This window comes from Aquabacterium sp., from assembly GCF_041915145.1.
Classification (GTDB): Bacteria; Pseudomonadota; Gammaproteobacteria; order Burkholderiales; family Burkholderiaceae_C; genus Aquabacterium.
Genome location: NZ_JAYSBZ010000019.1, coordinates 1 through 46167, shown reverse-complemented (window position 1 = coordinate 46167; position 46167 = coordinate 1). Strand labels below are relative to the sequence as shown.

The following is a 46167-nucleotide window of genomic DNA, read 5'->3' as shown; positions in this document are numbered from 1 at the left end:
CGCCCGAGAGGTTGCCGACGAGCTTTTGCTGGTCGTTGCCCTTGAAGTTGAAGCGGCCGATGTAGGCGCGCGACGGCATCACGAACTTGCCGACCACGATGTTGTCGAGTCCGCCCGAAACGTCTTCCCACACGGTTTTGTCGGACGCCAGACCTTCGCGGCTCTGGTCCACGAAGGCCAGCTGCGCGGTCTTGCCGATCACCACTTCGCCGTTGTCTGGCTGCTCGACGCCCTGGATCATGCGGAACAGCGTCGACTTACCCGCGCCGTTCGGGCCGATGATGCCCACGATGGCGCCGGCCGGCACCTTGAAGCTCAGGTTGTCGATCAGGCAGCGGTCGCCGAAGCTCTTGCTGACGTTCTTGAACTCGATCACTTCATTGCCCAGGCGCTCGGCCACCGGGATGAAGATTTCGTTCGTCTCGTTGCGCTTTTGGTATTCGACGTCGCTCAGCTCTTCGAAGCGGGCCAGACGCGCCTTGCTCTTGGCTTGGCGGCCCTTGGCGTTCTTGCGCACCCACTCCAGTTCTTGCTTCATCGCCTTCATGCGGGCGTCTTCTTGCTTCTGCTCCTGCTCCAGGCGCTTTTCCTTCTGGTCCAGCCAGTCGGAGTAGTTGCCCTTCCAGGGGATGCCCTGGCCGCGGTCGAGTTCAAGAATCCATTCGGCGGCGTTGTCAAGGAAGTAGCGATCGTGGGTGATGGCCACCACGGTGCCCGAGAAGCGCTTCAAGAACTGCTCCAGCCAGTCCACCGATTCGGCGTCCAAGTGGTTGGTCGGTTCGTCGAGCAGCAGCATGTCGGGCTTGGACAGCAGCAGGCGGCACAAGGCCACGCGGCGCTTTTCACCGCCCGAGAGGTTGCCGATCTTGGCGTCCCAGGCCGGCAGACGCAGCGCGTCGGCGGCGAGCTCGAGTTGCAGGTCGGTGTTTTCGGAGCCGGCGGCGGCGATGATGGCTTCCAGCTCGCCTTGCTCGGCAGCCAGGGCGTCGAAGTCGGCATCGGGCTCGGCGTAGGCGGCGTACACCTCGTCGAGGCGCTTCTTGGCGGCCAGCACGCCGCCAATGCCTTGCTCGACGGCCTCGCGCACGGACTGCTCGGGGTCGAGCTGCGGCTCTTGCGGCAGGTAGCCGATGTTGAGACCCGGCATCGGCACGGCTTCGCCCTCGATGTCCTTGTCCACGCCGGCCATGATCTTCAGCAGGGTGGATTTACCCGAGCCGTTCAGGCCCAGCACGCCGATCTTGGCGCCCGGGAAGAAGCTCAGGGTGATGTCTTTGAGGATCTGCCGCTTCGGGGGGACGATCTTCCCCACGCGGTTCATCGTAAATACGTATTGGGCCATGGTGTGCTCATCGAGGCCTCGCGGCCAATTCTCGGCAAAACCGAGAGCTTAAGGCATCGGCAGTTCGGCGCGGCCGGGGTGTCAGGGCAGGGTGATGTTGACGTAGGCCGTGCGCGCAGGCAGCTTCACCACGCTTTGGTAGGGATCCAACTGTCGCTTGGTCTGACCCGACAGCGACCAGCGCAGCCCCATCAGGGCCAGCAAGGCCACGCAGGCGAGCACGCTGCCCACCATCCACAGCGGCGTCTGGCTCTTGAGCGCGTGGCTCACCCGGTCGGGCGCGGCCCAATGCGGCGCGAAGCCCACGCGCTTGCCGCGCAGGTGGGCAATCTCGTCGCCCAGGCGGGCGGTCAGGTAATTCAGTTTTTCGCTGCCTTCGAGCATGTATTTGCCCTGAAATCCCAGCAACAGGCACAGGTGAAACACTTCGAGCACCGGCAGCCGCGAGGCGCCTTGCTGGCGCAACTCTTCGAGGCGGGCAAAGAAATTCTCGCCGGCAAGCTGTTCGCCGAAGAACTGCAACTGCAACGGCTTGCGCTCCCATTCGTCACGCAGGCGCGGCACCGATGTCAGCACGATCTCGTCGATCAACGCGCAATACGCGTACTTGGCCAGATGCAGATCGTCGGGTTGCGTGGCCGTGCGCGCGGTGCGGTCGAGTTCGCTCAAGAACTCGCGCACACGCTCGCGAAACGGTGCGGCGTCCGCGGGCAAATGCTTGTTCTTCAGCAAGAAGACCATGTAGAAGCCGTCATACATCTCATCAACCAAGCTGCGTGGCGCGGCTGATGAGGGCGTGGGGGCGGATTCTGAAGGCGCGTGGTGGTACGGCATGATCTGCGTATCGCCAAAAACAGGACGGTTGGCGCGGCTCATGAGTTAACCGCCAGCAACTCGAGTTTCAGGTCAGGCAGGCTGCCCGGCGCATACAAGCTGATGCTCTGCGCTTGCAGCATGCGCTCATACAAGACGCCACGCGGCTCCAGGCTGAAGTAGTAGGCGCCCGGCCGAACCGGAATGGCAGCCGGCACCTGCTGTGCCGCGATCAGCTTCACGCCGGGCATGGCCGAGAGCACCAGCTTCTCGACGTCATCGGGCGAGCCGATCTTGAACCGCGCCGGCACCATGTCCACCAGTTCGGCGGGCGGCACGCTGGCCGACACGCCAAGGTACAGATGCGTGTTGGCCGACAACTGCTCGGAGTCCAGCCGACCCATGTGATATGACGGCCGCGTTTCACTGAGCGCGATGGCGAAGTAACGCGTCGAGATCACGGTTTCGAGCAACTCGCGAATGATGTGATCGAGCTGCGTGAAACTGACACCGGGTTCGCCGTGGTCGTAAGCGGGCAGGTCGGCCAGCGTATGGTGCTTCGAGAACGTCATCAACGCGCCGGCGAGTCGCAACAGTTCCTGATACAGCCGTTCCGGGTGGAAGCCGGGGTTCCTCAACACGTGCGACAACGCGGCGAACGACGAACTGACGGTGTGCAGCAGCCAGAACGACGCCACGTCGCCCGAGCGAAATTCGATAACGTTTTTCGAGGGCTCGCGATGCAGGCCATATAGCGCGTCCACCTTGGCCTGCATCACGTCCATCAGTCGGCGCAACATCAGGTGCAGCATCGGTGAAGACTGCAATGCCACGCTAGGTGGAATGAAGCGCGCGTCCAGCTCGAATGCTCCCGTGGTGTTGCGCTTGACGCGCAGCACCGGGATGGCAGAGGCATGTTGTGCTGCCTGCGCGGCGGGCAGCAGGCGGGCTGCTTTCCTGACCAGACTGATATCGGCGGGCGCTGCCTGGGTGAACCAATCGGTTGCCGGTTCGCTGCTCTGCGTGTAGCGCAGACTGGCTTCCGGCGAGCCAGTGGGGGCGATCAGGTTTTGACCCTGCGCGCGCATGGCGGGCAGCACCAGGTGGAACGTTTCTTCGCCTTGCGCGCCCATCGTGGCGTCCAGCGCCACCGGTGCCGGCAGCGGGTCTTCGGCCGGTGCACTGAAGAGTTCGCCATCTTGAAACAGCGCCTGCATGTCCAGCAACCGAAGCTGTCCGATGGCCAGCGCGTCGGTGTCGACCCTCACACTGCGCACGCCCCAGGCATAGGGATTGATGGCTCGCGCAACTTGAGCCAACCGCCATTCGTGATAGGCGTCTTGTCGTTGAAAGTGCTGCGGTCGCAAGAACAGGCCTTCGCCCCATAGCACCTTGGCGGATGGAATCATGATTACTCCCTGAACGGTGACGGTCTAATTGCCGCCTGAATGACAGGCGCCCAGACCGGGCAGATTGGATGCTGGCACGCCATAGGGGCGACCTCGCGTCACGCTGAGCGCGCAGGCGTGCGCGGCCAGCGACACGCCCGTCAGCTGGGCTGCATCCGCGGAGAACGCGAGCTTCCAGCGTTGCGGCGCGGGCGAGCGATACAACGCCACGACGCCCAGATAGCCTGCCTCGCGCGCCACTTTTTCGGTGACGTCGACGTGTTGGCCCGGCACCAGTTGAATCTCGCGCACTTCGATCAGGTCTTCGCCCAGGCGCTGCTTCTCGGCCTCGGCTGACCCGAACGCCTCATAGGGCGCACTCAAGAAGGCCTCGGCATTTTTCAGCTTGTAAACCCGCACGAGCAACGCCAGTGATTGTCCGTCGTCGTTCACGTTCAATGACTGGCTGGCTGCCAGCGAGAGACTGATGCGGCGCGCGGGCAGCGCGACGTCCGGCATGGACGCCTCGGGTGTTTTCAGGCCGGTTGCCTCAAGAGCCTTGTCTTTCAGATTGCCCAGTGAGTCGAGCGTGCCGGTCGTTGCTGCGCACCCCGACAGCGCGAACAGGCTGGACACCAGCAACCGCGTCAACCATGCGGAAGTTTGAAACGATGGAGACATGTCGGAGAGAGCGGGGTGAGGCAAAAGCGCGCAAATGGACGCAATCGGCGTGCAGCGTGACGTGTGTCGGCGAATTGGCAAAGCGCGAGGCGATCATGAAACGACGCGCATGCTGGCCGACGACACCGGATGCGCTCGACGCAGCAAGCGGGCGGGAGTGTATCGACCGAAGCGCACGCTTCGATCGACACTCACCTCAATGGGTGGGGATCAATGTGTAACCCCTTGTTTTTGACGCCCATATGGGGGGCGGATCACGCTTGGAATTCAGGTCTAATTCCGGTCGATTTGAACGGTGACCGATTGCTGATGCACGCGGTCTCCTGTCGCTCTCGATTCTCAACAACGAATAAATTTCAGGTGGAAACAGTTCTCGCTTCTTTGGCGGGGGCGGGCGCGCGTGCGGTTTGCGCAGCGGTGGCCGTCTCCGTGTTGCTGGCCGCGTGTGCCAGCCGCTCCGCTCCTCCGTCAGCTGATCAGGCTGCTGCAGATATGCAGGTCAGTCTCGATCAGGCGCAATCGGCTCGTCAGGTGGGTGATCTGCCCAAAGCATCGGCGCTGCTGCAAGACGCCGCCAAGGCCAATCCCACCAACAAGCAGCCGTGGGTCAAGCTGGCTCAGATGCAGTTTGAAGCCGGCAACTACAGCGCGGCCATCGTGGCGGCTGAAGAGGCCCTGCAGCGCGATTCGACGGATCAGACTGCGTTGAGCGTGCTATCCGTGAGCGGCTTGCGCATCGCCGCCAGTTCCTTGCAACAGCTGCGCAAGGCCAGCGCCGTGTCGGGCTCCACTCGCGTGGAAGCCGAAGCGCTCGCCCACACCATCCGCGAATCGCTCGGCGAAGATGTTCTGGTGCCACCGGCCCCCGCCGCCAAGGCATCCGGCCCAGCCGGGGCATCGGCGTCGTCAACAAGCGGCCGAAATCGTGGCTCCGCAGCAAGCCGTGCTGCCGCTTCGGCGGCCCGCGCTCCAGAGAAGTCCTCCGCTTCATCAGCCGGCGGGCGCAACCCGTTCAATGTTCTGCAGTAAATCATCCGACCAGGAAGGAGCTCTCCATGGCTAAACGAGACAGTGTGCAAAAGCGTCTGGAACGCGTTCGCCCCCCGCGCGTGCAACTCACTTATGACGTCGAGATCGGCGACTCGATCGAGCAGAAGGAATTGCCCTTCGTGGTTGGGGTGCTGGGTGACTTCGCCGGGCAGCAAAGCGCGGATCAGAACGCGGCTCGTTTGAAAGACCGCAAATTCGTCAATGTCGATCTCGACAATTTCGACGACGTGCTGTCGGGCATGGCGCCGCGCGCCACCTACCGCGTCAAGAACAAGCTCAGCGAAGACGGCGGCGAATTTGCCGTCAATCTCGAGTTCAAGCAGATCGACGATTTCCGGCCCGAGGCGGTGGTGCAGCAGGTGGAGCCGCTGCGCAAATTGCTCGAGGCACGTTCCAAGCTGTCCGACTTGCGTAACAAACTGGCAGGCAACGACAAGCTCGAAGACATCCTGGGCGAAGTGTTGAGCAACACCGAGAAGCTGCAACAACTGGGTGGTGAAGCCCAATCCAAGGAGTGATGCCATGAGCGCACAACTGCAAGCCAGCGGCGCGCCGGCTGTTCTCGAAGAGAGCCTGCTCGATCAAATCGTGGCACAAAGCAAGGTGGCCAAGACGGCAACCGAGCATGATCGCGCCAAGGACATCATCTCTGAACTGGTGCGCGAGGTGATGCAAGGCACGGTGGTGGTGTCCGACAACCTGTCGGCCACGCTTGATGCTCGCGTCGCTGAACTGGATCGGCTCATTTCAGATCAACTCAGCGAAGTGATGCATGCTGCCGAATTCCAAAAACTTGAGTCTTCTTGGCGTGGTCTGCACTATCTGTGCAAGCATTCGTCGACCAACGAATCGTTGAAGATCAAGGTGCTCAACACCAGCAAAAGGGAGTTGGTCAAAGACTTCAAGACCGCCATCGATTTCGATCAGTCGGCCTTGTTCAAGAAGGTGTACGAAGAAGAATTCGGCACGTTTGGCGGCGCGCCGTTTGGTGCTTTGCTTGGCGATTTCGAGGTGACCCGTCAGCCCGAAGACATGTATTTCGTCGAGCAGATGTCGCACGTCGCAGCGGCGGCGCATGCACCTTATATCGGTGCTGCTTCCCCCGAGTTGTTCGGCCTCGAGAACTACACCGACCTTGGCAAGCCGCGTGATTTGTCCAAGGTGTTCGATACCGTCGAGTACGCCAAGTGGAAGTCATTCCGCGAGTCGGAAGATTCGCGTTACGTTGGCCTGACGCTGCCGCGTTTTTTGGGGCGCTTGCCCTACAACCCGAAGGACGGCACCACGGTCGAGGGGTTCAACTTCGTCGAGGACGTTGACGGCTCGGATCACGGCAAATACCTGTGGGTCAACACGGCCTACGCATTTGGCGCGCGCTTGACGGCGGCGTTTGAGAGCTACGGTTGGTGTGCAGCGATTCGCGGCGTCGAGGGCGGCGGCTTGGTCGAGGACCTGCCCACGCATACCTTCAAGACCGACGACGGCGAAGTGGCGTTGAAGTGCCCCACAGAAATCTCGATCACGGACCGTCGCGAGAAAGAGCTCAGCGACTTGGGATTCGTGCCTTTGGTTCATTGCAAGAACACCGATTACGCCGCGTTCTTTGGCGCGCAGTCGGCGCAGAAGGCCAAGAAATTTGAGACGGACGCGGCCAATGCCAACGCCGTGCTCTCGGCGCAGATGCAATACATCTTCGCGGTGTCGCGTGTGGCGCATTACCTCAAGGCCATGATGCGCGACAAGATCGGCAGCTTCGCGTCGGCCGGCAATGTCGAAGAATTTTTGAACCGCTGGATCTCGCAGTACGTGCTGTTGGACGACGGAGCCAGTCAAGAGGCGAAGGCGCAGTTCCCGCTGCGCGAGGCGTCGGTCAAGGTGACGGAAGTGCCGGGTAAGCCCGGTACTTACCGCGCCGTGGCATTTTTGCGGCCGCACTTCCAGCTCGACGAGCTGTCGGTGTCGCTGCGATTGGTGGCTGAGTTGCCGCAATCGGCGAAGTCCTGAGGGCCGTAGGCAGCAGTAGTACAGCCGTTTTTGGGAGCTCGCGGGTGCCTGCCATCCGCATACAACTTGATTCAGGGAAATATGAAAGACATCTACATTCAGTTCAACGGACGCTACAAGATCGAAGGCGAGTCGCATGACAGCGAGCATGCCAAGTGGCTCGAAGTCGGTTCGTGGGCGCATGAGGTTCGGCAACCCAAATCGGCAACGGCGTCGACCTCGGGTGGTCACACCGCAGAGCGTTGCGAGCACGGTGACATGGTGTTCACCAAGGACATCGACCTCACCAGCCCCAAACTATGGGAGGCCTGCTCGGCCGGCTATACCTTTGATGAAATCGTCATTGATTTCATGCGTGCTGACGGCGCCAAGCGCGTCAAGTACCTCACGATCAAGCTCAAGCATGCGCTGATCTCGCGCGTGACGCCGACGGTGGCAGCAGAAGGGCTGCCCACCGAGAGCTTCGCGCTGAAGTATGCCGCGATCCAGTGGCAATACCAGCAGCAGAAGGTCGAAGGCGGCGGCACATCGGGCAGCAACCAGACAGCCTGGAGCCTGGCAAAGAACACGCCGAGCTACAACATCTGATCTTGCTGAGCTCGCTTCGCGCGTCAGTCGCGAGAAGCGAGCAATTGGGCGAGGCTGCGGTATTGCCGTGGCTTCGCCATCTAAGTTCCGCTTTATGACTCGCTTTGAACCCTTCTTGCTTGACCGTCTGCTGGACACCGGGGCGGTGGGTGACTGGAGCGGCGCGCGTTCTTCCATGTCGATCGAGCAGATCAAAGACAGCGTGGCCCGTGATCTTGAAGCGTTGCTCAACACGCGCTGCGGCGTCAGGCGGGAGCGGATCGAAACCTATCGGGAAGCAGCCCGATCGGTACTGACCTACGGTTTGATTGACTTCGTCGGGCTCAGTCTCGACAGCCCCCATGACTGCGATCTGATCTGTCAGTCGATCGGGCAGGCCATCTCACGCCATGAGCCGCGGTTGCGTTCGGCGCGGGTCAGTCTGGAGCGGCGCGAGCACGGCGGCCTGGGTTTGAACTTTCACATCCAGGCCTTGCTGGTGGTGAATCCGGCTCGCGAGCCCGTGAATTTTGATGCGGTGCTGCATCCTTCCACTCAACAGTATTCGGTGCATCGCAGTCGTCGTGTACCGGTCGGGGCCTGAGCATGGACGACTTGCTGCCCCATTTCGAGCGCGAACTGGCCTATTTGCGAGGTCATGCCAAGTCATTCGCCGAGCGCTATCCCAAGATCGCCGGGCGACTCATGCTGCGTGGCGACGTGGCGGAAGACCCGCATGTCGAACGTCTGATCGAGTCCTTTGCGCTGCTCGCGGCGCGTGTGCACAAGCGCCTGGACGATGACTTCCCGCTGTTCACCGAAACCTTGCTCGACGTGCTCTATCCGCACTATCTGCGGCCTTTCCCGTCATGCTCGGTCGCGCAATTCGATCTGGGCTCTGGTGTGGCGCAGATGAGCTCGGTCGCGATATTGGAGCGCGGCACGGTGCTTCATTCGCGCGCCGTGCAGGGAGTGGTCTGCAAGATGAGGACCACGCAAAACGTGAAGTTGGCGCCGGTGCGGATTTCCGAAGCACGCCACCGTTCGGCGCAGGTGGCGCCGCCCGGTACGGCCTTGCCACCCGACGTGGCGTCGATCTTGTCCTTGCAAGTCGAGTTGTTGTCCGCGCAGGCATCCTGGGCGACGCTCAATGGTTCCGATGGGGTGCCTCGTCTGCGGGTCTACCTGGACGGCGAGCCCTCGCTCGTCAGCGTGTTGCGCGAGGCCTTGTGTGGCGCGGTGGCCGGCGCGTGGGTGCAGCGCGGCGATGGTGACGCCTGGGCCGGGCCTTTCTCGCCGCGACCCGAAATGGTCGGATTCGCCGACGATGAGGCGCTTATCGACTTCGACGAGCGTTCGCATGCCGCTTATCGGTTGCTGACCGAATACTTTGCCTTCCCTGAGAAATTCAATTTCGTCGACCTGCCGATCCCGATATCAGCCGCCTTGGGTGAGGCTCGCAGTTTGGTCGTGCATTTCGCATTGCGTGGCGTTCGCGCGGACTCCAACGAGGCTCGATTGCTCGACACCGTTCAGGCGCGCCATTTCGCGCTGGGTTGCTCTCCAGTTGTGAATCTGTTCCAGCAACCAGCAGACCCGATTCGCATCACGCATGCGTCGACAAGTTATCCGGTGCTGCCTGACAGTCGCCGTGCCTTTGGCTATGAGGTCTACTCGATCGACCGCGTCTACCGCGTCAAGCAGACTGCGCAAGGCGAGTCGATTGATGAATTTCACCCGTTTTTCTCGCTGCGGCACGACGATTTGTTGGGGCCAGGGCAACAAGCCGGCGGGGCGGGTTGCTATTGGTATGCGCGGCGTGATGACGACTTGGCGCAGCAAAGCCCCGGCTACGAAACGGAGTTGTCGATCGTCGATGTGCATTTCAACCCAAGCGTCCCCCAGACCGAAACCTTGTCGATCCAGGTGACCGCCACCAACCGCGATTTGCCCAGCCTGCTGCCTGTAGGGTCGCCAGGCGGGGATCTGCATCTCGATGGTGGAGGCGTGGCGCGCGAGATTCGCTTGTTGCGCAAGCCGACGGCGGTGGCACGCTTTGAGCGTGGGCGCGGAGCGCTGTGGCGATTGATCTCGCATCTGTCCTTGAATCACCTGTCGTTGTCAGGGGGCGGTGCCGACGCCTTGAAAGAAATGCTGCGGCTGTATGACCTGCCTCGTAGCGCCAGCAACCAGCGTCAGATCGAAGCGGTAGGTGAGGTGGCGTTCCGGCCCGCGACGGCCTGGCTGGCGGGGCAGCCGTTCCCGACTTTCGTGCGCGGCGCCGAGGTGCGGCTGCAGGTCGACGAAAAGGGCTTCATCGGTACCGGGTTGCAACTGTTTGCTTCCGTGCTGGAGCGGTTCTTTTCCTTGTATGTGCACGCTAACAGTTTTACCCAGTTGACGCTGGTGTCGGCGCGCACGCATGAAGAGGTGTTGAAGTGTCCTCCTCGCAACGGCGAAACAGCGCTGGTCTGATCGGCGAGCTGCTGGAGCGGCCGCAGCGGTTCGGATTCTTCCAAGCGGTGCGGCTGTTGGAGCGGTGGCTGGAATCGTCTTCCTCGGCAGCGTCTCACCGGCACAGCGGTCTGCTGTCGCCGCGCCTGAGCTTTCGCAACTCCCTGTCATTGTCCTTCGCGGCCGGTGAAGTCGAAGCCTTGTCCGTTTTGTGGAGAGAGTCGGCAGCGACAGATGCAGGCGCCGACCGTTTGATCCATGACGCCGTTGAAGCAGTCGAAATCACCCCTGCCTTCATAGGGTTGCTGGGGGCGAGCGGCACGCTACCCTTGCATTACACCGAATTGATCGCACAGCGCGAGTGGCTGCATCGCGACACGTCCGCGCGGGCGTTTCTCGACGTGTTCACGCATCGTGCGGTGTCACTTTTTTATTCGGCCTGGAAGAAGCACCGACTGCACGTTCAGTACGAGTCGGATCGGCGAGATCGCTTCTTGCCACTGATATTGGCTTTGTCCGGGCTGGGGCAGCGTGGGCTGCGCGACCGACTGGAGCCGTGCGAAGGCGGCGTGCCCGATGAGGCGGTGGCGTACTTTGCCGGAGCTGCGCAGCGCAGACCTGTATCGGCGGTGCAGCTGCGCGGCTTGTTGCAGGGCTATCTGGGGGTGCCGGTGCGTATCGATCAATTCGTCGGGCGCTGGTACACCTTGCCCACCGACGCTGCAACGTCTCTGGGATTGGGCAACGGAGTGCTCGGGGCGAGTGCGATCGCCGGCGAGCGCGTCTGGCAGCGCGACTTGTGCCTGCGCGTGGTGCTCGGCCCGCTTGATCGGGAGCGCTACTTGCGCTTCCTTCCCGGGGGGGCGGGCGAGCGTGCGCTACGGCAGTGGCTGCATCTGCTGTGCGGGGGGAGCTTCGAGTACGAGGTGCGGTTGCGTTTGCGGCGCGAGGCGGTGTGCGGCATCGCGCTCAGTGTCGAGTCGCAGACGGGCCGTCTGGGGTGGGACACCTTCTTGTGCACCGCGCCAGTGACAGAAGACCGCGAAGACGTCGTGTACGACCTGCAGGCGGCTTGAGGCTGGCCCGCAGTGAAGCCTGCCAATCTATTCAAAACATCATCAATACGCTGTCATCACCATCATCATGAGTCAACTCAAAACGCTGATTTCCAAGCTCAACGACACCACCCGTCGCGCTGCCGAGCGCGCGGCCAGCTTGTGTTTGTCGCGCGGCCATCACGAGGTCGACATCGAGCATCTGTTTCTGGCGCTGCTTGAGCAACCGCAGTCAGATCTGGTGCTGCTGTGTCGGCATGCGGGCATCGCGATCGACGCGTTGCAACACGATCTCGAGGCTGAGCTGAGCGAGTTCAAGGGCGGCAACACGCGCACACCGGTGTTTTCATCGCGCTTGCCGACGCTGTTTGAGCATGGCTGGCTGATCGCGTCGCTCGAGTCTCATCAGGCGCGCATTCGCAGTGCCCACTTGTTGCTGGCGTTGCTCACCGAACCCAGCTTGAGTCAGCTGGCGTATCGAGGCTCCAAGCTGTTCGCCCGGTTCAGCCTGGACGACATCAAGCACCGCCTGGCCGATTTGACGCAAGGCTCGGCGGAGGCGCCGGTGGGAGCGACTGCTCAGGCACCGGCTGGTAGCGTGATCGACGCGGCGGGTGAGACCACCGCCTCGGGCAAGACGCCGGCCCTGGACCAGTTCACCACCAACCTGACGCAACGCGCCCGCGACGGCAAGGTCGACCCGGTGATTGGGCGCGACGCCGAGATTCGCCAGGCCATCGACATCCTGATGCGTCGTCGCCAGAACAACCCCATCCTCACGGGCGAGGCCGGCGTGGGCAAGACGGCGGTGGTCGAGGGGCTGGCGCTGCGCATCGCACAGGGCGATGTGCCGCCGCCGCTGCAAGGCGTGGCCCTGCATGTGCTCGACATGGGCTTGCTGCAGGCCGGGGCCTCGGTGAAAGGCGAGTTCGAGAACCGTCTCAAGGGCGTGATCGATGAGGTCAAAAAGAGCCCGCACCCGATCATCCTGTTCATCGATGAAGCCCACACCATGATCGGCGCGGGCGGTCAGGCCGGGCAGAACGATGCGGCCAACCTGCTCAAGCCGGCCTTGGCGCGCGGCGAGTTGCGCACCATCGCTGCCACCACCTGGAGCGAGTACAAGAAATATTTCGAGAAGGACGCGGCACTGGCCCGGCGCTTCCAGGTCATCAAGGTCGAGGAGCCAAGCGAGTCGTTGGCCGCAGCCATGTTGCGAGGCATGACGCCCTTGATGGAGTCGCACTTCAACGTGCGGGTCTTCGACGAGGCGGTCACCGAGGCGGTGCGCCTGTCGGCGCGCTACATCACGGGCCGGCAGTTGCCCGACAAGGCCATCAGCGTGCTCGACACCGCCTGCGCCAAGGTGGCCTTGGGGCAGAGCGCCACACCAGCTCGTATCGAAGACGCCCGCAAGCAGCTCGATCGATTGCATGCCGAGGCGCAGGCTTTGGCGCGCGAGGCCGCGATGGGCGGTATGCATGCCGAACGATTGGCGCAGATTCGCGCCGAGCAGTCCGACCTCGACGCGCAGCTCCAGGCCGACCTGGCACGCTGGGAGAGTGAACAAGCGCTGGTGCAGGAGATTGGCGTGTTGCGCGCCGAGTTGGAGTCGCGTGCGTTGTCCGATGCTGCATCGTCTGAGTCGATCGCCGATCAACAGCGCTTGCAAGGCAAGCTCGAAGACTTGAGCGCATTGCAGGGTGAGCAGCCCTTGGTTCCCATGCAGGTCGATGGTCATGTGGTGGCCGAGATCGTGTCCGCCTGGACGGGCATCCCGCTGGGCAAGATGGTCAAGGACGAAATCAAGACCGTGCTGGGCTTGCAGGCCCAACTCGAGGAGCGCGTGATCGGGCAGGGCCACGCCTTGTCGGCCATTGCCCAACGCGTTCGCACGGCCCGCGCGCAGCTGGAGGATCCGAACAAGCCCAAAGGTGTCTTCCTGTTCGTGGGGCCCAGTGGCGTGGGCAAGACCGAGACCGCTCTGGCACTGGCCGACATCCTTTACGGCGGCGAGCGCAACCTCATCACCATCAACATGAGCGAGTACCAGGAGGCGCACACCGTCTCTGGCTTGAAGGGGTCGCCACCGGGCTATGTGGGCTACGGTGAAGGCGGGGTGCTGACCGAAGCGGTGCGCCGCAAACCCTACAGCGTGGTGTTGCTCGACGAGGTCGAGAAGGCCCACCCCGACGTGCTGGAGATGTTCTTCCAGGTGTTCGACAAGGGCGTGATGGACGATGCCGAGGGGCGTGAGATCGACTTTCGCAACACGCTCATCATTCTGACCAGCAACGTGGGCTCGTCCGCGATCATGCAGGCTTGCTTGAACAAGTCGGCCGACGAGCGTCCTGGTGCGGACGAACTAACAGAGTTGCTGCGCCCGGCCTTGTACAAGGCGTTCAAGCCGGCGTTCATCGGTCGCACGAAGGTTGTGCCGTATTACCCGCTCGACGACGACATGCTCGAGCGCGTGATCCGCCTCAAGCTGGATCGCATTGCTCACCGCATCAAGCACAACCATCAGGCACGTCTCGATTACGACGATGCGCTGGTCGACTCGGTGCTGGCCCGTTGCACCGAAGTCGATACCGGTGCCCGGGCGGTCGATCACATTCTGAACGGCAGCTTGTTGCCCGAGGTGGCCGAGAGCGTGTTGACGCGCATGGCCGAAGGCGCGGCCATCACGGGCATTGCCGTGTCAGCCGAGCCGGATGGGCGCTTCATCTATCAGGTGGCTTGACCTCCAGGGCAGGCGGTCAGTGTCAGATGCGGGAGTAGTCGCCTGCCTGCAAGGTGGCAGCCTGCTCTCGCAGGGAGTCCAACATCGAGGCCGGGGCGGTGTCGACTACCACCTGTGCCAGTTGCGAGGGGCTGAGAAACCCTTGCCGCACGGTGTGCTGCATGAAGTCGAGCAGGGCGTCGTAGTAGCCGGCGACATTGAGCAAGCCAATCGGCTTGCTGTGGTAGCCGAGTTGGCGCCAGGTCCACACCTCGAACAATTCTTCGAATGTTCCGATGCCCCCCGGGAGCGCAAGGAAGGCGTCGGCGCGCTCTGCCATCAGTCGCTTGCGGTCGTGCATGTTGTCGACTACATGGAGCTCGGTCAGCCCGCGATGCCCCACTTCATGCGCAACCAGGCTTTGTGGAATCACCCCGATCACCCGGCCACCATGGTCGAGTGCGCCATCGGCCACTTCACCCATCAAGCCGCAATGCCCGCCGCCGTAGACAAGCTGCCAACCGCGCTCGGCGATCAGTTGGCCGACTTGCCGGGCTTGCTGTGCATATGCGCCAACCGTGCCAGGGCGCGAGCCGCAGTAAACGCAAATCGAGAATGTGCTGCTTGCCTTGTCGGGTGTCATGAGGCGGGCGGGGGGTGAATGGTGTCCGCCGCCACGACGCGCGTACCACACAGGACGTCATGCCAGAACTGCCGTTGCGGGTGCAGAAAGGAGCTCAGCGCATATGCCACCGCCCACAGCGCCGGGTAGATCATGATCTGCGCGGCCGTATGGCCTTGGTGCAGGTACGCCAACAACAGCCCGGGCAGGAACCAGATCCAGCTCATTACATAGCGCAGCAGTGCCTGAGGCTGAGAAACCGGGCCACCATCTGCCGAGACGAGGCGAACGCGCCAGGTTTTCATCGCCAGGGTCTGGCCGCCTTTCGACCAGAACCACGAAAAGTACAAACCGAAGGCCAGGAACACAAAGGCTTCCAGCCCATGGCGACCATACAAGGCATGACGCTGGCCTATCGAGATCGAATAGATCATGCCGAACAGCATGACGATGCCAAACAGCAAGGTACCTTCATAAACGAAGGCAGCCATACGCCGCCGCAGGCTAGGGGCCTGGAAATTCATGGTGCGAGGCCAGGCATCAGGATTTCTTGGGGTGTACGAAGGCGGGGCCGGATGCTCCCGACGCCGCAGGGCTGGGGGTCTTTACTCCTTGAGGGCCTTGCTTGGGAAGCAGCGTGATTGAGTCCACCAACCCGGGAGTCGCCGCGACCTTGGGAAGACCGGGCTGCAGATGAGGAGCCGGCGAGGGACGCTTGCTCACCAGATTCGTGGTGACCCCAGGCTTGGCTTGAACGACGGTCGGCGCGATCGATTTCAGGTTGTCACCTCGCTTGGGCGCCGGGACGATGTTGGATTTGGTCCCTGCTGCACCGTACGGGGTACTGGGGTGCCCGGAGATCGCGCCATTGCCAGTGGTCGAGCGATGCTTGGCAGCATCCTCAGCCAGCTTGCGACGTTGCTCTTCTGGCAGGCTCTGATAGGCTGCCCATTGGGCCTGACGTTCTTCGGGGCTGACTTCTTTGGCTCGCTGATAACGCAGGCGGGCCTTGCCGCGCTCGCTCGCAGTCATGTGCGCCCAATCGGTCATGCGCGCTTGCACGCGTGTGCGTTCGGCCTCGCTCATGCGCGGAAACCGATTAGCCAATGCCAGCCACTTTTCTTGACTGACGCTGTCGAGTTCGGTCCAGTCCTTCTGCAAGGGCGCCAGGGCACTGCGCTGGTTGGCGGTGAGTGATGTCCATGCAATCGAATTGCCCGATCGGGCCGAGGCAGGTGTCACGGCGGTCGCGGCCACTGCGATGGTCGCTTGCGCAGGCAGGGCATACCACACGGCAACGCCAATCAACGTCGTCAACGCTAAGAGTCGACGAACGAGGCGTGTTGTAACGAGTGACGTGCATTCACCGGAGTACATGAACGACCGGAGCTCAGTTCCGAGATTGATTGGAGTTGATGAACTCGGCGAAGCCGGGGTCGGCATAGGCCTGAGGCGGCAGATCATCGGCGAGCAGCGAAGCATCTACTTCAGCTGCCGCCTCAATGCGTTCGACTTCGTCGAGGTAGCGGATCGACGCGAGTCCGACCAGCAGAATCACCAGCGGCAACACCGACGCGAATATCCGCCATGCGCGAGGCGAATCACCGCGCCCTCCGAAGGATCCCAGTGTCGTCAGAACTTCACCTTGGGCCTGGGCGGCGACATGGGGCTCGGCAATGGCCGCAAGACGACCTTGCTCGACCGCGCGCAGTCGAGCCACGCGCAATCTTTCAGAAATGTCGTGCGGCAGCGATTGGCTCGAAGCGTTCAGCGAGGCGCAGACGCGCAGGGCAAAACGAGCCTCAATGGCTTCGACTTCAGCAGCGTTGAGTGTTGTGCGTGGCGCGTTCACAGTTCGATTCCTTTGGCTTTGAGTGCTTTGGCCAAGGTGTGCACCGCGCGTGAGCAATGGGTTTTGACGCTTCCGTCGGAACAGCCCATTGCCGCGGCGGTTTCCGAGACATCCAGTTCTTCCCAGTAACGCAGCAGGAATGCTTCCCGTTGACGGGCTGGCAAGTTGGAGAGTTCGTCTTCAATGGCCCGCAAGATTTGCGCCCGAGAAACCGAATCGGATGCGCTTTCTGTGCCAATGTTCTCAGCTGGAATTAGGGTTTCCAGTAGGTCGGCCGTGTCGTCGCCATCTGAACGAGCCTCGAGGTCGCTGAAGTTCTGCATGACCGCATTGCGCACTTTTTGACGTCGAAACCAATCGAGCGTGGCGTTCGACAGGATGCGCTGAAACAGCATTGGCCACTCGGCGGGCGGCCGGTCAGCGTAGCTTTGAGACAGGCGGATCATGGCGTCTTGAACGATGTCAAGCGCAGCTTCCTCGTCGCGCACGGCGTAGACGGTGCGCTTGAAGGCTCGGCTTTCAATGCTTTGCAGAAAGTCGTCGAGTTCTTTTTCAGAGGCCAATGGACACGCCCGTTCAGCGGCAAAACGGCCGGCATTATTGCATTGGCACGCCGACACTTCTCGAACCCCTCCGGGAATGCGATAATCGCAAGTTCATTAGCCCGATCTGGTCTCAACGTGGTCGCCAACCCGGCGCCAGCTGTTTTTGACCGCGCAGGCCCCGAATCCATCTCACGAGGATGAGCTGATCGCGATCAGTCGCGAATGGCTTAGGCGAACAGCCTAGAAGAGGGGCACCGATCGATTTTCGTTAGAGAAATTCGGAAAGGTTCGATATGGACATCTCTGCCGCGGACGTCAAGCGTGCGTCTCTCGCCGATGCACAGGCAAACCCGCAAACTCCCCCTCAAGAGCTGCAAGGCTCCGAAATTCTGGTCCGCTGCCTTCAGGCTGAAGGCGTCAAGTACATCTGGGGCTATCCCGGTGGCGCGGTCCTCTACATCTACGACGCGCTCTACAAGCAAGACACCATCGAGCACGTCCTGGTGCGCCACGAGCAGGCTGCCGTGCACGCCGCTGACGGCTACGCCCGCGCAACCGGTGATGTCGGCGTGGCTCTGGTGACGTCCGGCCCGGGCGTGACCAACGCCATCACTGGTATCGCCACCGCTTACATGGACTCGATCCCGATGGTGGTGATCACCGGCCAGGTGCCAACTCACGCCATCGGTCTGGACGCCTTCCAGGAGTGCGACACCGTTGGCATCACGCGCCCGATCGTCAAGCACAACATCCTGGTCAAGGACGTGCGCGATCTGGCTTCGGCCATGAAGAAGGCTTTCCATATTGCGCGCACGGGCCGTCCGGGTCCGGTCGTGGTCGATATCCCGAAAGACGTGTCGGTCAAGACCGCGCCGTTCGAGTATCCGGCCAGCATCGAGATGCGTTCGTACAACCCGGTGCGCAAGGGGCACGGCGGCCAGATCCGCAAGGCGCTGCAATTGCTGCTGCAGGCCAAGCGCCCGTACATCTACACCGGTGGCGGGGTGATCCTGGGCAACGCGTCGGCCGAATTGCGCGAACTGGCGGACCTGCTGGGTTTCCCGTGCACCAACACGCTGATGGGCCTGGGTGGCATTGCCGCCAGCGATCCGAAGTTCCTGGGCATGCTGGGCATGCACGGCACGTTTGAGGCCAACATGACCATGCAGCATGCTGACGTGGTGTTGGCGGTCGGGGCCCGTTTTGACGACCGCGTCATCGGCAACCCGAAGCATTTCGCCCAGGTCGAGCGCAAGATCATCCACATCGACATCGACCCCTCGAGCATCTCCAAGCGCGTGAAGGTCGACATCCCCATCGTGGGCGACGTCAAGGACGTTCTGCAAGAGCTGATTGCGCACCTCAAGGAAACCCAGGTTCGCCCGGACGCCCAGGCACTGGCTTCGTGGTGGGGGCAGATCAACGAGTGGCGCAAGCGTGAGTGCTTGAAGTACAAGAACTCCGACGAGGTCATCAAGCCGCAGTTCGTGATCGAAAAGCTGTGGGAACTGACCCGTGGTACCGACACTTACGTGACGTCTGACGTCGGCCAGCACCAGATGTTCGCCGCGCAGTTCTATCGCTTTGAAGAGCCGCGTCGCTGGATCAACTCGGGCGGGCTGGGCACCATGGGCGTGGGCTTGCCGTACGCGATGGGCATCAAGCTGGCCAAGCCTGAGTCCGACGTGTTCTGCGTCACCGGCGAAGGTTCGATCCAGATGTGCATTCAGGAGCTGTCGACCTGCCAGCAGTATCAGACTCCGGTCAAGGTGCTCAGCCTGAACAACCGGTATCTGGGCATGGTGCGCCAGTGGCAGCAGCTCGAATACAGCAGCCGCTACTCGCACAGCTACATGGACGCGCTGCCCGACTTCGTGAAGCTGGCTGAGGCTTACGGCCACGTCGGCATGCTGATCGAGCGTCCGGCAGACGTTGAAGGCGCGCTGCGCGAGGCCATCAAGCTGAAGGACCGCACGGTGTTCCTCGACATCCGCACCGACCCGACGGAAAACGTCTGGCCGATGGTGAAGGCGGGCGCCGGCATCACTGAAATGCTGCTGGGGTCCGAAGAGCTGTAATCGACGACGGCTCGAGTTTCCGCCAGGGGTGGGCGCTTTCCGGCGCCCGCTCAGGGTGCGGCGAATCGGGCTTGAGTGACTCAGCGCACAACAAACCAACATCGAAGGGCGTGGCCAAGGGCGAGCGGTTACCGCCGTGTCGCTTGAAGAGCGCGCAACCAACGCATGAAACACATCATCGCAGTCCTGCTTGAGAACGAACCCGGCGCGCTGTCGCGCGTGGTCGGTCTGTTTTCGGCGCGCGGCTACAACATCGAGAGCCTGACCGTGGCGCCGACGGAAGACGCGTCGCTGTCGCGCATGACCATCGTCACGACGGGTTCGGAAGAGGTGATCGAGCAGATCACCAAGCACCTCAATCGCCTCATCGAGGTGGTGAAGGTCGTCGACTTGAGCGAGGGCCTGTACACCGAGCGCGAGTTGATGCTCATCAAGGTGCGGGCGGTCGGCAAGGAGCGCGAAGAAATGAAGCGCATGGCCGACATCTTCCGCGGACGCATCATCGATGTCACCGAGAAGACCTACACCATTGAACTCACGGGCGATGCTCACAAGCTCGATGCCTTCATTGAGGCCATCGATCGCACCGCCATTCTCGAAACCGTGCGCACGGGCGCCAGCGGCATCGGCCGTGGCGAGCGCATCTTGCGTGTCTGAGCCACGCCCAACCACAAGCACGCCCACCGGCATTTGCTTCGATTTGACTGGAGACCACCAATGAATGTTTATTACGACAAAGACGCTGACCTGAGCCTCATCAAGGGCAAGAACGTCACCATCATCGGCTACGGCTCGCAAGGCCATGCACATGCTCAAAACCTGAACGATAGTGGCGTGAAGGTCACCGTGGGTCTGCGCAAGGGCGGGGCGTCGTGGGCCAAGGCCGAGGGCGCTGGCCTGAAGGTCGCCGAGATCGCCGACGCCGTGAAGGCCGCCGACGTGGTGATGATTCTGCTGCCCGATGAGCAGATTGCCACCGTCTACCAGAACGAGGTCGAGCCCAACATCAAGCCGGGCGCCTCGCTGGTGTTCGCTCACGGCTTCAACGTGCACTACGGCCAGGTTCAGCCGCGCGCTGATCTCGATGTCTGGATGGTCGCTCCGAAGGCGCCTGGCCACACCGTGCGTGGTACCTACCGCCAAGGTGGCGGCGTGCCCCACCTGATCGCTGTCTATCAAGACAAGACCGGCAAGGCCCGTGATCTGGCGCTGAGCTACGCTGCGGCCAACGGTGGCGGCAAGGCCGGCATCATCGAAACCAACTTCCGCGAAGAGACCGAAACTGACCTGTTCGGCGAGCAAGCCGTGCTGTGCGGCGGCACCGTCGAGCTGATCAAGGCTGGTTTCGAGACCCTGGTCGAAGCCGGTTATGCCCCCGAGATGGCCTACTTCGAGTGCCTGCACGAACTCAAGCTGATCGTCGACCTGATCTATGAAGGCGGCATCGCCAACATGAACTACTCGATCTCGAACAACGCCGAATACGGCGAGTACGTGACCGGCCCGCGCGTGGTGACCGAAGACACCAAGAACGCCATGCGTCAGTGCCTGAAGGACATCCAGACCGGCGAATACGCCAAGAGCTTCATCCTCGAGAACAAGGCCGGTGCTCCGACCCTGATCTCGCGCCGCCGTCTGACCGCCGAGCACCAGATCGAAGTGGTGGGCGAGAAGCTGCGCGCCATGATGCCCTGGATCAAGAAGAACCGTCTGGTCGATCAGTCGAAGAACTGATCTCACGGATGCATTTGCGTTCGGTTGGCTGTGCTCGAGCTGCCGACCGACGCGGATGATTCTTGGAGCCGCCTCATCCGTCAGGGTGACGCGGCTTTTTCCATTCTGGCCGGTGATGTATCCTGCCCGGCTGATTTTCATTGCGCCGCCTCGGCATGCACGGGGTGACGGCCTTCGCACATGAACGCTGATTTGAACGAACCCGACGTTGACCTGGATGACGCACCGACAGGCGTGCGCCCGCGGCGTAAAGGCATCTACATCCTGCCCAATCTGTTTACGCTGGCGGCGCTGTTCGGCGGGTTCTACGCCGTGGTGATGGCGATGAACGGGCGCTTCGAGCAGTCGGCCATCGGCATCTTTTGCGCGATGGTGCTGGACAGCCTGGATGGCCGCGTCGCGCGCATGACCAATACCCAGAGCGCATTCGGCGAGCAGATGGACAGCCTCTCCGACATGGTTTCGTTCGGTGCGGCGCCCGCCTTGATCGTTTACGAGTGGGCGCTTCGGGGCCTGGACAAGCTGGGCTGGATCGCCGCCTTCGTGTATTGCTCGGGGGCCGCGCTGCGCCTGGCGCGTTTCAACACGAATATCTCGGTGGTTGACAAGCGCTACTTTCAGGGGTTGCCCAGCCCGGCTGCGGCGGCATTGGTGCTGGGCTTGATCTGGGTGGCCGATGACCAAGGGGTGCGCGATATTGCGACCGCGCCGTCGTTGCATTGGCTGCGTTGGCTGTCGTTCGGCTTCACCTTGTATGCCGGACTCACGATGGTTACCAACGTACCGTTTTACAGCTTCAAGGATGTCAGCTTCAAACGCACAGTGCCTTTCGTGGTGATCGTTGCCATAGCGCTTGGCTTTGCGGTTATCTCGTATCACCCTCCCACGGTTCTGTTCAGCGTGTTCGTGGCCTATGGTCTGTCTGGCTACTTGGTGTACGCCTGGAAGAAATTCAAAGGACGGCCCGTGAGCGTGATTGCCACCTCGACCGATGAGCCCGACGAAGAAGGCCTGCATCGTTGATGCCTCGCATTGATGCACTTGGCGAGTCCGATGGCTAATCCGGAGGTCTGGCCTGAGGGTGCGTGCTATATTGGCCGCCATGTCGCAGCAAGTCGTATCCGTTTTGTCGCTATCCCTTCTAGGAGTGCTTCGGGCGCGCTGATCGCACACGACTAAGAGTTTTTGCATCAACGGCCCGCGCGCTTTTTGCCTCGGGCCGTTTTGCTTTGTTCATTCGATTCACCGGCGGAGATTGCCATGGCTGACAAACTGATCATTTTCGACACGACCTTGCGTGATGGCGAGCAATCGCCAGGTGCGTCCATGACCCGTGACGAGAAGCTGCGGATTGCGCGCCAACTCGAACGCTTGCGTGTGAACGTTATCGAAGCCGGGTTCGCAGCGTCGTCCAACGGCGATTTCGAGGCCGTCAAAGCCATTGCCGATGCCATCAAGGACTCCACGGTGTGCTCCTTGGCGCGCGCCTTCGACCGGGATATCTCGCAGGCCGCCGAAGCCTTGAAGGGGGCGAAGTCCTCGCGTATTCACACCTTCATTGCCACGTCGGCGCTGCACATGGAAAAGAAGCTGCGCATGACGCCGGACCAGGTGTTCGAGCAGGCCAAGTCGGCGGTGCGGTTCGCTCGCAACCTGACTTCGGACGTCGAGTTCTCGGCCGAGGACGGCTATCGCTCGGACCTGGACTTTTTGTGCCGGGTCATCGAGGCAGTGATTGCAGAAGGTGCCACCACCATCAACATTCCCGATACCGTGGGCTACGCGATTCCCGAGCTGTACGGCAATTTCATCAAGACTTTGCGCGAACGCGTGCCCAACGCGGACAAGGCGATCTGGTCCGTTCACTGTCACAACGATCTGGGCATGGCTGTCGCCAACTCGCTGGCGGGCGTGAAGATCGGCGGGGCGCGGCAGGTCGAGTGCACCATCAACGGCTTGGGTGAGCGCGCCGGCAACTGCGCGCTCGAAGAGGTGGTGATGGCGGTGCGGACGCGTCGCGACTACTTTGGCTTGGAGGTCGGCATCGACGCAACGCAGATCGTGCCGGCGTCGCGCCTGGTGTCGCAGACCACGGGTTTCGTCGTGCAGCCGAACAAGGCCGTGGTAGGGGCCAATGCGTTCGCGCACGCTTCGGGCATCCATCAGGATGGTGTTTTGAAGGCGCGCGACACCTACGAAATCATGCGTGCCGAGGATGTGGGCTGGGCTGCCAACAAGATCGTGCTGGGCAAGTTGTCCGGGCGCAATGCTTTCAAGCAGCGCCTGCAGGAATTGGGTATCGAGCTGGACTCCGAAACCGAGATCAACGCGGCGTTCGCGCGCTTCAAGGATCTTGCCGACCGCAAGAGCGAAATTTTTGACGAGGACATCATCGCGCTGGTCAGCGATGAAAGCGTCACGAGCGAGCAAGAGCACTACCGCTTGCTGGCCTTGTCGCAGCACTCCGAGATGGGTGAACGCCCGCAGGCCAAGGTGGCATTTGCGGCCGGAGAGGCTGAATTCCACGCCGAAAGCGATGGCAACGGGCCGGTCGATGCCAGTATCAAGGCGATCGAATCCAAGGTGCAAAGTGGCGCCGAAATCCTGCTGTATTCGGTCAATGCCATTACATCAGGCAGCACAGAATCGCAGGGCGAGGTGACCGTTCGACTGCAGCACAGCGGCCGGGTGGTCAATGGAGTGGGAGCCGATCCGGACATCGTGGTCGCTTCCGCCAAAGCCTATCTCGCGGCGCTCAACAAATTGCACAGCAAAGGGGAGCGGGTTGCGGCACAGGGATAAACCCGTTTTGCCGTGATGTTTAACCGCAACTGCTGCATCAAGAAGAGCGCGTAAGTTTTTGATCTTGCGCGCTTTTTTTGTTTGGCCTAAACTTTGCTCGCGCGTGCGCGAAAGGGTTGCTTGTGTTTTTCAAGTCGAATATCAAGGTTGTCCGTGCCGTTCAAAACGGAATGCTTGCCAGTTTGCTGGCGATGGGGCTGATGTCGTTCGGCGTGCAGGCTGAAGCTGCGACCACCAAACATCGCACCAAGCATGTGCAGCATGCTCAAGCCAAGCATGGCAAGACGTCGGCTCGCAAGACGCGCACCGAGGCGGCTGAAGCCGGTTCGGCGTCGTTTGGTCAGGCATATGGCCTGCACCGCACGACTGATCCCTTGGCCTTGAAATCGAGCGTGGCCTTGGTGCTCGATCAAGATACCAACGAAGTGCTGTTTTCCAAGAATTCGCAGGCGGTGCTGCCCATCGCCTCGCTGACCAAGCTGATGACGACTCTGGTCGTCGTTGAGGCGCATCAGCCGCTTGACGACGTCCTGACCGTTACGGAAGACGACGTTGATACCGAAAAGAACAGCAGTTCGCGACTGGCTGTGGGCACTAGGTTGACTCGCGAAGAGATGTTGCACTTGGCTCTGATGGCCTCAGAGAACCGGGCGGCGCATGCGTTGGGGCGGTACTACCCAGGCGGTTTGCCGGCGTTTGTGCAGGCCATGAACAAGAAGGCTCAAGAACTGGGCATGACGTCGACCCGCTATGTGGAGCCGACGGGTTTGTCGAGCAACAACCAATCGAGTGCGCCGGACTTGGCGATGCTGGTCAAGACGGCCTACAACTACCCGTTGCTGCGCGAGTTCTCGACCTCGCAGGAATACCAGGTGGCGGTGGGTAGCCGCCAAGTGCAGTTCCATAACACCAACGGGCTGGTGCGCAATCATTCGTGGGACATCGGCCTGCAGAAGACCGGCTACATCGCCGAAGCGGGGCGCTGTCTGGTGATGCAGGCTCGCATGGCGGGGCGCAAGTTGATCATGGTGTTTCTCGATTCGGCAGGCAAGTATTCGCGGCTTGCCGACGCCGAGCGGGTGCGGCATTGGATCGAATCGGAAGGCAACCGCAAGCAGGCGTCGTTATCGAGTCGAGTCGCTTCATAATTCGCTTGAGTTGAACGACTCGCGCAGGCAAAAGCCCGGTCAGATCGTCCGGGCTTTTTTGTGCGTTGGCTGGCTCAGGGTTAAAGGTGTGCCGCTGGTTGACTCGTCAAGTTTCGCTCCAGCCTAGTCGGTGCGAGATGTCGGTGGCGGCCACGCGCAAGGCGTCTAGCCAGCTTTCTTCGATGCGATCGGCCGGGGCGGAGATCGATAGCCCGGCCACCAGCCGATTTTGATCGTCGTAAATGCCGGCGGCGAGACATCGCACGCCGAGTTCCAGTTCTTCGTTGTCGCGAGCGATTCGCTGGTTGCGCACGCGAATGAGTTCTCGCTCCAGCGTAGGCAGGTCGGTGACGCTGTTGCGGGTGTGCCCTGCCAAACCGGTACGCAGGGCGTAAGCGCGTACGCGCTGCGGGTCGTCCTCGGCCAAAAAGAGCTTGCCGACCGACGTGAGGTGCAGCGGTGCCCGGCCTCCCACGGCGCGCAGCACCTGCATGCCGGAGCGCTCGCTGTAGGCGCGCTCGATGTAGACGATTTCGTCGCCTTGGCGCACGGACAGATTCACTGGCTGATGGGTCAGCTTGTGCAATTCACGCATCGGCCCGATGGCCGCTTCGCGCACGTCCAGTCTTGCTTTGACCAGATTGCCGAGTTCCAGCAGGCGCATGCCCAGCCGGTAATGCCCGGCGCTGGGGCGCTCGACGTAGCGGCCCAAGGCCAAATCGTTGAGGATGCGGTGGGCGGTGGACGGGTGCAAACCCGTCTGCTCGCTGATTTCTTTGAGCGCGACGGGTTCGCGGTGCGAGGCCAGCACGTTGATGAGGGCAAACATGCGGCCCATGACCTGAATGGATGGTTCGTGGGCAGGAGGGGGCGTGTTCATGAATCGCTCCGCGTCATGGTGTGTGATTTTGTATCGCGAAAATACCGAACTGTGCAAGTTGGGGGCGATCAATAATCGTCTGCGTCGGTGGGTATTGCCGACTGTTCCGCAGGCCGACCCACTGGCGCTTCGAGTCCAGGATCCTGAATGCTCAAATGTTTGAAGACGCTGCTGCTGCGCAGTGGTTTGGTTGCAGCATGCTTGTTGCAGTTCTCCTGTGCCATCCCGGCTGACGCGGCTTCGAACGCGTCAGCGGCTTCAAGCGCGGCGCCGCCCGCCCGTGCCGCCAGCGCGCCGCCGCCTCCCAGGCGAGCCTGGGCCGGCGACATCGCTCGCTCGGTTGGGCGGCTCACGGCCCGTGACATCGGCCTGGTGATCAACACCACCGACCCCTATTCGCTGCAGGTTGGTGAGTACTACATCAAGGCGCGCCATTTGGCGCCGGCGCAGGTGCTGCGTGTGAGTCTGCCGGTCAACGCAACGCTGACGATTCGCGAGTTCGAGTCGCTTTCTGATCAGATCCAGGCCTATTTCGGCCCGCACACGCAGGCCCTGGCCTTGGCGTGGACGCGGCCTTATGCGGTCGAGTGCAACTCCCTCACCGGGGCGCTGGCCATGGGGTTCAAGGGGCAGCTGTGCCAGAGCACATGCGATGCCAGCCAGGTGTCGCCGTATTTCAATGCGCCGAGCACGCGTCCGTACACCGACTTGCATATCCGGCCGTCGATGCTGTTGGCGGCTCGCGACGTGCCGTCGGCCATTGCCATGATCGATCGCGGAGTGAAGTCGGACGGCAGCCTGGGCTTGCGGGGTGGGCTACCGGTGAACGCCCATTTCGTCACCACCAGCGACAGCGTGCGCAGCATTCGGCAGGTGCTGTTTCCGCCGCCCACGCGGTTTCGCGATATCGGCGTGGACGTGCATCTCGACCAGACCGACGCCCTGCAAAACGAGCAGCGCGTGTTGCTCTACATGACGGGCGCCGTGAAGGTGGCGAAGCTTCAGACGGTGCACTTCGTGCCGGGAGCCTTGGCGGACCACCTGACCTCGTTTGGCGGCAGCCTGGACTACCCCAACGGGCAGATGACGGCGCTGTCGTGGATCGACGCCGGCGCCACCGCAAGCTATGGCACCGTCAGCGAGCCGTGCGCGCATTGGCAGAAGTTCCCGCACCCGCAGTTGTTGCTGGTGAACTATCTGCAGGGCGCCACCGCGCTCGAGGCCTACTGGCGCAGTGTGGCCTGGCCGCAGCAGGGCTTGTTCATCGGCGAGCCCTTGGCTGCGCCGTTTTCGCATATGCCGTGAGTTGGCGGGCTGACGTCAGCGCGCCGACCAAGCCAGCCACAGCTTGCGCAAAGGCGTCAGGGCGATGTGCTGGTTGAGCACGGCGAAGTGATGCGACTCTATGGCGCCGAGCAATTCGCTGTTGTGTGCGAGCAGGGCGGCATGAAAGCGCCGCAAGGGGCGGGGTTGCTCGCGCAGGCAAGCCCTGGCCAGGGCCAGATGTCGATGGGCCCGTTCGGCCTGATGGCGCATCAGGGCGAGATACCGGGGCTCCTCTTGCAGGCCAGCCTTGAACTGCATGATTTCGTGCGCCTTGACATCGAACTGCTGCAAGTCATTGATCGGGATGAATAGGTCGCCTTGTCGCGCGTCGCGGCCCAGGTTGCGCAGGGCCTGCACCAGACCGATGGCGACTTCGGCGCTGAAATTCGTCTCGGCGGCGTCGGGGTGCAAGACGGCAGCGAGAGCCTGAGCCAAGCCGTTTGCCGAGGCTTCGATTTGCCTCAGCAACGCAGTCTCATCAAGGTAGCGCGATTGCTGGGCGCCGGACTCGGTCGTCGCGACACACGCTTGCAGCGCGGGCCAGCAACGAGCCCCCGACATGCCGAGTAGCGCGAACAGTCGCCGGGTGGCGGGGTGCTGCGGGTTGCCTTTGCTGGATTGGGCGAGTTCGTTGCGCCACCAGGTCAGTTTGGCTTGCGCCACTCCAGGGTCGGTGATTTCGCGTGGCGTGCTGCGGATGGCCTGCACGATTTCGTGCAGCGTCGTCAGGGCCGGTCGATGGTGCCGCGGCGCAAAGCGGATGGCGTAGTACACGCTGCTGCCGGGCTGGAGACGGTGGCGTTCAGGGGTCATGGGCATGGTTCGGTAAGCCGGGTATTTTCACGGTTCTCCGTCATGACGCGCGTCAAGCGGGCGCATCGTTGCCTCATTTGCGTCGATGCGCGACGATAAATCCGGGCACAATAGGCCACTTACTGACCGTCTGGTCAGTTGTGGGTTGCGAACCCCTGTTCGACCACGAAAAGAATAACCAGCCCGAGACGTCCTCCCTCACCAGAATCGCGCAGTTTTCTCGCTGCGGCCCGGCGGCTCGCGTGAAGCGGCCCGCATTCATCGATAAATGCCAAATTCCCCATGATCAAGAAATCGAACTTGCCGCGACATGCGCTTGCTGTGGTGATGGTCGCAGTTTTGCTGGCCGCGTGCTCCCGCCCCGAGCCGGCTGCCGAGCCGGTGCGCGCGGTACGCACCACGGTGGTGGGGGCGGGCGTGGCCGTTGGCCTCAACGAGTTTTCGGGTGAGGTGCGCGCGCGCGTGGAGTCGCGCCTGGGCTTCCGGGTGGGCGGCAAGATCGTGCGTCGGCTGGTGGAACTGGGCCAGCCCGTGCGGGCCGGGCAAGTGTTGGCACAGCTCGACGCGCAAGACTTGCGCCTGGGCCAGGATTCCGCTCGCGCAGGCTTGGTGGCGGCGCAGGCCAACTACGACCAGTCGGTGGCCGATCTCAAGCGCTTTCGTGAGCTGCGCAGTCAGGGTTTCATCAGCGCGGCCGAACTGGAGCGTCGCGAAACCGGCCTGAAGGCCGCCGAAGCGTCGCTGTTGCAGGCGCGGGCGCAATCCTCGGTACAAGGCAATCAGACGTCCTATGCCAATCTTGAAGCCAGCGCGGCCGGCGTCATCACCGGGGTCGATGCCGAAGCGGGGCAGGTGGTCGGACCGGGCACGCCCGTGGTGCGCCTGGCGCACGATGGTCCGCGCGACGTGGTGTTTTCGGTGCCCGAGGACCGCGCGACCTGGGTGCGCGCGTTGATCGGCAAGCCCGGTGCGCTGTCGATCAAGCCGTGGGGGCGCACGCAGTCGCTGCCCGGCACGGTTCGCGAGGTGACGGCGGCGGTGGATCCGGTAACGCGCACGTTCACGGTCAAGGCTGACATGGGCAAGGCCGATCTGACGCTGGGGCAGACCGTGGCGGTGCAGGTCGAAGCCGAGCGCGCGACGGGCGCCATTCGCATTCCGTTGACGGCGTTGATTGAAAAATCGGGCCAATCGTCCGTGTGGGTGCTGGACAGCAGTGCCATGACCGTGCGGCTGCAACCCGTGACCGTTGGCAATATCGGGGCCGACACCGTCGTGGTGTCGAGCGGGCTCAAGTCGGGTGAGGAGGTGGTCACCGCGGGCGTGCACGTGCTCAGCCCAGGACAGCATGTGCGCCGCTACGTGGTTGCTTCGGCAGCGGTTGCGTCGTCGGCGTCATCTGGCGCGCACCATGCCGGCGCTCAAGGGAGCGCTCGATGAGTGAATCCGAACTGCCGCGGCAGGACTCCCAAACGGGCGACACCTTGTTGCCGGACGATCACGACACGCCGGTGGCGTCGCGCTTCAATATCTCTCGCTGGGCGCTGGAACACCAGGCGCTGACTCGCTACCTGATGCTGGTCTTGATGGTGCTGGGCATCGCGGCCTACTTCCAGTTGGGGCAGGACGAAGATCCCCCCTTCACCTTCCGGGCCATGGTGGTGCGGGCCTATTGGCCGGGCGCCTCGGCGCGCGAAGTGGCCGAGCAGGTGACCGACAAGGTCGAGCGGGCCCTGCAAGAGGTGCCTTTCGCAGACAGGGTGCGGTCGTACACCAAGCCGGGCGAATCGCTCACGATCCTGGTGCTCAAGGATTTCTCGCCAGCCAAGGAAGTCAACAACGTTTGGTACCAGGCGCGCAAGAAGGTCGGCGACATTCGCCAGACCTTGCCGCAGGGCGTGTACGGGCCGTACTACAACGATGAATTCGGCGACGTCTACGGCTCGATCTACGCGCTGTCCGCCGATGGTTTTTCCGACGAGGAGTTGCGCCAGTTCGCCGAGAAGGTACGGTCGATGTTCCTGTCGGTGCCGAACGTCGCCAAGGTGGACTTTTTCGGCGTGCAGGACGAGAAGATCTTTATCGAGATCCCTCAGCGCCGCATGGCTCAGTTGGGTATCGATTTCAACCAGGTCGTGAACCAGCTGAACGCGCAGAACGCGGTCGAGGGCCAGGGCATGGTTTCGACAACCGATAGCAACGTGCTGGTGCGCGTGAGCGGTGCGTTCCAGTCCGTCGAGCAGCTGCGCAACATGCCGATCCGGGCGGTCAATCCGATGACCGGCGAAGCGCATTCGATCAAGCTTGGCGACGTGGCCACCGTGCGGCGCGCCTACGTCGACCCGCCCATCACCAAAGTGCGCTTTCAGGGCAACAACGTGGTGGCCATCGGCATCTCCATGGCCAAGGGTGGCGACATCATCGAGCTGGGCAAGCGCCTGCAAGATGCTTCGGCCAAGATTCGCGCCGATCTGCCCGTTGGCGTCGAGCTGAGCCAGATCCAGGATCAACCCCAGGCGGTGACCCGCTCGGTTGGCGAGTTCGTGCACGTGCTGATCGAAGCCGTGGTGATCGTGCTGGCCGTGAGCTTCCTGACGCTGGGCCTGCACACCAAGCCGTTGCGCGCCGATGTGTGGCCGGGCATGGTGGTGGCCATCACCATTCCGCTGGTGCTGGCGATCACCTTCGTCACCATGTACTACTGGGGCGTCGGTTTGCACAAGATCTCGCTCGGGGCGTTGATCATCGCGCTCGGCCTGCTGGTCGACGACGCGATCATCGCGGTCGAGATGATGGTGCGCAAGCTCGAAGAGGGCTACGACAAGGTGCGCGCCGCGACCTTCGCCTATGACATCACGGCCATGCCCATGCTGACCGGCACGCTGATCACGGCGACGGGCTTCCTGCCCATCGGCATGGCGCGCTCGTCGGTCGGCGAATACACCTTCGGGATCTTCGCCGTCACCATGGCGGCCTTGCTGATTTCGTGGGTGGTATCGGTGTACTTCGTTCCTTACATCGGATTCTTGCTGCTGCGGACCACGTCCAAGGTCGAAGGCGAAGCGCACGAGTTGTTCGACACGCCGTTCTACAACGCCTTCCGACGTCTGGTCGACTGGTGCGTGCGCCATCGCTGGAGCACCATCGGCCTGACCTTCCTGGCGCTTGGCCTGGGGGTGTTCGGCATGAAGTTCGTCGAGAACCAGTTCTTCCCCGATTCGAGCCGCCCTGAAATCCTGATCGACCTCTGGATGCCCGAGGGTTCCAGCTTTGGCGCGACCGAGGACGTCGCCAAGCGCGTCGAGGCCCGTTTGCTGAAAGAGTCGGACGTGGGCTCGGTTGCGACCTGGGTGGGCAGCGGGGTACCGCGCTTTTACCTGCCGCTCGATCAGATCTTCCCGCAGACCAACGTCAGCCAGATGATCGTGTTGCCGAAGGACGTCAAGCAACGCGAAGCGCTGCGCAAGCGTTTGCCAGCCTTGTTGAACGAGGAATTCCCAGAAGCGCGCACGCGGGTCAAGCTGCTGCCCAACGGGCCACCGGTGCCCTATCCGGTGCAGTTCCGGGTGGTCGGCGAAGACGCGTCCGAGGTACGTCGCTGGGCTGACGAGGCTCTGGCGCTGATGCACGCCAATCCGTCCATGCGCGGCGTGAACGACAACTGGAACGAGTCCGTCAAGGTGCTGCGGCTGGAAGTCGATCAAGACAAGGCCCGCGCGCTGGGGGTGACCAGCCAAAGCCTGGCATCCGCCACCCGCACGGCGCAGTCTGGCACCACGGTGGGGCAGTTCCGCGAGGCGGATCGGCTGATCGACATCGTGTTGCGCAGTCCGCAGCAAGAGCGTTCGGCATTGAGCGATCTGCAAAACACGGTGGTGGCCACCGCGAGCGGACACACCATCCCATTGACACAGATCGCCAGAATCCGGCTGGATTGGGAGCCCGGCGTGCTGTGGCGCGAGGGGCGGCATTACGCGGTGACCGTGCAGGGCGATGTGGTCGATGGTGTGCAAGGCAGCACCGTCGGGCGGCAGCTGTGGCCGCAAATGCTCAAGCTGCGCGAGCGCATGCCCATTGGCTACAACATCGAGCTGGCGGGGACGGCCGAAGAAAGCAGCAAAGGGCAGGGGTCGATTTTCGCCAATCTGCCCGTTGCGCTGTTCATCATCTTCACCCTGCTGATGCTGCAGTTGCACAGCTTCTCGCGATCCGTGCTGGCCTTCCTGACCGGGTTCATGGGTATCGCAGGTGTGACGCTGGCCTTGCTGGTCACCGGGCGGCCGCTCGGTTTCGTGGCCTTCCTGGGTGTGATCGCGCTGATCGGCATGATCATTCGTAACTCGGTCATCCTGATCGACCAGATCGAGTCCGACCGCGAACGCGGGGTGCCCGTCTGGCAGGCCATCGTCGAGTCCGCGGTGCGGCGTTTCCGCCCCATCGTGCTGACGGCGGCGGCGGCCGTGCTGGCCATGATCCCGCTCTCGCGCAGCGCCTTCTGGGGGCCCATGGCGGTCGCCATCATGGGCGGGCTGATCGTGGCCACCGGGCTGACGCTGCTGGCGCTGCCAGCCATGTATGCCGCCTGGTTCCGCGTGCGCGAGGAACCCTCGGCTGGCTAAATTTGCCCAGGGTGCGTGTTTCGCTTCGGCAAGACACGCATCCCAAGCTAAAATTTACGGTTTACCGAATCGCCCGGGTTGCTGGGGTGTATTGCGTCCCAGCAGCTCTGTTCATCGTTCTTGCGCGGGTGGCGAAATTGGTAGACGCACCAGGTTTAGGTCCTGACGCCAGCAATGGTGTGGGGGTTCGAGTCCCCCCCCGCGCACCAGCAAACGCAACGAAAGAGATAGAGACATCATGGCCGTCAACGTTGAAACCCTCGACAAGCTCGAACGCCGCATCACACTGACTCTGTCGGCCGATGCCATCAAGCAAGAAGTCGATTCGCGCCTCAAGAAACTGGCCCGTACCGTCAAGGCCGATGGCTTCCGTCCGGGCAAGGTGCCGATGAGCGTTGTCGCCCAGCGCTACGGCATGTCGGTTCAATACGAGGTACTGAACGACAAGCTCGGCGAAGCCTTCGGTCAGGCGGCTACCGAGGCCAAGTTGCGTGTGGCTGGTGCGCCCCAGATCTCAGAAAAAGATGGCGCACCCGAAGGCCAGCTGAGCTTCGATGCCACCTTCGAGGTGTACCCCGAGGTGCAGATCGGCGACCTGGCTGCGGTTGAGGTAGAGCGCGTCACCGCCGATGTGTCCGAAGAAGCCATCGACAAGACCATCGACATCCTGCGCAAGCAGCGTCGCACGTTCAACCAGCGTCCAGCGACCGAAGGTGCCGTGGACGGCGACCGTGCCACCATCAATTTCGAGGGCAAGATCGACGGCGTGCCGTTCGATGGCGGCAAGGCAGAAGGCTTCCAGTTCCTGCTGGGTGAAGGCCGCATGCTCGAAGCCTTTGAAAAGGCCGTGCGCGGCATGAAGACCGGTGAGTCGAAGACCTTCCCGCTGAAGTTCCCTGACGACTATCACGGCAAGGACGTCGCTGGCAAGGAAGCCGACTTCCTCGTGACCGTCACCAAGCTGGAAGCTCAGGTTCTGCCCGAGGTCGACGAGGCGTTCATCAAGACGCTGGGCATCGATGCGGGCACGATCGAGGCACTGCGCGCCGACATCAAGAAAAACCTCGAGCGCGAAGTCAAGTTCCGCACGGCGGCACGCAATAAATCTGCTGCGCTGGACGCTCTGCTGAAGGTCGCCGAATTCGATGTGCCCAAGGCACTGGTCGAGAACGAACTGGCTCGCCTGGTTGAAGGCGCTCGCGCCGATCTGAAGGCTCGCGGCGTGAAGGATGCCGACAAGGCGCCGATTCCCGGCGAGGTTTTTCAGCCCCAAGCGGAGCGTCGTGTTCGCCTGGGCCTGGCCGTGGGTGAGCTGGTTCGCTCCAACAATCTGCAAGCGCAGCCCGACCAACTGCGTGCTCACATCGAAGAGCTGGCACAGAGCTACGAGCAGCCCGCTGAAGTGGTGCGCTGGTACATGAGCGATCGTCAGCGTCTGGCTGAAGTCGAGGCCGTCGTCATCGAGGGCAACGTGGCCGACTTCGTGTTGAGCAAGGCCAAGGTCGCCAACAAGGCGCTCGGCTTCGATGAACTGATGAATGCTGCTTAATCGACACAGTTTCAGGTACTCGAAACAAGGGCACCTACTGCGGTAGGTGCCCTTTGTTTTTGGCTATCGTTCAACCGCCGCCAACCAAGCCAGCCAGCGTGATGCACCGATACATAATCGGTCACGTCCGGTCTGAATTTCAGTTTCATATCTTGAAGGAGAGCCATGAGCGCCCTAGATACCCAGAACCTCGGCATGGTGCCCATCGTTATCGAGCAATCCGGTCGTGGCGAGCGAGCCTACGACATCTACAGCCGCTTGCTGCGCGAGCGCGTCGTGTTCCTGGTCGGGCCAGTGAATGACCAGACGGCCAACCTGGTTGTTGCTCAACTACTGTTTCTCGAGAGCGAAAACCCGGACAAGGACATTTCGCTATACATCAACTCTCCGGGCGGCAGCGTGAGCGCCGGCATGTCGATCTTCGACACCATGCAATTCATCAAGCCCGACGTGTCCACGTTGTGCATGGGCTTGGCCGCCAGCATGGGGGCGTTCTTGCTGGCCGCCGGCGCCAAGGGCAAGCGTTTCGCGCTGCCGAATTCGCGCATCATGATTCACCAGCCTTTGGGCGGTGCTCAGGGGCAGGCGACGGACATCGAGATCCAGGCGCGCGAGATCCTGAAGCTGCGCGAAAACCTCAACAGCATCCTGGCTGAGCGTACCGGGCAGACTCTCGAAAAAATCCAGAACGATACCGAGCGTGACTACTTCATGTCGTCCGACGATGCGGTGGGCTACGGCCTCATCGACAAGGTGCTGGCCAAGCGGCAGTGAGTACGTGCGGATGGAGGGCGGAATTCGCGACTGAATCGGCCAAACAAGGCGGCAGTCGGGCTATTTATCTCTCTCCATCGCCTGATTTTGTTTGACATATCATTTCTTCCAACCTACCCAGCCAGCAGGGCGCACACCATGCCAGAGAAAAAAGGCTCCTCCAGCGAAAAGATCCTGTACTGCTCTTTCTGCGGCAAGAGCCAGCACGAGGTCAAGAAACTGATCGCAGGGCCTTCGGTTTTCATCTGCGATGAGTGCATAGAACTCTGCAACGACATCATTCGCGATGAGGTGACGACTGAGGCGTCGGACGCCAAATCGCCCAAGAGCGACTTGCCGGTTCCTGTCGAGATCAAGTCCATCCTCGATCAATACGTGATCGGGCAAGATGCGGCCAAACGCATTCTGTCGGTGGCGGTGTACAACCACTACAAACGCCTCAAGCACATGGGGGCGGGTGGCGGCAAGAAAGACGAGGTCGAACTGGCCAAGAGCAACATTCTGCTGATCGGCCCAACAGGCTCCGGCAAGACGTTGCTGGCTCAGACCCTGGCGCGCATGCTCAACGTGCCTTTCGTGATCGCTGACGCCACCACCCTGACCGAAGCCGGTTACGTGGGCGAGGACGTCGAGAACATCATTCAGAAGCTGCTGCAGAACTGCAACTACGAAGTCGAGAAGGCGCAGCGCGGCATCGTCTATATCGATGAAATCGACAAGATCTCGCGCAAGGCCGACAACCCCTCCATCACCCGCGATGTCTCGGGCGAGGGCGTGCAGCAGGCCTTGCTCAAGCTGATCGAAGGCACGATGGCCTCGGTGCCTCCGCAAGGTGGGCGCAAGCACCCCAATCAGGACTTCCTGCAGATCGACACCACCAACATCCTTTTCATCTGCGGTGGTGCATTCGACGGCTTGGAAAAGGTGATCCAGACGCGCTCGGTCAAGTCGGGGATCGGCTTCTCTGCCGCCGTGCAGAGCAAGGACGATCGCAGCGTGTCAGAGGTCTTCCGCGAGGTTGAGCCCGAAGATCTGATCAAGTTCGGCCTGATTCCGGAGCTGGTGGGCCGTTTGCCGGTCGTGGCCACCTTGGGCGAACTGACTGAAGACGCGCTCGTGCAGATCCTGACCGAGCCCAAGAACGCGCTGGTCAAGCAATATCAGCGTCTGCTGTCGATGGACGGCGTCGAGTTGGAAGTGCGTCCGGCGGCTTTGTCGGCCATTGCCAAGAAGGCTCTGGCCCGCAAGACGGGGGCGCGCGGTTTGCGCTCCATCCTGGAGCAATCCTTGATGGACACCATGTTTGAACTTCCCACGCAAGATGGCGTAGAAAAGGTGGTGCTTGACGAGTCAACCGTGAACGAGCAAACCAAACCTTTGCTCGTGTACAGAGAGCAGGCCAAGGCCAGCGCCTGAAGTATCTGCATCGGTGACTGCTCAGACCGAGCCCAGGCATACGCCGGGGTCTAGGCAGTCTCCATACGGCCTTGTATTTCCGTGCTGAGTCCCCACGTGGGTAATCAGCCCAATTGGCTTCAATTTGGGTAACAGAAAGAGAGCTTGCCATGTCTGGACACCCCGTACTCCCCTCTGAGCCCATCACGCTGCCGCTGTTGCCGTTGCGCGATGTGGTGGTCTTCCCGCACATGGTCATCCCATTGTTTGTGGGGCGCCCGAAGTCGATCAAGGCTTTGGAGGCCGCGATGGAAGCTGGTCGTCAGATCATGCTGATCGCGCAAAAGTCGGCGGGCAAAGATGAGCCCAAAGCCGACGACATGTTCGAAATCGGCTGCGTTTCGAGCATCCTGCAAATGCTCAAGTTGCCTGACGGTACCGTGAAGGTGCTGGTTGAAGGCGTGCAGCGCGCGTCTACCGGCAAGATCGAAGACAACGGTGAGCATTTCGTCGCCGAGGTCACGCCGGTGGCTCCCCCGGTGGGCACGTCTCCCGAGATCGAGGCCCTGCGCCGCGCGGTGACGCAACAGTTTGATCAATACGTCAAGCTCAACAAGAAGATCCCTCCCGAAATCCTAACCTCGATCGCCGGTATCGACGATGCCGGCCGCTTGGCCGACACCATCGCCGCGCACCTGCCGCTCAAGCTCGAAAGCAAGCAAAGCGTGCTCGATCTGTTCTCGGTGAGCGGGCGTCTCGAGAAATTGCTCGAGCAGTTGGAGCACGAGGTCGACATCCTGCAGGTTGAAAAGCGCATTCGCGGTCGCGTCAAGCGCCAGATGGAAAAGAGTCAGCGCGAGTACTACCTCAACGAACAGGTCAAGGCCATCCAGAAGGAGCTTGGCGAGGGTGAAGAGGGCGCCGATCTCGACGATCTGTCGAAGAAAATCGAGGCCGCTCGCATGCCCAAGGATGCGCGCAAGAAGGCCGACAGCGAGCTCAAGAAGCTCAAGCTCATGTCGCCCATGTCGGCCGAGGCCACCGTGGTGCGCAACTACATCGATACGTTGGTCGGCCTGCCCTGGAGCAAGAAGACCAAGATCAAGCACGACTTGGCATTTGCCGAGGATGTGCTGAACGAAGACCACTTTGGCCTGGACAAGGTCAAAGAGCGCATCCTTGAATATCTTGCTGTGCAGCAGCGCGTAGACAAGGTCAAGGCGCCGATCCTGTGTCTGGTTGGTCCTCCGGGGGTCGGCAAGACCTCGCTTGGCCAATCCGTGGCCCGCGCCACCGGGCGCAAGTTCGTCCGCATGGCCCTGGGGGGCGTGCGTGACGAAGCCGAGATTCGAGGCCATCGTCGCACCTATATCGGTTCGATGCCGGGCAAGGTGCTGCAAAGCCTGGGCAAGGTCGGAACCCGCAATCCGCTGTTCTTGCTTGACGAAATCGACAAGCTGGGCATGGACTTCCGTGGCGATCCGTCGAGCGCATTGCTTGAAGTGCTTGACCCCGAGCAGAACCACACCTTCGGTGATCATTACGTCGAGGTCGATTTCGACCTGTCGGATGTGATGTTCGTCGCGACGTCGAACTCGCTGAACATTCCGCCAGCGCTGCTGGATCGGATGGAAGTGATTCGCCTGAGCGGCTACACCGAAGATGAGAAAGTTTCGATCGCGCAGAAATACTTGCTGCCCAAACAGCGCAAGAACAACGGCGTGAAAGACGAAGAGCTGAACATCACCGAATCGGCTATTCGCGGCATCATCCGGTACTACACACGTGAGGCTGGCGTGCGCTCGCTGGAGCGCGAGGTGTCCAAGATCTGCCGCAAGGTGGTCAAGGGTTTGGCGCTCAGGTCATACACGGGAACCGTGACGGTTGACGAAGAAAACCTGCATGACTTTCTGGGTGTGCGTCGCTACAGCTATGGCCAGGCCGAAAAGGAAAACCAGGTCGGGCAAGTCGTGGGCCTCGCATGGACCGAAGTAGGTGGCGATCTGCTGACCATCGAGTCTGCCGTGATGCCCGGCAAAGGCAACATCATCCGCACCGGTTCGCTGGGCGACGTGATGAAAGAATCTGTGGAGGCCGCGCGTTCGGTAGTGCGCAGTCGCGCTGCTCGGCTGGGCATCAAGGACGAGCTCTTCGAGAAGCGCGACATCCACATTCACGTGCCGGATGGTGCCACGCCGAAGGATGGTCCGAGCGCAGGTATCGCGATGACCACCGCGTTCGTGTCGGCCCTGACGGGCATCCCGGTGCGCGCGGAGGTTGCGATGACCGGTGAAATCACTCTGCGTGGCGAGGTGACGGCGATTGGTGGCCTCAAGGAAAAGTTGCTGGCGGCGCACCGAGGCGGCATCAAAACCGTGCTGATCCCCGAGGAAAACGTCAAAGACCTGCAAGACATCCCGGAGAACGTCAAGAACCAGCTTGAGATCGTGCCGGTCAAGTGGATCGATAAGGTACTTGAGGTTGCGCTGGAGCGCATGCCTCAGGCGCTGCCTGAAGAAGAAGCCAAGGTTGAACCAGCGAAAACCTCCTCGGCGACAGACCCTGCGTCGACCGACGTGCTCAAGCATTGAAATATTTTTGCAAGGGGCTTGCGTAAACAGAGAATCTTGTCCTAGAATCTAATTCTTCGCTAATCACTGAAGCAAACGACGCAAGTCGAAAGCAGATGCGGTCTGTGAAGTACGCGGGAATAGCTCAGTTGGTAGAGCGCAACCTTGCCAAGGTTGAGGTCGCGAGTTCGAGCCTCGTTTCCCGCTCCATATCCGAAAGGGAAGCCTTCAAAAATTTGTCGGCTTCCCTTTTTTGTCAGAATCCGCTGAAGATTCTGAATTGCTGAGCAAAGAGAAATATTCGGCGCGGTAGCAAAGCGGTTATGCACCGGATTGCAAATCCGTGTAGGTCGGTTCGACTCCGGCCCGCGCCTCCAGATGCAAGCCCTGTCAGGTCTGACCTGGCGGGGCTTTTTCACGTCAATTTCGATTCTCGAACTCGGCGCCTGGGTGGTGAAATTGGTAGACACAGCGGACTTAAAATCCGCCGCTCGCTGTGAGGCAGCGTACGGGTTCGATTCCCGTCCCAGGCACCAAGAAAGAACCGTCGAGTTCGGCAGTCTCCGCAAGGCCCGCTTATCTTCTGGGTAATCGGGCTTTTTGTTGCCCAAGTGGTTGACGTTGTCCGTTGGCAGCCAGGGCTGCGAGGCGTTCTGGCATGAAAGAAGGTGATGTCGTGAGCAGCAACACTGAGGAGTCATCGTCAAGACAAGGGGCTGTGCAACTGATGCGGGCGGCGGCGATTCAGCTCGATGCGGTGGTGGGCGATGTGGCCGTCAACGTGGCCAAGGTCGAGGCGTTGGTCGACGATGCCGTGCGTAAAACCGGCGCGCGGTTTGTGGCGGTGCCCGAGTTTTTTACGTCGCAGCTGCCGTTCGACAAACGCGTCCACCAGGCGGTATTGCCGCCCGACAACGTGGCCGTCGAGATGTTGCTGAGGCTGGCGCGGCGGCATCGGTGTTGGATCGGCGGCTCGATGCTGATTGCCGAGCAGGGCGCCATCCTCAACCGCTATCACCTGATTGAGCCTTCGGGCCGCGTGCATCTGCACGACAAGGATTTGCCCACGATGTGGGAGAACGCCTTTTACGGCCCTGGCCACGACGATGGCGTGTTCGACACTGAGCTGGGTGGCGTGGGTGCGGCGGTGTGTTGGGAGCTGATCCGCAGCGCCACGGCGCGCCGTTTGCGTGGCCGCGTGGGGGTGGTGATCAGCGGCACGCATTGGTGGACGCTGCCGCTCAACTGGGGCGCCATCACCCGCGCGTTTGCGTCGGTCGGGCAATACAACCGCTATCTTTCAGAAAACGCGCCCGCCGAGCTGGCGCGCCGCGTGGGGGCGCCGGTGGTGCAGGCCTCGCACTGCGGACGCTTCTCTACCGATTTCATGTTGCTGCCGGGGGTGGATCGCGGTCTGCCGTATCTCACCGAATTTGTGGGCTGCACCCAGATCGTTGATGCCAGCGGCCATGTGCTTGCGCAGCGGCAGGCCCAAGAAGGTGCAGGCTTTGTATCGGCCGACATCGATATCGGCGCCTGCGCGCCCGCTGTGCCCATTGAAGATCGTTTCTGGATACCGGCGTTGCCGCTGGCGATTCGCGCCTATTGGCATCATCAGAACGTGTGCGGCAAAGCCTACTACCGCAGCCGAGGGCGGCAGGCCGGGCTGGCATCCCTTGAAAGGTTGAATCATGAGCGCTGAAAAGTTTTGTCTGATCGCTGCGGGCTTGTTTTTCATGTGTGGATTGCTTACGGGCGTCTGGAAATACCTGTGCATCATGGCCTCAAGCGAAGGCGCGGCGCCGACTTACGTTGATATCGCACACCGCACGGGGTTGATGTATGCGTTTGCCTGCATGCTGATGCGCGAGTTCGTGCCGTATTCGCCGCTGAGTCCCGATCACACGTTGGTGCTGGTCGCCGTGCCGATCTTCTTCTTTGCTTCGGCTGTGTTCACCTACATCACGCACGGCGTGCTCAGGGACACCGATAACCAGTTGCGCCGGCCATTTCGCCTCGGGCACGCTCACTTGAGCCCGGTGATCATCTGGGTTTACATGACCGTTTTGATCGTGGCCGAAGTGGGGGGCTTCGCAGTGCTGTTGGTTGGTGCGTTGCGTTCGTGACGCACGCAGCCGCGACCCGGTCGAAGCTTGTCAGGTGAACAGTCGAAACAAACCGACTGAGAGTAGCTGGGTTTGGGTAAATGGGCCGGCGTCTATTGAATCCCTAGGATTTATGCGGGTTTGCGGGGTGCTCAGTTCAAAGTTACTGCAAAAGTTACTGTAGTGGCGCTTTGCGTGGCCTACCGGGATGCGCCCCCGAACCTCAAGGCAGCAACTTACTTGCCCTCTCAGCCGGTCAACGTCTGGCCGTTTTCCGGGGTCATGACGCCCGCATCGTGAAGGCTCCAGGAAGGCCCCGGCAACTTAGGGCCATGCCACACCCCCCCTATCGAATAACGCGGTTGCGCAAAGAACGATGGGCACGCGGTCTGCGGTGTTGAAGCCGTAGAGATTTGACCCCCCCTCCCTCTGCAACTCGCGCACGCAAAAAACGGGTTAACCGTCCGGTCCCGCGTTCATGACAGCCAGACTTTTCATACCCCCCGGGTGCCCCTTGTTAGCCCCCTTGGCTGCACGGCAACTGTAGAAATTTCGGGGTCATGGCGCCCGCTCTTCATCGGCCAGAAAGGACCCGCCATTTTTGGAGCCGGTCAGACCCGGCCAGCAGTCCGAAAGCGGCGCGCAATCGACGGCGAATCGCCCCGCAGACTGGCTCAGCCTCAAAAAATGGTGCGGAAAGTGCGGAAATGCGGAAAACCCCGCTAACCCGCGCCAATGCTGGGTTTGCTTTCCTCACTTTTCTTCCGCAGGGCTGATTTTTCCGCACTTGTTGGGGCGCCCATCATCCGCCAACGTTCGCCACGTATTCAAGCCGTGGCCCGTGTTCTTCACTGGTGGTTCGCTCGGTCTTGATTTGATCGCGCGAAAAGAAGCCCGCCGCAACCCCTCCCGGGGCGGGCGGGTGGCCGCTCAATCTCCGCCGTCCAACAGCGAAGACTTGACCCGGTAGACCGTCGCCCCGTCCTTCGATTGGCCGGGCGGTCGGGCACGGTGCGCCCGCACGGTCTTGCGGTCTTCGTCGCCAGGCTCAAGCATCAGGTGGCCGCCAGCTCGCAGCACGTCAAGGCAGCGCTTGTAGTCGAAGCCTTTACACACCACTGAGCGGAATTGCTCGGCCAGCACATACCAGACCGTGCCCACTTGCACGCTCACTAGGTCGCCGGCTTGGTTGTGCTCGTCGGCCATGATCGGCTTGCGCCAGCCGCACATCATGGGTGTGTTGGGTGCGTGGCTATCGTCCGTGATACCCCACCGCTTGAAGTTCATTTCATACATGCCGAACCACTGGCGCAGGTGCGCCAACATGGCCGCATCTTCCGATGCACCGATGCCGCCGGCCCGCTGCTCTATCCATGCATCAAAGCAGGCGCGAGCGGCGCGGCTGGCTTCTCCTTCAGGCCAGCCGGTCACGCCTGCCGCCGTTGCCATGTCACCCGCCGCAGCCACCAGGGCAAAGCGTTTGCCGGCCCGCTTCACTTGGCCCGATGCCATCTCGGGCACGGCTTGGGCTTCCCATGCTTCCATGCGCTCGCGCAGTTCGCGGGTCAAGGTGTCGGTGTGCTGGGTCAACCACTCCAGCCAGGCGCGGCCCGCCGCCCCGTAGTGCTTGGCCCCGTGCTGCATGACGTGGCCGGACAGCTCGTGCCCGGTGGCGAAGTCGTGCAGGGTTTCAAGTGACGTGCCCCGCGTGATCTCGGCAGGGATCGTAATCATGCGAATCTCTTGCCCGGCCTTAATCTTCTTGCCGATGGTTTCAACGTGCTGCGCAAGGGTCAGCTCGCCCGTGGACAGAAACAGCAGCCGCCAGGTGGGCGTCTGTCGCAAGCCGCCCGCCGCCTTGCCGCGCAGCTTGCCCCGGCCATCGCTCAGCATGTAGGCCGACTGCGCGGCCTCGGCAGGTTCCATTTGCCCCAGCTCGTCGAGGATCAGCGTGCAGTCGTTGTGCTGCTCGCCTTGAAACTCCAGGCCGTTGCTGGTGGCCCGCCATTTCTGCATGTAGGAGTCGGGGTCCTTTTCGGTGCCCTTGCCCCACACGCTGGCCGCGATCAGCAGGCCCGTGGTCTTGCCGATGGATGAATCACCCACGTAGTGGAAGCCGCCGCCCGTGGTGCCCGGTGCCCAGGCCAGCAGCGGCCCGGCCAGTGCGCAGGCCACGGCAAAGGCCAGCCGGCTATTGCCCACGCACAGCCGCGCAAGCTGACGGCGTTTGGTTCCATCAACACATGGCACGTCGCGCTGGCGCTTTTCGAAGACGTACCCCAAGTCCTCCATGACTGAAATGACCTTGGTGGCACTACCCAGGTCGCATGCTTCAGTCAACTCCTTCCATGTGCAGCCTTCGGGGTGCATGTCCAGGTGGTCAGCCACTCGGGCGGCTTGGTCTTCGTGCGAATCCTTGGGCAGCTTTTGCGGCTGGTGCGCGTCAATGACCGGGTGCATGGCCTTGATCCTCGGTAGACAAGCTCACGCCCCGCACCAGGGGCAAGCCTTCCCAAACTCAGGGTCTTGCGCTTGCCGCCGATGCTGTAGTCCAGCCGCCAGCCATGTGCGCCGCCCTTGACGAACAGCAGCAAATACAGGCCATCGCCATCGTTCAACCGCTTGAGAGGGTCACCAGGCTTGATCGCCCGAATGGTCTTGTCGCTGGAAATGAGGTGTCGAGCCATTGCAGTAACTTTCGCCGTGCAGTAACCCGAATTGTGTGGTTACTGTAGAAGTTACTGCAAGTTTTGCCGGATTCTGGCGGAAGTTACTGCACCTCTGCGGACAAAGAAAAAGGCCCAAGTCGTTGATTTACTTGGGCCTTTTGGATGTTCGCGAACTATTGCGAACCATTGAGTGGTGGCGGATTAGGGAACCGAACCTGCGTCCGCAATCCGAGCCAGATAGTAACGCCCCGGCCTTGAGAGCGTGGATTCGACGATTTGGCCACCTGCGCCTGAGACTGTACCCAAGCGCATCGCGCTCGGCTTGACTGCGGCAATCCATCCCATCCTCACCGCGTAGGAGACAAACTTTCCTGTTTCGGTCGCTTTTGGTCGCCAGTTGGAAAATTGTGTACTATCCTGTCGTACTTTACCAATCATCCGACTGGCCCCCTTCCATGCCCAAAAACACCAGCGAAAGCGGAATCCTGACGATCAAGGAAGTCGCCGAGTACCTGAAGGTCACGGAGCGGACGATCTACAGACTCGCGGCAGCCAAGAAAATACCGGCTTTCAAGGTCGGCGGGACATGGCGCTTCCGGGCGACGGACATCGACGGCTGGATAGCCGACCAGTCGAAGAAGGCGGAGGGCACCGATTGATCTCTGCCTACCACGCCAAGTACTACGCCCACGAGCTGACGCGGCGACACGCTGCCGATGGCGTTGATCGCCTCTCCCAATCGCTGTTCGATGCCAGCGTAGACCTAAATCCGCATCAGATCGAGGCAGCGCTGTTCGCCCTTCGGAACCCATTGCAGGAAGGCGTACTGCTGGCTGACGAGGTGGGGCTGGGCAAGACCATCGAAGCCGCGCTGGTGGTTTGCCAATACTGGGCTGAGCGCCACCGTCGGCTCTTGGTCATCTGCCCGGCTAGCCTGCGCAAGCAATGGGCGCAGGAGCTGCACGACAAGTTCGCCGTGCCTACCACCGTGGTGGATGCCGTTTCTCTGCGCAAGCAGTCTGCTGGCGACATGCTCACCACCCTGCAACGGCAGGTTGGCAAGGCGGTCGTCATCATGTCCTACCAGTTTGCCGCCAAGCTGGAAGCCGAGCTGCGAGCCGTGCCTTGGGATGTGGTTGTCATCGACGAAGCGCACAAGCTGCGCAATGCGCACCGCGCCAGCAACCGCACCGGGCAGGCGCTCAAGCGCGCACTGCAAGGCCGCAAGAAGCTGCTGCTCACCGCCACACCGTTGCAGAACTCGTTGATGGAGCTGTACGGCCTGTCGACGCTGATCGACGAGCACCTATTCGGCGACGAGGCAGCCTTTCGCAAGCAATTCATGAACAGCGGAACGGGGCTTGACGAACTGCGTGAGCGCCTTGCCAGCTTCGCCAAACGGACACTGCGCCGTGACGTACTGGAGTACATCAAGTACACCGAGCGCAAGGCCCTCACCCAGCCGTTCAACCCGACTGACGACGAGCAGGCGCTGTACGAACGCATCTCGGCCTTTCTGCAAAAGGAAGACTCCTACGCCCTGCCCAAGCAGCAGCGCCACCTCACGGCACTGATCCTGCGCAAGCTGCTGGCCTCCAGTTCGCACGCCGTCGCTGCCACCTTGGTCACCATCCGCGAGCGCCTGCAAGGCCTGCTCGCAGCAGGCAAAACGGAAGACGACGGCAGCCAACTGGTCGAACAGCTCATTGCCGAGGACGACCTGGAGCAGGACTACCTGGAAGAGGAAGCCAGCGAGGCAGAAGAAAACGTCGAAGCCCCGACGCCTGCGCCAGTCGAAGAAGGTAAGCCGGGCGCAGCAAAAGATGCCCATGCCGTCCGCACCGCCATCACCACCGAGATCGCGGAGCTGACTGCATTCGTCGATGCCGCCCAAGCCCTGAAAACCGACACCAAGGCACAGGCGCTACTGAAGGCGCTCGGCTTGGGCTTCAGCAAGATGGCCGAGCTGCGCGCGCCACGCAAGGCCATCATCTTCACGGAATCCAAGCGCACTCAGGAGTACCTGCACCGCTTCCTCTCAGCCAACGGGCACGCGGGCAAGTTGGTGCTGTTTAGTGGCACCAACACCCACGAGGAATCCACCGCCATCTACCAGCGCTGGCTGGAAGAATATATAGGCACAGATCGCGTCACCGGCTCGCCGCAGGTAGATCGCCGCACCGCGCTGATCGACCACTTCCGCAAGGACGACGGCACCGGCGCGGAAATCATGATCGCCACCGAAGCGGCTGCCGAAGGTGTCAACCTGCAGTTCTGCGCGCTCATCATCAACTACGACCTGCCGTGGAACCCGCAGCGTGTCGAGCAGCGCATTGGCCGTTGCCACCGCTACGGTCAGCGTTACGACGTGGTGGTCATCAACTTCCTCAACACCCGCAACCAGGCCGACCAGCGCGTGCTGGAACTGCTCACTGAGAAATTCAATCTGTTCTCCGGCGTGTTCGGTGCAAGCGATGAAGTGCTGGGTCGTATTGAAGGCGGCCTCGACTTCGAGAAACGCATCCTTCAGATCTACGATACCTGTAGGCAGCCCGAGCAGATCGAAGCCGCCTTCAATGCGCTGCAAGCGGAGCTGGAAGAGTCAATAGC

Annotated in this window: 37 protein-coding genes, 4 tRNA genes and 1 pseudogene; 29 read left to right on the top strand and 13 right to left on the bottom strand. The window is 61.7% G+C overall.

From position 1 onward, the window contains the following. The 4 genes from ettA to tssJ form a co-directional block, all read right to left on the bottom strand. A partial coding sequence (ettA, locus tag ACE3SS_RS05575) for an energy-dependent translational throttle protein EttA (protein WP_374592172.1) occupies nt 1–1342 on the bottom strand: 1342 nt, incomplete at its 3' end. Nucleotides 1343–1423: 81 nt separating this feature from the next. Continuing rightward, the gene (gene icmH / locus ACE3SS_RS05570) at nt 1424–2176 is read right to left on the bottom strand and encodes a type IVB secretion system protein IcmH/DotU (protein WP_374592174.1); all 753 of its coding nucleotides are present in this window, start codon (nt 2174–2176) and stop codon (nt 1424–1426) included. A 38-nt stretch (nt 2177–2214) separates the two neighbouring features. Then, on the bottom strand, nt 2215–3564 hold the full coding sequence (gene tssK, locus ACE3SS_RS05565) for a type VI secretion system baseplate subunit TssK (protein WP_374592171.1): 1350 nt from the start codon (nt 3562–3564) through the stop codon (nt 2215–2217). A 24-nt stretch (nt 3565–3588) separates the two neighbouring features. Further along, complete coding sequence (tssJ, locus tag ACE3SS_RS05560) at nt 3589–4179, bottom strand: type VI secretion system lipoprotein TssJ (RefSeq protein ID WP_374592173.1); 591 nt, start codon at nt 4177–4179, stop codon at nt 3589–3591. Between the two features lie 270 nt (nt 4180–4449). Here tssJ and ACE3SS_RS05555 point away from each other — a divergent pair, with 270 nt between their 5' ends. The 8 genes from ACE3SS_RS05555 (at nt 4450) to tssH (ending at nt 14097) form a co-directional block, all read left to right on the top strand. Next, nucleotides 4450–5253 (top strand): tetratricopeptide repeat protein, encoded by an 804-nt coding sequence (locus ACE3SS_RS05555; RefSeq protein WP_374592170.1) that lies wholly within the window; start codon nt 4450–4452, stop codon nt 5251–5253. 26 nt (nt 5254–5279) lie between these two features. Then, nucleotides 5280–5792 (top strand): type VI secretion system contractile sheath small subunit, encoded by a 513-nt coding sequence (gene tssB / locus ACE3SS_RS05550; protein WP_374592169.1) that lies wholly within the window; start codon nt 5280–5282, stop codon nt 5790–5792. Between the two features lie 4 nt (nt 5793–5796). After that, nucleotides 5797–7278, top strand: coding sequence for a type VI secretion system contractile sheath large subunit (tssC, locus tag ACE3SS_RS05545; RefSeq protein ID WP_374592168.1), 1482 nt, complete (start codon nt 5797–5799; stop codon nt 7276–7278). Between the two features lie 81 nt (nt 7279–7359). Then, nucleotides 7360–7866, top strand: coding sequence for an Hcp family type VI secretion system effector (locus tag ACE3SS_RS05540; protein WP_374592167.1), 507 nt, complete (start codon nt 7360–7362; stop codon nt 7864–7866). A 94-nt stretch (nt 7867–7960) separates the two neighbouring features. Continuing rightward, the gene (gene tssE, locus ACE3SS_RS05535; RefSeq protein ID WP_374592166.1) at nt 7961–8449 is read left to right on the top strand and encodes a type VI secretion system baseplate subunit TssE; all 489 of its coding nucleotides are present in this window, start codon (nt 7961–7963) and stop codon (nt 8447–8449) included. Nucleotides 8450–8451: 2 nt separating this feature from the next. Then, nucleotides 8452–10320: a type VI secretion system baseplate subunit TssF gene (gene tssF, locus ACE3SS_RS05530; RefSeq protein WP_374592165.1), complete on the top strand. Its 1869-nt coding sequence runs from the start codon at nt 8452–8454 to the stop codon at nt 10318–10320. Further along, on the top strand, nt 10284–11375 hold the full coding sequence (gene tssG / locus ACE3SS_RS05525) for a type VI secretion system baseplate subunit TssG (protein WP_374592164.1): 1092 nt from the start codon (nt 10284–10286) through the stop codon (nt 11373–11375). Before tssF ends, tssG begins: the two co-directional genes overlap by 37 nt. Nucleotides 11376–11442: 67 nt before the next feature. Beyond that, entirely contained in the window at nt 11443–14097 is a 2655-nt protein-coding gene (gene tssH, locus ACE3SS_RS05520) for a type VI secretion system ATPase TssH (protein ID WP_374592163.1), read from the top strand. 22 nt (nt 14098–14119) lie between these two features. Here the strand turns inward: tssH and ACE3SS_RS05515 are convergent, their stop codons facing one another. The 5 genes from ACE3SS_RS05515 to ACE3SS_RS05495 form a co-directional block, all read right to left on the bottom strand. Then, the gene (locus tag ACE3SS_RS05515; RefSeq protein WP_374592162.1) at nt 14120–14719 is read right to left on the bottom strand and encodes a TIGR00730 family Rossman fold protein; all 600 of its coding nucleotides are present in this window, start codon (nt 14717–14719) and stop codon (nt 14120–14122) included. Continuing rightward, entirely contained in the window at nt 14716–15222 is a 507-nt protein-coding gene (locus ACE3SS_RS05510) for an RDD family protein (RefSeq protein ID WP_374592161.1), read from the bottom strand. Before ACE3SS_RS05510 ends, ACE3SS_RS05515 begins: the two co-directional genes overlap by 4 nt. Nucleotides 15223–15238: 16 nt before the next feature. Continuing rightward, entirely contained in the window at nt 15239–16015 is a 777-nt protein-coding gene (locus ACE3SS_RS05505; RefSeq protein WP_374592160.1) for a DUF3106 domain-containing protein, read from the bottom strand. 73 nt (nt 16016–16088) lie between these two features. Further along, entirely contained in the window at nt 16089–16550 is a 462-nt protein-coding gene (locus tag ACE3SS_RS05500) for a DUF3619 family protein (RefSeq protein ID WP_374592158.1), read from the bottom strand. Beyond that, complete coding sequence (locus tag ACE3SS_RS05495; protein WP_374592156.1) at nt 16547–17113, bottom strand: RNA polymerase sigma factor; 567 nt, start codon at nt 17111–17113, stop codon at nt 16547–16549. Before ACE3SS_RS05495 ends, ACE3SS_RS05500 begins: the two co-directional genes overlap by 4 nt. A 275-nt stretch (nt 17114–17388) precedes the next feature. On the opposite strand from ACE3SS_RS05495, the gene ACE3SS_RS05490 reads away from it, so the two are divergent. From ACE3SS_RS05490 to pbpG, 6 genes are all read left to right on the top strand, one after another. Then, nucleotides 17389–19173 carry an acetolactate synthase 3 catalytic subunit gene (locus tag ACE3SS_RS05490; protein ID WP_374592154.1) on the top strand — a complete coding sequence of 595 codons (1785 nt, stop codon included), beginning with the start codon at nt 17389–17391 and terminating at the stop codon, nt 19171–19173. Between the two features lie 165 nt (nt 19174–19338). Beyond that, the gene (ilvN, locus tag ACE3SS_RS05485) at nt 19339–19830 is read left to right on the top strand and encodes an acetolactate synthase small subunit (protein WP_374592152.1); all 492 of its coding nucleotides are present in this window, start codon (nt 19339–19341) and stop codon (nt 19828–19830) included. Between the two features lie 60 nt (nt 19831–19890). Beyond that, complete coding sequence (ilvC, locus tag ACE3SS_RS05480; RefSeq protein ID WP_374592150.1) at nt 19891–20907, top strand: ketol-acid reductoisomerase; 1017 nt, start codon at nt 19891–19893, stop codon at nt 20905–20907. Nucleotides 20908–21087: 180 nt separating this feature from the next. After that, complete coding sequence (gene pssA, locus ACE3SS_RS05475) at nt 21088–21930, top strand: CDP-diacylglycerol--serine O-phosphatidyltransferase (protein WP_374592148.1); 843 nt, start codon at nt 21088–21090, stop codon at nt 21928–21930. 237 nt (nt 21931–22167) lie between these two features. Beyond that, nucleotides 22168–23709 (top strand): 2-isopropylmalate synthase, encoded by a 1542-nt coding sequence (locus tag ACE3SS_RS05470; protein ID WP_374592146.1) that lies wholly within the window; start codon nt 22168–22170, stop codon nt 23707–23709. A gap of 170 nt (nt 23710–23879) precedes the next feature. Then, nucleotides 23880–24857 (top strand): D-alanyl-D-alanine endopeptidase, encoded by a 978-nt coding sequence (gene pbpG / locus ACE3SS_RS05465; RefSeq protein ID WP_374592144.1) that lies wholly within the window; start codon nt 23880–23882, stop codon nt 24855–24857. Between the two features lie 106 nt (nt 24858–24963). Here pbpG and ACE3SS_RS05460 read toward each other — a convergent pair whose 3' ends face one another. Then, nucleotides 24964–25737 carry an IclR family transcriptional regulator gene (locus ACE3SS_RS05460; RefSeq protein ID WP_374592142.1) on the bottom strand — a complete coding sequence of 258 codons (774 nt, stop codon included), beginning with the start codon at nt 25735–25737 and terminating at the stop codon, nt 24964–24966. A 147-nt stretch (nt 25738–25884) separates the two neighbouring features. On the opposite strand from ACE3SS_RS05460, the gene ACE3SS_RS05455 reads away from it, so the two are divergent. Beyond that, complete coding sequence (locus tag ACE3SS_RS05455; RefSeq protein WP_374592140.1) at nt 25885–27042, top strand: TIGR03790 family protein; 1158 nt, start codon at nt 25885–25887, stop codon at nt 27040–27042. A gap of 15 nt (nt 27043–27057) precedes the next feature. On the opposite strand, the gene ACE3SS_RS05450 is transcribed toward ACE3SS_RS05455, so the two are convergent. Further along, nucleotides 27058–27876 (bottom strand): squalene/phytoene synthase family protein, encoded by an 819-nt coding sequence (locus tag ACE3SS_RS05450; protein ID WP_374592139.1) that lies wholly within the window; start codon nt 27874–27876, stop codon nt 27058–27060. A gap of 327 nt (nt 27877–28203) precedes the next feature. Here ACE3SS_RS05450 and ACE3SS_RS05445 point away from each other — a divergent pair, with 327 nt between their 5' ends. The 12 genes from ACE3SS_RS05445 to ACE3SS_RS05390 all read left to right on the top strand — a co-directional run bounded on the left by ACE3SS_RS05445 (nt 28204) and on the right by ACE3SS_RS05390 (nt 40909). Continuing rightward, entirely contained in the window at nt 28204–29316 is a 1113-nt protein-coding gene (locus tag ACE3SS_RS05445; RefSeq protein ID WP_374592137.1) for an efflux RND transporter periplasmic adaptor subunit, read from the top strand. Further along, nucleotides 29313–32495 (top strand): efflux RND transporter permease subunit, encoded by a 3183-nt coding sequence (locus ACE3SS_RS05440; protein WP_374592135.1) that lies wholly within the window; start codon nt 29313–29315, stop codon nt 32493–32495. The genes ACE3SS_RS05445 and ACE3SS_RS05440 overlap by 4 nt, the downstream gene beginning before the upstream one ends. A gap of 122 nt (nt 32496–32617) precedes the next feature. After that, nucleotides 32618–32704: transfer RNA gene (locus ACE3SS_RS05435), tRNA-Leu, on the top strand. A gap of 29 nt (nt 32705–32733) precedes the next feature. Next, entirely contained in the window at nt 32734–34044 is a 1311-nt protein-coding gene (gene tig / locus ACE3SS_RS05430; RefSeq protein ID WP_374592133.1) for a trigger factor, read from the top strand. 165 nt (nt 34045–34209) lie between these two features. Next, nucleotides 34210–34818: an ATP-dependent Clp endopeptidase proteolytic subunit ClpP gene (gene clpP, locus ACE3SS_RS05425; protein ID WP_374592131.1), complete on the top strand. Its 609-nt coding sequence runs from the start codon at nt 34210–34212 to the stop codon at nt 34816–34818. 138 nt (nt 34819–34956) lie between these two features. Then, nucleotides 34957–36234 (top strand): ATP-dependent Clp protease ATP-binding subunit ClpX, encoded by a 1278-nt coding sequence (gene clpX, locus ACE3SS_RS05420; protein ID WP_374592129.1) that lies wholly within the window; start codon nt 34957–34959, stop codon nt 36232–36234. Between the two features lie 149 nt (nt 36235–36383). After that, the gene (gene lon / locus ACE3SS_RS05415) at nt 36384–38804 is read left to right on the top strand and encodes an endopeptidase La (protein ID WP_374592127.1); all 2421 of its coding nucleotides are present in this window, start codon (nt 36384–36386) and stop codon (nt 38802–38804) included. Between the two features lie 113 nt (nt 38805–38917). Beyond that, a tRNA-Gly gene (locus ACE3SS_RS05410) sits at nt 38918–38993 on the top strand. Between the two features lie 93 nt (nt 38994–39086). Continuing rightward, nucleotides 39087–39160 (top strand) — tRNA-Cys (locus tag ACE3SS_RS05405). Between the two features lie 67 nt (nt 39161–39227). Beyond that, nucleotides 39228–39319, top strand: a tRNA-Leu gene (locus ACE3SS_RS05400). A gap of 140 nt (nt 39320–39459) precedes the next feature. Then, complete coding sequence (locus ACE3SS_RS05395; protein ID WP_374592125.1) at nt 39460–40485, top strand: carbon-nitrogen hydrolase family protein; 1026 nt, start codon at nt 39460–39462, stop codon at nt 40483–40485. Next, the gene (locus ACE3SS_RS05390; RefSeq protein WP_374592123.1) at nt 40475–40909 is read left to right on the top strand and encodes a hypothetical protein; all 435 of its coding nucleotides are present in this window, start codon (nt 40475–40477) and stop codon (nt 40907–40909) included. Before ACE3SS_RS05395 ends, ACE3SS_RS05390 begins: the two co-directional genes overlap by 11 nt. Nucleotides 40910–41818: 909 nt before the next feature. Here the strand turns inward: ACE3SS_RS05390 and ACE3SS_RS05385 are convergent. Both ACE3SS_RS05385 and ACE3SS_RS05380 read right to left on the bottom strand, forming a co-directional pair. Beyond that, nucleotides 41819–43348 carry a DUF927 domain-containing protein gene (locus ACE3SS_RS05385; RefSeq protein WP_374592121.1) on the bottom strand — a complete coding sequence of 510 codons (1530 nt, stop codon included), beginning with the start codon at nt 43346–43348 and terminating at the stop codon, nt 41819–41821. Between the two features lie 56 nt (nt 43349–43404). Continuing rightward, nucleotides 43405–43575: pseudogene (locus tag ACE3SS_RS05380) on the bottom strand (Arm DNA-binding domain-containing protein); the annotation flags it as partial. Between the two features lie 437 nt (nt 43576–44012). Here ACE3SS_RS05380 and ACE3SS_RS05375 point away from each other — a divergent pair. Next, the gene (locus ACE3SS_RS05375) at nt 44013–44216 is read left to right on the top strand and encodes a helix-turn-helix domain-containing protein (protein WP_209421958.1); all 204 of its coding nucleotides are present in this window, start codon (nt 44013–44015) and stop codon (nt 44214–44216) included. Then, nucleotides 44213–46167, top strand: a 1955-nt coding sequence (locus ACE3SS_RS05370) for an SNF2-related protein (protein WP_374592119.1), incomplete at its 3' end; no start/stop codon positions are given. The genes ACE3SS_RS05375 and ACE3SS_RS05370, both read left to right, overlap by 4 nt.

Bases quoted from the DNA above. Each gene is read 5' to 3' on its own strand.
- icmH (WP_374592174.1), bottom strand. From the start codon at position 2,176: ATGCCGTACCACCACGCGCCTTCAGAATCCGCCCCCACGCCCTCATCA.
- ACE3SS_RS05455 (WP_374592140.1), top strand. From the start codon at position 25,885: ATGCTCAAATGTTTGAAGACGCTGCTGCTGCGCAGTGGTTTGGTTGCA.
- ACE3SS_RS05390 (WP_374592123.1), top strand. From the start codon at position 40,475: ATGAGCGCTGAAAAGTTTTGTCTGATCGCTGCGGGCTTGTTTTTCATG.
- ACE3SS_RS05515 (WP_374592162.1), bottom strand. From the start codon at position 14,719: ATGACACCCGACAAGGCAAGCAGCACATTCTCGATTTGCGTTTACTGC.
- ACE3SS_RS05375 (WP_209421958.1), top strand. From the start codon at position 44,013: ATGCCCAAAAACACCAGCGAAAGCGGAATCCTGACGATCAAGGAAGTC.
- tssK (WP_374592171.1), bottom strand. From the start codon at position 3,564: ATGATTCCATCCGCCAAGGTGCTATGGGGCGAAGGCCTGTTCTTGCGA.
- ilvN (WP_374592152.1), top strand. From the start codon at position 19,339: ATGAAACACATCATCGCAGTCCTGCTTGAGAACGAACCCGGCGCGCTG.
- tssB (WP_374592169.1), top strand. From the start codon at position 5,280: ATGGCTAAACGAGACAGTGTGCAAAAGCGTCTGGAACGCGTTCGCCCC.
- tssE (WP_374592166.1), top strand. From the start codon at position 7,961: ATGACTCGCTTTGAACCCTTCTTGCTTGACCGTCTGCTGGACACCGGG.
- ACE3SS_RS05385 (WP_374592121.1), bottom strand. From the start codon at position 43,348: ATGCACCCGGTCATTGACGCGCACCAGCCGCAAAAGCTGCCCAAGGAT.
- ACE3SS_RS05445 (WP_374592137.1), top strand. From the start codon at position 28,204: ATGGTCGCAGTTTTGCTGGCCGCGTGCTCCCGCCCCGAGCCGGCTGCC.
- ilvC (WP_374592150.1), top strand. From the start codon at position 19,891: ATGAATGTTTATTACGACAAAGACGCTGACCTGAGCCTCATCAAGGGC.
- tssF (WP_374592165.1), top strand. From the start codon at position 8,452: ATGGACGACTTGCTGCCCCATTTCGAGCGCGAACTGGCCTATTTGCGA.
- ACE3SS_RS05510 (WP_374592161.1), bottom strand. From the start codon at position 15,222: ATGAATTTCCAGGCCCCTAGCCTGCGGCGGCGTATGGCTGCCTTCGTT.
- tssH (WP_374592163.1), top strand. From the start codon at position 11,443: ATGAGTCAACTCAAAACGCTGATTTCCAAGCTCAACGACACCACCCGT.
- pssA (WP_374592148.1), top strand. From the start codon at position 21,088: ATGAACGCTGATTTGAACGAACCCGACGTTGACCTGGATGACGCACCG.
- ACE3SS_RS05440 (WP_374592135.1), top strand. From the start codon at position 29,313: ATGAGTGAATCCGAACTGCCGCGGCAGGACTCCCAAACGGGCGACACC.
- ACE3SS_RS05450 (WP_374592139.1), bottom strand. From the start codon at position 27,876: ATGACCCCTGAACGCCACCGTCTCCAGCCCGGCAGCAGCGTGTACTAC.
- ACE3SS_RS05540 (WP_374592167.1), top strand. From the start codon at position 7,360: ATGAAAGACATCTACATTCAGTTCAACGGACGCTACAAGATCGAAGGC.
- lon (WP_374592127.1), top strand. From the start codon at position 36,384: ATGTCTGGACACCCCGTACTCCCCTCTGAGCCCATCACGCTGCCGCTG.
- ACE3SS_RS05460 (WP_374592142.1), bottom strand. From the start codon at position 25,737: ATGAACACGCCCCCTCCTGCCCACGAACCATCCATTCAGGTCATGGGC.
- tig (WP_374592133.1), top strand. From the start codon at position 32,734: ATGGCCGTCAACGTTGAAACCCTCGACAAGCTCGAACGCCGCATCACA.
- tssC (WP_374592168.1), top strand. From the start codon at position 5,797: ATGAGCGCACAACTGCAAGCCAGCGGCGCGCCGGCTGTTCTCGAAGAG.
- clpP (WP_374592131.1), top strand. From the start codon at position 34,210: ATGAGCGCCCTAGATACCCAGAACCTCGGCATGGTGCCCATCGTTATC.
- ACE3SS_RS05470 (WP_374592146.1), top strand. From the start codon at position 22,168: ATGGCTGACAAACTGATCATTTTCGACACGACCTTGCGTGATGGCGAG.
- pbpG (WP_374592144.1), top strand. From the start codon at position 23,880: ATGCTTGCCAGTTTGCTGGCGATGGGGCTGATGTCGTTCGGCGTGCAG.
- ACE3SS_RS05490 (WP_374592154.1), top strand. From the start codon at position 17,389: ATGGACATCTCTGCCGCGGACGTCAAGCGTGCGTCTCTCGCCGATGCA.
- clpX (WP_374592129.1), top strand. From the start codon at position 34,957: ATGCCAGAGAAAAAAGGCTCCTCCAGCGAAAAGATCCTGTACTGCTCT.